At 60.7% G+C, this 57,671-nt stretch carries 42 protein-coding genes (2 of these 42 only partly in view); 32 read left to right on the top strand and 10 right to left on the bottom strand.

Translation table 11 applies throughout. The annotated features are described in order from the left end of the window. Positions 1-2,590, top strand: partial view of an SNF2-related protein gene (locus S7S_RS18455; protein ID WP_035203615.1) — the 3' portion only. 524 nt of this gene lie to the left of the window's left edge; only the last 2,590 of its 3,114 coding nucleotides appear in the window; the start codon falls outside the window, past its left edge; the stop codon is at positions 2,588-2,590. Between the two features lie 18 nt (positions 2,591-2,608). Further along, positions 2,609-4,327 (top strand): hypothetical protein, encoded by a 1,719-nt coding sequence (locus tag S7S_RS18450; protein WP_144401713.1) that lies wholly within the window; start codon positions 2,609-2,611, stop codon positions 4,325-4,327. A 249-nt stretch (positions 4,328-4,576) separates the two neighbouring features. Here S7S_RS18450 and S7S_RS18445 read toward each other — a convergent pair whose 3' ends face one another. Then, a complete protein-coding gene (locus S7S_RS18445) occupies positions 4,577-6,391 on the bottom strand; it encodes an acyl-CoA dehydrogenase C-terminal domain-containing protein (protein ID WP_008734467.1) in 1,815 nt (604 codons plus the stop codon). A gap of 298 nt (positions 6,392-6,689) precedes the next feature. Beyond that, positions 6,690-8,393 carry a potassium/proton antiporter gene (locus S7S_RS18440; RefSeq protein WP_008734469.1) on the bottom strand — a complete coding sequence of 568 codons (1,704 nt, stop codon included), beginning with the start codon at positions 8,391-8,393 and terminating at the stop codon, positions 6,690-6,692. Positions 8,394-8,570: 177 nt separating this feature from the next. Here S7S_RS18440 and mnmG point away from each other — a divergent pair, with 177 nt between their 5' ends. The 9 genes from mnmG to S7S_RS18395 all read left to right on the top strand — a co-directional run bounded on the left by mnmG (position 8,571) and on the right by S7S_RS18395 (position 16,555). Next, entirely contained in the window at positions 8,571-10,481 is a 1,911-nt protein-coding gene (gene mnmG, locus S7S_RS18435) for a tRNA uridine-5-carboxymethylaminomethyl(34) synthesis enzyme MnmG (RefSeq protein WP_008734470.1), read from the top strand. Then, positions 10,478-11,134: a 16S rRNA (guanine(527)-N(7))-methyltransferase RsmG gene (gene rsmG, locus S7S_RS18430; protein ID WP_008734473.1), complete on the top strand. Its 657-nt coding sequence runs from the start codon at positions 10,478-10,480 to the stop codon at positions 11,132-11,134. Before mnmG ends, rsmG begins: the two co-directional genes overlap by 4 nt. Before the next feature lie 11 nt (positions 11,135-11,145). Continuing rightward, positions 11,146-11,955, top strand: coding sequence for a ParA family protein (locus S7S_RS18425; RefSeq protein ID WP_008734475.1), 810 nt, complete (start codon positions 11,146-11,148; stop codon positions 11,953-11,955). A gap of 3 nt (positions 11,956-11,958) precedes the next feature. Next, positions 11,959-12,864: a ParB/RepB/Spo0J family partition protein gene (locus tag S7S_RS18420; RefSeq protein WP_008734478.1), complete on the top strand. Its 906-nt coding sequence runs from the start codon at positions 11,959-11,961 to the stop codon at positions 12,862-12,864. A 331-nt stretch (positions 12,865-13,195) separates the two neighbouring features. Further along, positions 13,196-14,149 (top strand): LysR family transcriptional regulator, encoded by a 954-nt coding sequence (locus S7S_RS18415; protein WP_082027777.1) that lies wholly within the window; start codon positions 13,196-13,198, stop codon positions 14,147-14,149. Between the two features lie 233 nt (positions 14,150-14,382). Next, the gene (locus S7S_RS18410) at positions 14,383-14,889 is read left to right on the top strand and encodes a DUF2589 domain-containing protein (protein ID WP_008734482.1); all 507 of its coding nucleotides are present in this window, start codon (positions 14,383-14,385) and stop codon (positions 14,887-14,889) included. A gap of 77 nt (positions 14,890-14,966) precedes the next feature. Next, the gene (locus tag S7S_RS18405) at positions 14,967-15,647 is read left to right on the top strand and encodes a DUF2589 domain-containing protein (protein WP_035203618.1); all 681 of its coding nucleotides are present in this window, start codon (positions 14,967-14,969) and stop codon (positions 15,645-15,647) included. Between the two features lie 82 nt (positions 15,648-15,729). Further along, positions 15,730-15,960, top strand: coding sequence for a hypothetical protein (locus S7S_RS18400; RefSeq protein ID WP_144401712.1), 231 nt, complete (start codon positions 15,730-15,732; stop codon positions 15,958-15,960). A 76-nt stretch (positions 15,961-16,036) separates the two neighbouring features. After that, positions 16,037-16,555: a hypothetical protein gene (locus S7S_RS18395; protein WP_008734488.1), complete on the top strand. Its 519-nt coding sequence runs from the start codon at positions 16,037-16,039 to the stop codon at positions 16,553-16,555. 38 nt (positions 16,556-16,593) lie between these two features. Here the strand turns inward: S7S_RS18395 and S7S_RS18390 are convergent, their stop codons facing one another. The 7 genes from S7S_RS18390 to cyoA form a co-directional block, all read right to left on the bottom strand. Then, positions 16,594-17,142, bottom strand: coding sequence for a response regulator transcription factor (locus S7S_RS18390; protein ID WP_008734489.1), 549 nt, complete (start codon positions 17,140-17,142; stop codon positions 16,594-16,596). Between the two features lie 3 nt (positions 17,143-17,145). Next, the gene (locus tag S7S_RS18385) at positions 17,146-18,453 is read right to left on the bottom strand and encodes an ATP-binding protein (protein ID WP_008734491.1); all 1,308 of its coding nucleotides are present in this window, start codon (positions 18,451-18,453) and stop codon (positions 17,146-17,148) included. Positions 18,454-18,504: 51 nt separating this feature from the next. Beyond that, the gene (locus S7S_RS18380; protein ID WP_008734494.1) at positions 18,505-19,245 is read right to left on the bottom strand and encodes an SURF1 family protein; all 741 of its coding nucleotides are present in this window, start codon (positions 19,243-19,245) and stop codon (positions 18,505-18,507) included. Continuing rightward, positions 19,242-19,619, bottom strand: coding sequence for a cytochrome o ubiquinol oxidase subunit IV (gene cyoD / locus S7S_RS18375; RefSeq protein ID WP_008734496.1), 378 nt, complete (start codon positions 19,617-19,619; stop codon positions 19,242-19,244). The genes S7S_RS18380 and cyoD overlap by 4 nt, the downstream gene beginning before the upstream one ends. After that, positions 19,619-20,257, bottom strand: a complete 639-nt coding sequence (gene cyoC, locus S7S_RS18370) for a cytochrome o ubiquinol oxidase subunit III (protein ID WP_035203621.1) — start codon at positions 20,255-20,257, stop codon at positions 19,619-19,621. Before cyoC ends, cyoD begins: the two co-directional genes overlap by 1 nt. After that, the gene (gene cyoB, locus S7S_RS18365) at positions 20,250-22,253 is read right to left on the bottom strand and encodes a cytochrome o ubiquinol oxidase subunit I (protein WP_008734500.1); all 2,004 of its coding nucleotides are present in this window, start codon (positions 22,251-22,253) and stop codon (positions 20,250-20,252) included. The genes cyoC and cyoB overlap by 8 nt, the downstream gene beginning before the upstream one ends. A 70-nt stretch (positions 22,254-22,323) precedes the next feature. Further along, positions 22,324-23,328 carry a ubiquinol oxidase subunit II gene (gene cyoA, locus S7S_RS18360; protein ID WP_082027776.1) on the bottom strand — a complete coding sequence of 335 codons (1,005 nt, stop codon included), beginning with the start codon at positions 23,326-23,328 and terminating at the stop codon, positions 22,324-22,326. A gap of 153 nt (positions 23,329-23,481) precedes the next feature. On the opposite strand from cyoA, the gene S7S_RS18355 reads away from it, so the two are divergent. The 16 genes from S7S_RS18355 (at position 23,482) to S7S_RS18280 (ending at position 51,911) form a co-directional block, all read left to right on the top strand. Further along, positions 23,482-24,801 carry an MFS transporter gene (locus S7S_RS18355; RefSeq protein WP_008734504.1) on the top strand — a complete coding sequence of 440 codons (1,320 nt, stop codon included), beginning with the start codon at positions 23,482-23,484 and terminating at the stop codon, positions 24,799-24,801. A gap of 312 nt (positions 24,802-25,113) precedes the next feature. Continuing rightward, entirely contained in the window at positions 25,114-25,545 is a 432-nt protein-coding gene (locus S7S_RS18350) for an ATP synthase subunit I (protein WP_238582916.1), read from the top strand. Between the two features lie 107 nt (positions 25,546-25,652). Then, the gene (gene atpB / locus S7S_RS18345) at positions 25,653-26,525 is read left to right on the top strand and encodes a F0F1 ATP synthase subunit A (RefSeq protein ID WP_008734508.1); all 873 of its coding nucleotides are present in this window, start codon (positions 25,653-25,655) and stop codon (positions 26,523-26,525) included. Positions 26,526-26,585: 60 nt separating this feature from the next. Further along, positions 26,586-26,804: a F0F1 ATP synthase subunit C gene (atpE, locus tag S7S_RS18340; protein WP_008734510.1), complete on the top strand. Its 219-nt coding sequence runs from the start codon at positions 26,586-26,588 to the stop codon at positions 26,802-26,804. Between the two features lie 44 nt (positions 26,805-26,848). Further along, positions 26,849-27,319 carry a F0F1 ATP synthase subunit B gene (locus S7S_RS18335; protein WP_008734513.1) on the top strand — a complete coding sequence of 157 codons (471 nt, stop codon included), beginning with the start codon at positions 26,849-26,851 and terminating at the stop codon, positions 27,317-27,319. A 15-nt stretch (positions 27,320-27,334) separates the two neighbouring features. Further along, on the top strand, positions 27,335-27,871 hold the full coding sequence (locus S7S_RS18330) for a F0F1 ATP synthase subunit delta (protein ID WP_008734516.1): 537 nt from the start codon (positions 27,335-27,337) through the stop codon (positions 27,869-27,871). Positions 27,872-27,888: 17 nt separating this feature from the next. After that, entirely contained in the window at positions 27,889-29,433 is a 1,545-nt protein-coding gene (atpA, locus tag S7S_RS18325; protein ID WP_008734518.1) for a F0F1 ATP synthase subunit alpha, read from the top strand. 31 nt (positions 29,434-29,464) lie between these two features. Next, complete coding sequence (gene atpG, locus S7S_RS18320) at positions 29,465-30,337, top strand: F0F1 ATP synthase subunit gamma (RefSeq protein ID WP_008734520.1); 873 nt, start codon at positions 29,465-29,467, stop codon at positions 30,335-30,337. Between the two features lie 33 nt (positions 30,338-30,370). Then, complete coding sequence (atpD, locus tag S7S_RS18315; protein ID WP_008734522.1) at positions 30,371-31,756, top strand: F0F1 ATP synthase subunit beta; 1,386 nt, start codon at positions 30,371-30,373, stop codon at positions 31,754-31,756. 35 nt (positions 31,757-31,791) lie between these two features. Further along, positions 31,792-32,226 (top strand): F0F1 ATP synthase subunit epsilon, encoded by a 435-nt coding sequence (locus S7S_RS18310; RefSeq protein WP_008734524.1) that lies wholly within the window; start codon positions 31,792-31,794, stop codon positions 32,224-32,226. A gap of 202 nt (positions 32,227-32,428) precedes the next feature. Next, the gene (gene glmU, locus S7S_RS18305; protein ID WP_008734526.1) at positions 32,429-33,790 is read left to right on the top strand and encodes a bifunctional UDP-N-acetylglucosamine diphosphorylase/glucosamine-1-phosphate N-acetyltransferase GlmU; all 1,362 of its coding nucleotides are present in this window, start codon (positions 32,429-32,431) and stop codon (positions 33,788-33,790) included. Positions 33,791-33,796: 6 nt separating this feature from the next. After that, on the top strand, positions 33,797-35,623 hold the full coding sequence (glmS, locus tag S7S_RS18300; RefSeq protein ID WP_008734528.1) for a glutamine--fructose-6-phosphate transaminase (isomerizing): 1,827 nt from the start codon (positions 33,797-33,799) through the stop codon (positions 35,621-35,623). 311 nt (positions 35,624-35,934) lie between these two features. Further along, positions 35,935-36,456, top strand: coding sequence for a transposase (locus S7S_RS18295; RefSeq protein ID WP_144401711.1), 522 nt, complete (start codon positions 35,935-35,937; stop codon positions 36,454-36,456). Positions 36,457-36,517: 61 nt separating this feature from the next. Then, positions 36,518-37,804, top strand: a complete 1,287-nt coding sequence (locus S7S_RS18290; protein WP_144401710.1) for a substrate-binding domain-containing protein — start codon at positions 36,518-36,520, stop codon at positions 37,802-37,804. A 92-nt stretch (positions 37,805-37,896) separates the two neighbouring features. Continuing rightward, on the top strand, positions 37,897-39,006 hold the full coding sequence (locus S7S_RS18285) for a PstS family phosphate ABC transporter substrate-binding protein (RefSeq protein WP_169745584.1): 1,110 nt from the start codon (positions 37,897-37,899) through the stop codon (positions 39,004-39,006). A gap of 335 nt (positions 39,007-39,341) precedes the next feature. After that, positions 39,342-51,911: a filamentous haemagglutinin family protein gene (locus tag S7S_RS18280; protein ID WP_008734534.1), complete on the top strand. Its 12,570-nt coding sequence runs from the start codon at positions 39,342-39,344 to the stop codon at positions 51,909-51,911. 50 nt (positions 51,912-51,961) lie between these two features. Here the strand turns inward: S7S_RS18280 and S7S_RS18275 are convergent, their stop codons facing one another. Next, on the bottom strand, positions 51,962-52,228 hold the full coding sequence (locus S7S_RS18275; protein ID WP_008734536.1) for a hypothetical protein: 267 nt from the start codon (positions 52,226-52,228) through the stop codon (positions 51,962-51,964). Positions 52,229-52,670: 442 nt separating this feature from the next. Between S7S_RS18275 and S7S_RS18270 the strand changes: the two genes are divergently transcribed. The 5 genes from S7S_RS18270 to S7S_RS18250 all read left to right on the top strand — a co-directional run. Then, complete coding sequence (locus S7S_RS18270; protein ID WP_008734538.1) at positions 52,671-53,432, top strand: STN domain-containing protein; 762 nt, start codon at positions 52,671-52,673, stop codon at positions 53,430-53,432. Next, positions 53,350-53,970: an RNA polymerase sigma factor gene (locus S7S_RS18265; RefSeq protein WP_082027774.1), complete on the top strand. Its 621-nt coding sequence runs from the start codon at positions 53,350-53,352 to the stop codon at positions 53,968-53,970. Before S7S_RS18270 ends, S7S_RS18265 begins: the two co-directional genes overlap by 83 nt. Then, the gene (locus tag S7S_RS18260) at positions 53,951-54,901 is read left to right on the top strand and encodes a FecR family protein (protein WP_008734544.1); all 951 of its coding nucleotides are present in this window, start codon (positions 53,951-53,953) and stop codon (positions 54,899-54,901) included. Before S7S_RS18265 ends, S7S_RS18260 begins: the two co-directional genes overlap by 20 nt. Positions 54,902-55,199: 298 nt before the next feature. Continuing rightward, complete coding sequence (locus S7S_RS18255) at positions 55,200-56,828, top strand: ShlB/FhaC/HecB family hemolysin secretion/activation protein (protein ID WP_008734548.1); 1,629 nt, start codon at positions 55,200-55,202, stop codon at positions 56,826-56,828. A gap of 79 nt (positions 56,829-56,907) precedes the next feature. Then, a protein-coding gene (locus tag S7S_RS18250) for a DUF2341 domain-containing protein (protein ID WP_008734550.1) crosses the window boundary here: on the top strand, positions 56,908-57,671 show its 5' end (the start). It continues 1,063 nt past the right edge of the window; the window shows 764 of its 1,827 coding nt (coding positions 1-764); the start codon lies at positions 56,908-56,910; its stop codon lies off the right edge, out of view.

Here is a 57,671-nt window from a genome sequence, read left to right as displayed (position 1 = left end):
CATCAAAGCGGAGATCGTTGATGCGGGAGAATTGGTCGATAGATTGAAGATCGCCAAGTCAAGCCCCTACCAGTCTTTCGCACTGATATCTAGCATGCAGGGCCTTCGCCCTCCCAAAGATGCAAAAGAAAGCAAAAGGGGCTCTGCTCGTCTATCACGGCTTTTGGAAGAGCTTGAAGCTGAAGACCCATTGCTCGATATGGTGGTAATCGATGAAGCACATTATCTGAGAAACAAAGAAACTCAGACAAACAAGCTTGCTCGATCCATACGCCCCGCCGCGCATAATCTGGTTTTGCTGTCAGCAACTCCCATACAGATGCGTAGTGAGGATTTGTTTAACCTGTTACACCTTCTAGACGAAGACGCCTTCCCCTACCCGTCATCTTTTGACGAAATTCTTGAGAACAACAAGCCGCTAATTCGCCTCCGTGACAGGGTGCGTTCGGGGCCAATGACGCGGGATGAGTTCGTAAAGGCACTGGAGGTAGATGACCTGGTGCGCATTATCCTTGGAGAAAGCGAACAGGTACGTTATATGCGGGATAACCCGCCAACAGATGAAGAACTTGAGTCCCCTGGGGGCCGATCGCTGATTGCCGACCAACTGGATCGTATTAACCCCCTGACTAAGGTTGTCTCTCGCACGCTGAAGCGAGACGTTCATGAGCGGAGAGTCATTCGAAATCCCAAGTGCATCAAGGCCAAGATGACCGAGCCGGAGCGCATATTCTACCAGCAAGTCACGGAAAAGGTTCGCCAGTACTGTGAATCACAACAGATATCCACCGGCTTCATCCTAATGATACCACAGCGCCAGATAGCCAGCTCAATGGCCGCAGCCTGTAGAGGGTGGCAGGAGCGCCTGGATGCAACACGCGCCGATGCAGCAGATATCCTTTATGAGATCGGCCTGAATCCCGAGAATGTTTCTGAAGGATTTTCTCCTGGTAACTTATTGTTGGAGTTGATCGCCATAGCCAAATCAGTTGGCGACTACTCAGTACTTCGCCAGAATGACAGCAAGTACGCCAGCCTATCCAGAAGTCTGAAAACTTACTGGGAGGAGCATCCGGGCAAGAAAATTGTTTTGTTTTCCTTCTACAAACAAACTTTGATATACCTGCAGGAAAGGCTGGAAGAGGAAGGGATCTCATCGATTGTACTGCACGGCGGCACGGATAAGCAGGATGCTCTCAATCAGTTCAAAGACGACAACGGACCCTCAGTTTTGCTTTCTTCGGAGGTGGCGTCGGAGGGTGTCGACCTTCAGTTCTCTAGTTTGTTGGTAAACTATGACCTTCCATGGAACCCCATGCGTATTGAACAGCGTATCGGCCGTATTGACAGAATAGGCCAGCGTGAAGAAAAGATTCTAATCTTTAATTTTATGTATGAAGAGACGGTAGACGAGCGCGTTTACGAATCGTTACTTGCACGCCTTGACGTGTTTACATCAGCACTCGGCGTTATAGAGGGGACTCTGGGAGACAAGATCCAGGAACTTACGCTGGAACTTCTGACCCACAAACTTTCTCCTGAAGAGGAGGAGGAACGTATTCGACAGACACGGGATGCCATAGAAAATCTAAACATACAGCAAGTACAGCTGGAAGAGCAGGCCAGTCATCTTATCGCTCACGGCGAATACATCCAGAATAAGGTCAAGGCCGCGAAGGAGTTGGGGCGTTATATCCGTGGGGAGGACCTGTTGAGCTACGTTCGGGACTTCCTGTGTGAACACCTGGACGGCTGCCGACTTGTGCCGGCTAACCGTCCTTTTGAGTATCACCTTGAACTCTCCTACGAGGCCCGCGCGCTCATTGGGGCTTTCATTCAGGAAAACCAACTCATGGGTAAGAGCCAAATTATATCTCCCAATCCACCAACGCTGTACTTCAATAACAGGAGCGGCGATGTGAACTCCAGGGCGGAGCAGATAACCCAGTCGCATCCTCTGATTCGGTTCATCACGGATTTTCATCGTCGTAATGAAACGATTAAGCGTCGGTTCCCTGTAGTTGCCGCACGTATTTCTCATCTGAATTTGCAAAACATTCCTGCCGGGGTCTACGCCTTCTGTATTCAGCGCTGGATGGCCTCGGGCGCGAGAGACACGGAAAGGCTTGAATATGTCGCTTGGTCCGTAGGTCATGAGCACCCGTTGCCGAAGGACTCAGCGGAGCTACTTATCAATACCGTCGCGCATGAGGGGGAAGACTGGCTGGGCACTCGAAACGAGATCAACTGCAACCTGGCTGCGGAGTTCTACGATAGGTGTAGCGAAAGTCTTGAGGATACTTATAGGGCATTTGTCTCCGCTCAGGAAAGGGAAGATAGAGACCGCAGAGCCATGATGATTAGTTCAATTGAAAAGCACCTCCGCACACAGGGTGATCGGATTAATGAACGTATTGCTCGATATGAACGGGAGGGTGACGAAAAATATCGTCGTATGATTCCTGCCGAGCGCGGGAAGCTGAAGCACTTGACAGACAGGCTACAGTCCAGGATTGCGGAGCTGCGACTGAAGGATAATGTAACTCACGGGCACGCGTTCGTGTCAGCTGGCGTGATCAAGGTGGAATGAATCAGGAAGGAATCGACGATGGCGAAAAATCTGGGCGACATTATCAAGAAAGCTTTCAAGGAGGCAGGCGTAGATCTTCCGAAAAAGGTAACTTCCCCGCAGACGACCGCTAAGCAGTCAAAGCCTCACAAATCTAAACGCAAAAATCCACAACGGCATTCAGCGGATCAACCGGCCAATATCCATGCTCTCTCGAAAGTAGTATCTAAGACACATCGGTCATCGGTATATTCTCCGGCTAAGTCAAAGCCTCATGTAGCTGACACAGGCCCCAGCACGCCAGCATATACCTTGACGCTAAGCGTGGCGTCATGCGCGGCACTTGATGACCCGAATGCAAACAAGGCGCTCGAGATCATTTCCGTAAAAGGCGATGGCCGCGTTACTACATTACACAAGTCACCTAATTGCCTGCCTGACTACGAGCTGACCCTGGGTTTTGACTTCGGCACGTCAAGTACCAAGGTGGTCATCGGTGATCCACAACAAGACAAGGCTTTTGCTATCCCGTTTCTGGAGGCGAATGGCATCGAACGATACTTGCTTCCGGGCCGTCTTTTCCGCGATAGAAATTATTCTCTGGTTAAAGGGAAGGAGTCCTTTCGAGACCTGAAGCTTGCACTTATGGGATCGAAGGACGACAAGCATAGGGAGCATGTCGTTGCCTTCATGGCGCTGGCTATCCGGCATGCACGTGCCTGGCTATTTGAGAGCTATGAAACGCTCTACAGCGACAAGCACATATTCTGGAATTTCGCTGTCGGAATGCCCTCAAAGGGCCCGCGCGGCGGGGAAGCAATCAAGGATATGCTAGAGCTCTTGGCACTGGCCGCATGGATTGCCTCGACTGATGCGGAAATCATTGATTCCAGCAGTGTTCAGAATGCGATTTTTAGAGCAACTACTGAACGAACAAAGAGTACACCGAATCCAGAGCTCCCGAATATTCTGATACATCCTGAAGTAAATGCTCAAATATATAGCTTTATCTCGGGCATGGGTGCGTTTGATCCCAAAGGGCGGAACGTTTACTTGCTTGTCGATATAGGCGCCGGCACTATCGACACCAGCCTTTTCCACGTCAATCGCAGTGCCGGGGGGCGCTGGAATTTCACCCCATTTACAAGTGAGGTTGAGTTTAACGGAGCAATTAACCTCCACCGTAGCCGTATGAACTGGTGGATGAAAGCGGTATTGGAGCATCAGGCGTGCCGCAAGGATCTTGCTGTCCCACTGGAGAGGGCCTTGCTTAATATGGATTGTTGTACCCGTGTTCCTCCCACACATGACGACTATGTGACCGACTCTGAAATTCAATGGACTCGGCCTGACGAACATCCAGATGACAAATTTATGTCTAAACGGGTGCGTCCCCAAATTCTAGACAAGACCTGTATCGAAGCATGGAGGCTGCGCCGTCTGGAGAAGGAAGATATCTATGGGGTACCGGCCTTCCTCTGTGGTGGTGGCATGCGGATGCCCTTCTATAAAAAATTACTTACCATTCTTGATCGAAGGGAGCAAAACGCTTCTTGGGTTCACGTTAAACCACAACGCATGCCGGTTCCCGAGAGGCTTGAGGCCAAGGGCCTTCCTGCCGTTGATTATGACCGCCTATCAGTTGCTTATGGCTTGTCGCTCATGGAATCGGAAACTGGAAGTGCTGACGAGTTGGTAGCAAGGAACACCGAGAAGATGATGCGCGATGACCTTTATATCAGCAAAGAAATGACGTAGGGTCATCAGATACTCTATATGCAATGACCGGATTGATTAGTATGCCAGGCAGCCAAAGGTACCCTCTGTCTTAGAATTGGCGCATGAGCGATTTTCCATGGTGCAGATTTATTGTAAAAGCAGATGAATTGGTGCCAAATTTTTCTTTATAGAAGCCAATTATAACGATACTGGCGAAGCCGGTAGGTAATTCAGAGCATCCTCAGAGAAAGGCCCCGAAGGGCCTTTCTGCCAACTGCCAACTGCCACTTACTCGTAATCGAACGAGAAGTGCTCCGGCTTCAATTGCATCATCACCTTGGTCGGCTTGAGCATGCTGTCGGCGTGGCCTTTCGCCTGCGGCAGCATGTGCTCGAAATAGAACTCCGCCGTGGCCAGCTTGGCCTCGTAGAATTCTTTCGGTTGCTCGCCACCGGTGGCGATCTTTTCCTGCGCCTTGGCGGCCATCAGTGCCCAGAAGTAGGCCATCATGGCGTAGCCGGAGTACATCAGGAAATCCGCGCTGGCGGTGCTGACCACATCGCGGTTTTTCGCGGCGGTGAGCATGATGCGGGTGGTCAGGTAATTCCACTGTGCGGCAATTTTCAGCAGCTTCCACGCGTACGGGCGCAGCGTGCTGTTGGTCATGTTGCGGGTGCCGAAATCCACCAGCTTCTGGCTGAACTCGCGCACGCACTTGCCACGGGTCATCAGCAGCACCTTGCGGCCGAGCAGGTCGAGTGCCTGGATGCCGGTGGTGCCTTCGTACAGGGTGCTGATGCGCGCGTCGCGGGAAATCTGCTCCATGCCATGCTCGCGGATATAACCGTGGCCACCGAACACCTGCATGCCCAGGTTGGCGCAGTCCAGGCCCTTCTCGGTGAGGAAGCCTTTCAGGATCGGTGTCAGGAAGCCGAGCTGGCCGTCCCAGTATTCCTGTTTCTTTTTGTCGCCTTCGAGAATGCCGGCGATCATCTGGTCGGCATACTGCGCGGTGAAATACAGCATCGCGCGGCCGCCTTCGGCAATCGCCTTCTGCGTCAGCAGCATGCGGCGTACGTCGCCGTGGTGAATGATGGCGTCGGCGTTCTTGTCCGGCTCCTGCTTGCCGCCGAGGGCGCGCATGGAGCGGCGTTCCTTGGCGTAGGGCAGTGCGCCCTGGAACGACAGCTCGGCGTGGCACACGCCCTGCATTGCGGTGCCGATGCGGGCGGAGTTCATGAAGGTGAACATGCACTCCAGGCCTTCGTTCTCCGGGCCGATCAGAAAGCCGGTGGCGTCATCAAAGTTCATCACACAGGTGGCGGAAGCCTTGATGCCCATTTTCTTTTCCAGCGCACCAACGCTGACACCGTTGTCCTCGCCAATTTTGCCCGGCAGGTACTTCGGCACGATGAACAGCGAAATGCCCTTGGTGCCTGGCGGGGCGTCGGGCAGGCGTGCCAGCACGATGTGCACGACGTTCTCGGTCAGGTCATGGTCGCCGGAGGAAATGAAGATCTTGGTGCCGGTGATCTTGTAGCCGCCGTTGCCATCCGGCACGGCGCGGGTTTTCACCTGGCCCAGGTCGGTGCCGCACTGCGGCTCGGTCAGGCACATGGTGCCGGCCCAGGTGCCTTCCGTCAGCGGCGTCAGGAAGGTGTTCTTCTGCTCGTCGGTGCCGTGCAGCATGATGGTGTTCATCGCGCCCAGCGACAGGCCCGGGTACATGGCGAACGACCAGTTGGCGGTGCCGAGCATTTCCTGCTTGAACAGGCCGAGTGACATCGGCAGGCCCTGGCCGCCGTACTCCACCGGGTGCGACAGGCCCTGCCAGCCGCCGGCGACATACTCGTCATAGGCCGCCTTGAAGCCCTTCGGGGTGCTGACCTTACCGTCTTCCAGCTTGCAGCCTTCCTCGTCACCGCTCTGGTACAGCGGGGCGATGGTGTTTTCGCACAGGCGCGCGCACTCGGACAGGATCGCTTCCACCATGTCCGGGGTGGCTTCTTCGCCGTTCGGCAGCGTCTTGTAGTGGCTCGCGTAGTCGAACACTTCGTTGAGCAGGAAGCGCATGTCGCGCATCGGAACCTTGTACTGGGGCATGGTCTCTCCTTTCTGCGGCGGCAGCCGGCTGGATCGGTGAACACCTGCGCAGCGGTCGCACCGCGACGGGCTGCCGGAGACAGCCTGTGCGGGAGGCTCCGGGAAGCCTCAGCCATCAAGCACTGCAAGTGATTGATTTGACGTGCCCTTGACGTGGGCATGCGCCGCAACGGTGGCCGGAGAACGTCTCCGGCTCCCTGCGAACAGGTTTAACGGTGCGCAGTTATAGCGAAAGGCGAGTGAACAAGCGTTGACTGTAAATACCGTGAAAAGCGGCGCTGTGGTGATTCGCGGCGTGTCAGCCCTTTGGCAGGCGGATGCCAACCAGGCTGACCCGGCCCTTGTCCATGGCCCGGACCCGCAGGCGTATGCCGCCCAGATCGACGGTGTCGCCCACCACCGGCGTGGTGTTGTGCCGTCGCCGGAACAACTGCTCCAGAGACAGCGCCAACTCGTCCTCGGCGAGGCCGGTGAGGCCGTAGCTCATGGCCACGTCGGCCACCTGCACAGTGGCCCGTACGGTGAAGTCACCGTAGAAGCGGCGCAGCGCCACGGTGGACGAGAGGAACCATTCACTGAGCTGCTCCAGGTCGCCGTGACTCGCGAGCAGCGAAAGGGTGTCACCGGCGCGCAGTACCGGATTGTCCTCCAGCGACAGCGAGGAGCCGGCGCGGACCAGCGCCACCGGGCGTATCGCCGGGGTGACCAGATCGCCCAGCGCCTTGCCGTCCGCGCGCGAGCCGGGCTCGATGCGAAATTGCGCCACGAACTGGTCGTCCACACCTTCCAGCCCGACCTCCGTCAGCGGCTTGGCCGCCGGCGGCAGGGCCAGCTTCAGGCGCCGGGCCATCGGGCCGAGGGTGGTGCCTTGCAGCAGCAGCGAGGCAATCACCACCACGAAGACGATATCGAACAGCAGCCGGCTCTGGTCCAGTCCGGACATCAGCGGAAACACGGCCAGTACGATCGGCACCGCGCCGCGCAGGCCTGTCCAGGCGATGAAACCCTGCTCGCGACGCGGGAAGCCGAATGGCAGCAGCGACAGCCACACCGCCAGTGGCCGCGCCACCAGCATCAGGAACAGGGCGATGGCCAGCCCCGGCAGCAGCGAGTCGAGCATTTCCTTCGGCGACACCAAGAGGCCCAACAACAGGAACATGCCGGACTGCGCCAGCCAGGCCATCGAGTCCATGGAGCGCAGCACGTTGTCGCTGGTGCCGCTGCGCCAGTTGCCGGCCACCAGCCCCGCCACATAGGCGGCCAGGAAACCGGAACCGCCCAGCAGGTTGGTGATCGCAAACAGCGACAGGCCGCCGGTGCACAGCAGCAGCGCGTGCAGCCCCTCGTTGCTGCGCACGCGCAGCAACAGCTCCGCCAGCAGAATGCCCAGCCCGACGCCGAGCAGCGCGCCGACGCCGAACTGCTGGATCAGGGTGGTGAGGGTTTCCGCGCCCCAGCTGGCGTCCGGCTTGAGCAGCAGGTCGATCAGCAACACGGTAATGAAGATCGCCATCGGGTCGTTGAGGCCGGACTCGATTTCCAGCGTGCTGGCCACGCGCGCATTGATGCGCACCCCGGCGCTGCGGATCATGCTGAACACTGCTGCCGCATCGGTGGAGCCGATGATGCCGCCGAGCAGCAGGCCCACGCGCCAGTCCACGCCCAGCAGCCAGGTGGCAAAGGCGCCGGTGAACATGGCCGACAGCGCCACACCCAGCGTGGCCAGCGACAGGGCCGGTTTCAGGCCGACACGAAAGGTTTCCAGGCGGGTGCGCAAGCCGCCATCCAGGAGGATAATGGCCAGCGCCAGATTACTGATCAGGAAAGCGAAATCGACATCCTCGAACTGGATGCCGCCAATACCGTTCTCGCCGGCGGCCATGCCGACGCCAAGGAACACCAGCAGGGTCGGGACGCCCACCCGGGTGCTGAGCGAACCCAGCAACAAGCCGATAAAGAGGATGAACGCGCCGATCAGGATAAAGACGTTCAGGGATTCCACGCAGTCGTTTCCCGAGTGGCTTGATTGAGCGCAAAAGCGCCAGAAGTGTAGCACAAGTGGTTGAGCGCCCTCTTTTAATTCAGGCGCCGAGCTATATACTACGCGCCCCTCTGTTCATAATTTGAGCAGGCTGGTGGCGCAGCTGCCGGCGACAGACACAGACATCAGGTGAGCATCATGGACTTCCCCAAGCGTTTTGCAGTGATCGTGATCGGTGGCGGCCATGCCGGTACCGAAGCCGCGCTGGCCGCCGCGCGCATGGGCGTGGAGACCCTGCTGCTGACCCACAACATCGAGACGCTGGGCCAGATGAGCTGCAACCCGGCCATCGGCGGCATCGGCAAGAGCCATCTGGTGCGCGAGATCGACGCACTCGGCGGCGCCATGGCCCGTGCCACCGACCGTGCCGGCATCCAGTTCCGTGTGCTCAACGCCCGCAAGGGCCCGGCCGTGCGCGCCACCCGCGCCCAGGCCGACCGCATCCTTTATAAGGCCGCCATCCGCGAGATGCTGGAGAACCAGCCGCACCTGACGATCTTCCAGCAGGCGGTGGACGACCTGATCGTCGAACAGGGCCGCTGTGTGGGCGCCGTCACCCACATGGGCCTGCGCTTTCAGGCAGACGCCGTCGTGCTGACCGCCGGCACCTTCCTGGGCGGGCGCATCCACATCGGCCTGGAAAACCATTCCGGCGGCCGCGCCGGTGACCCGCCGTCGATTGCGCTGGCCCAGCGCCTGCGCGAGCTGCCGTTCCGCGTTGACCGCCTGAAGACCGGCACGCCGCCGCGCATCGACGGCAAGTCGGTGGATTTCTCGGTGATGGAAGAACAGTGGGGCGACACACCGACCCCGGTGATGAGCTACCTGGGCCGCGTGGAAGAACATCCGCGCCAGACCTGCTGCTACATCACCCACACCAACGAGCAGACCCACGACATCATCCGCTCGGGCTTCGACCGCTCGCCGATGTTCACCGGCGTGATCGAAGGCGTTGGCCCGCGCTACTGCCCGAGCATCGAAGACAAGGTCAACCGCTACCCGGACAAGAACACCCACCAGATCTTTGTCGAACCGGAAGGGCTGACCACGCACGAGCTGTATCCCAACGGCATCTCCACCAGCCTGCCGTTCGACGTGCAGCTGGCGGCCGTGCGCTCGATTCGCGGCTTTGAGCAGGCGCACATCACCCGGCCGGGCTACGCCATCGAGTACGACTTCTTCAACCCGCAGGACCTGAAGCATTCGCTGGAAACGAAGCACATGCCGGGCCTGTTCTTCGCCGGCCAGATCAACGGCACCACCGGCTACGAAGAAGCCGGCGCCCAGGGCCTGCTGGCCGGCATCAACGCCGCCCTGCTGGCGCAGGACAAGGACGCCTGGTATCCGCAGCGCGACGAGGCCTACCTCGGCGTGCTGGTGGACGACCTGATCACCCTCGGCACCCGCGAGCCGTACCGCATGTTCACCAGCCGCGCCGAATACCGGCTGCTGCTGCGCGAGGACAACGCCGACCTGCGCCTGACCGAAAAAGGCCGCGCACTGGGCCTGGTGGACGATGAACGCTGGGCCGCCTACTGCGCCAAGCGCGATGGTGCCGAACGCGAAGCCGCACGCCTGCGCGCCACCTGGGTGCGGCCGGGCAGCGCCCGCAGCGCGGAAGTGAACGCACTGCTGGACACCGACCTGACCCACGAATACACCCTGATGGACCTGCTCAAGCGCCCGGAAGTGACCTACGGCCCGCTGCTGGACGCCGCCGGCCTGGCGCCGGAAATGCCGGCCATCGCCGAGCAGGTGGAAATCCTCGCCAAGTACGCCGGCTACATTGATCGCCAGGCCGATGAAGTGGCGAAGCTGCGCGCGGCGGAAAACACCCTGCTGCCGGAGGACATGGACTACGGTCAGGTCAACGGCCTGTCCAACGAAGTGCGGCAGAAGCTGGACAGCGCCCGTCCGGCCACGCTCGGTCAGGCGGGACGCATTCCCGGTGTGACCCCGGCGGCGATCTCGCTGCTGCTGATCCACCTCAAGAAACAGGGCATGGCCCGGCGGCAGCAGCACACCGACACGTCCGGAATGGCGCTGTGACGCTCGCCCGCCAGCTCGCCGACGGCATCGCTGCCCTCGGCCTGGACATTGATGACGGCCAGCAACAGCAATTGCTGGCCTATGTCGGCCTGCTCGACAAATGGAACAAGGCGTTCAATCTCACCGCCGTGCGTGACCCCGCCGAGATGGTCACCCGGCATCTGCTCGATTCGCTGGCGGTGCTGCCCTACCTGGGCACCGGCCACACGCTGGACGTGGGCACCGGTGCCGGCCTGCCCGGCATGGTGCTGGCGATCACCCGCCCCGCGCAGACCTTCACCCTGCTCGACAGCAACGGCAAGAAGACCCGCTTCGTGCGCCAGGCGGCGCTGGAGCTGGGCGTGACGAATGTCGAGGTTGTGCAGGCCCGCGTGGAACAGTACCGTAGTGAATCATTCCAGAACGGTTCACCCCAGGTGATCACCCGCGCATTCGCCTCACTGCCGGACATGCTGTCGCTGACAGGCCATTTGCTGGCCGATGGCGGCAGGCTGTTGGCGATGAAGGCCGCGCAGGCCGATGCCGAGACGGCGACCGTGCCGGCGCCCTGGCACGCACAGTGCATCGCCCTGACGGTGCCGGGGCTGAATGAATCGCGTCAGTTGGTGATGCTGGAGCGGACGGCGGCGCAACAGCCGGTCGAGCAGGGTTAAGGAGAGTTGAAGTGACCACGGTGTTTGCAATCGCCAACCAGAAGGGCGGGGTGGGAAAGACCACCTCCAGCGTCAACCTGGCCGCCTCGCTGGCCGCGACCCGCAAGAAAGTGCTGCTGGTGGATATCGACCCGCAGGGCAATGCCACCTCCGGCTCCGGTATCGACAAGCACGACACCGAGTACACCGTCTACGACGTCCTCATTGATGGCGTGCCGGTGGAACAGGCGATTGTCAGCACCCCGGAAGTGTCCGGCTTTGACCTGCTGGTGGCCAACGGCGACCTGACCGCCGCCGAGGTGCAGCTGCTGGATCTGCAGCAGAAGGAATACCGCCTGCGTGAAGCGCTGGCAAAAGTGCGTGACCGTTACGACTACATCCTGATCGACTGCCCGCCGTCACTGAACATGCTGACCGTGAACGCGCTGACCGCCGCCGATTCGGTGATTGTGCCGATCCAGTGCGAGTACTACGCACTGGAAGGCCTGACCGCACTGCTCAATACCATCGAAAAAATCAGCAGCGTGCTGAACCCGTCACTGCATATCGGCGGTCTTCTGCGCACCATGTATGACCCGCGCAACAGCCTCTCCAACGATGTGTCCAACCAGCTTATCAGCCACTTCGGCGACAAAGTGTACCGGACCATCATTCCGCGCAACGTGCGGCTGGCGGAAGCGCCCAGCCACGGTGCACCGGTGATCAGCTATGACGCCAAATCCCGTGGCGCCATCAGTTACCTGGCCCTGGCCGGCGAAATTCTGCGCCGTGAACAGGCCATCAAACAATCGAAACAGGCACAGCAGGCAAAGGTGGAATAAGGCATGGCAGCCAAGCGTAAAGGGGGATTGAACAAGGGCCTGGACGCACTGCTCAGCCGCAACAACGCGCCCCGCGAAGACGTCAGCATTCACGATGACGAGACAGTGCCGGCAGTGGCCGACAGCGCCCCGCGTGACGGTGACCTGCGCAAACTGCCGGTGGAGCTGCTCGAACGAGGCCGTTACCAGCCGCGCCGTGACATGTCACCGGAAGCCCTGGAAGAACTGGCCGAATCGATTCGCGCCCAGGGCGTGATGCAGCCCATCGTGGTGCGCCCGATCGGTGACAAGCGCTACGAAATCATCGCCGGTGAACGCCGCTGGCGCGCCGCGCAACTGGCCGGCCTGCACAGCATTCCGGCCGTGATCCGCGAGGTGCCGGACGAAGCCGCCATCGCCATGGCGCTGATCGAAAACATTCAGCGTGAAGACCTCAACCCGATGGAAGAGGCGATGGCGCTGTCGCGCCTGAAAGACGAATTTACCCTGACCCACCAGCAGGTGGCCGACGCCGTGGGCAAGTCCCGCGCCATGGTCACCAACCTGCTGCGCCTGATCGCGCTGGAAGAAGACGTGCGCAAGCTGCTGGAACACGGTGACCTGGAAATGGGCCATGCCCGCGCGCTGCTGGCGTTGACGGGTGGCAACCAGGTGGAAGCGGCGCGCATGGTCGTGGCCCGCGGCCTGAACGTGCGCCAGACCGAAGCACTGGTGCGTGATTTTGAAAAAGTACGCGCCGCACCAGCACCGAAGCGTGAAGATCCGAACGTGAAGCAACTGGTCAACGATCTGTCCGACAAACTCGGCGCGCCGGTTGCCCTCAAACAGGGCAATGGCGGCAAAGGCAAGCTGGTGATCAGCTATAACAGCCTTGACGAACTCGACGGCATCCTCGCGCACATCAAATAAATCCCTCTGCGGCAGGGTGGGTAGAGCCAACGGCGAAACCCACCATGTCCATGCCGGTTATTCACTCCCGCAAAACCATCGAAATTACCTTTCCTGAGTAGCGGGCAGTTTCGCTGGTTTTGTGCGAGCAGTACGCAACATGGTCTCGGTGGGTTTCGCCGTTGGCTTTACCCACCTCCCCCCCACCAAAAACCATCACGCACATGCCTCAATCCGGCGCGCAGGTGATGGCATACTGGCACTGGTTGCAAAATGTGAACAAGGTCGTACAGTTCACTCCGGCGTATCGGGCCGGGGGCTGCACGGGGCGAATAACTAAAAACAACACATCATGGCCCGGTTCTACGGATTCGGCGTTGACCGAAACCATTCAGGGATGTGCGTGCAACCAATAGACCCCAGATACTTCAGGGCCTTCAAGGCTGTGGATGAAGCCGGCAGTTTCAGCGAGGCGGCCGACCTCGCCGCCATGACACAAGCGAACGTCAGCAAACACATCAAGGCGCTGGAAGAACAGATCGGCAACCTGCTTTTTCTTCGCACGCCGCACGGCGCCGTGATTACTGATGCGGGCGTGCGGTTACGCGATTACATCCGCAATATGGAAAATCTGCAGTCGCATTTCCTTGCCGGCCTGCATGACCACGCTGTCGAAGCAAAAGGCCGGGTGTCCTGTGCGATGCCGGCGTCGTGCCTGTTGCTGCCCCGTGCGGCCGCCTTGTTTCACCGTCAGCAGGCGCATGCTGACTTATGCATTAATGTTCATCTGATCCCCGCCGATAAAATCATCGAGAAAGTGATGGATGGCAGCATCGACGTCGGGGTTTCCATTGATCGGGTAGATCACGCGCGCCTGGAGTACATCCCGCTGGATAAAGAAGAGTATGTCGCGGCAGGCTCGCCGCGCATGAACATCGCCGCTCTCGATGCAGACAGCCTGCTGCAATACAAATTCATCAGCCATCCTGAGTTCAGTTTCTATTTCCGATGCTGGCGGTATCACTTCTTTCCGGAATGGCATCATGCCCATGCGGTGTCACTGAAGTACGTGGGCAGGGCGAACAGCATCCATGATGCGCTGTTGATGGTGGTGAAGGGGCACGGCATCAGCCTGTTTCCCCGCCATTGTATCGATGCCTATCTGCGAGAAGGAACGTTGCAGGAATACAGGTGCCCGGGAAAGCCACTGCTGCTGAATGACCTTCACCTGGTGCGGCTGAATACCCTTTCCAGATCACGTGGCATGGATCTTTTCATCTCCTGGTTTGCCGAAGGTTGCGGCTGATTCTGCCGGGAAATTCCATCATGGAATAGACAACATTCGGCATCCGAATTGTCTTGCAGGCCCCCTCTTCACAAAATCGGCTTACCCACCGGGAGGGAGGATGCGGATGGCATCGCTTCCCCCGCACTAATGTCACATGGAGTGTACGGTCCGGACAGGTGCTGGCGGGATGCCATTGTGCATCACGCTGACACCGGGTTCGCACCGGACTGCCGAGCCGGGAGTATCGGGCAATGATAAAAATCGAAGATCTCGTTCATGCCATTCAGGCGGCCGTGACAGGCGCCAACGATGCCCTGCAGGGTCAGGCCGGCGCATTCCTGGACCGCTTCTTTGAAACGGTCCAGCACCCGGTGGCGGAGGGTGAGGCATCCGGCCCGCCGGCAGAAACCTTGCGTCCGCGCTGCGTCACAATGGAATACCCCAGCGAAACACCCGACGGCCTGAAGACGCTCAGCGTCAATGTGCCGCTTATCGCCATGGTGCCCATCGTGCATTCCCGTATTGAGGAAGTGGTGTTCCGCTCCGTGCTGGATGTGCAGCAGCAGGACAACGGCGATGTCACCGTGGCCTTCGTGCCCCCGGCGCCAAAAAGTGGCTTCTTCAAGCGTGATGCAGCGGCCGGCGCACCCACCACCACAGAAATAGAAATACGCATTCGCGGCGATGAATCGCCGGAAGGTCTTCGCAAGATTGTCGAGGGCTATACCAGAGCATTGCGGGCGCAAATTCCGGGTTGATGGGCTGTTGAAAAACACCCTGTGAAGGGAGGGGTGCCCGCCTTGCATCACCCTAATAACCTTCAAGGAGAGAAAGTATGCCAGACGTAAATACGGGACCTGCTCTGGTCTCCATGGCGCAGCAGTTTTCCGGCTTGCCCATGCGCTCACTGATTGGCGGGCCGCTGACAGCGGCCGCTCAGGCCAACAGCATGATGGCGGTCACCCAGACTAATTTCATGCTCGATACCTGTTTCAATAAAGTAGAGACCGACAACGCCACCTCGCTGCAGCCGATCATGGTGACCATGCAGATTACCCGTGGGGTGATCGCGGCAGGTGAGGCCACCGACGGCAACCCGCCGCCGACCAACATCACCAATGTCACCACGTCGTTCGATATTCCACTGCTGACACTGATCCCGCTCAATACCCTGGGTGTGACCGATGTCGAGGTAGGGTTCGATATGGAAGTCAAATCCAGTTACTCGGATGAATCCACCCAGCAAAGCTCCAGCTCCACGCACGCGGAGGCCAGCTTCGCGGCGAAACTTGGTGGTGGGTGGTGGTCGGTAGAAGTGAAGGGCAGCGTCAGCCATGACAGTTCGCAGAGTGCCTCCAACACCAGCAGCTACCAGAAAAGCAACAGCGCCAAATACACCGTGTCGGTGAAGGCAGGCCAACTGCCGTTGCCGCAAGGTGTGACAACCATCATTCAGGCGTACACCAACAGCATCAGCCCGATCACACTGGGCACCGCGCAGGCTGCAGCGTCCTGATGGCGTTGTAGCGAAGGTGGATAGCCAATGAAACAGGCCCGGCACCTGTGTGCCGGGCAACCATGACGGCATGGGGATAATCATGCAAAGCCAGATACACTGCCCTGATTGCAGTAACACCATTCATCTCGATACCAAGCTGCTGCTGTCGGGCCAGAGTTTCATGTGTACAGGATGCGGGTTGTCGGTATCACTGTCCGCCGGGAGTCATACCCTGGTCCAGCAGGCGGTGCAGGGTTTCGACAGGCTGGCAGCCATGAAAGACGACGTGGGCAAACAGGCCAGCCAGTACTTCAGGAAAAACCGCATCTAGTTATTTCAATCGATATTCAATCATCGGCGAACAGCCCGGCGGGCAGTGTTCGCCTGTCCATGGAGAGGAACCAGCAATGCCAAAATACTATGTAGCACTCGTTGACCTTGGTAATAACCAGATGCGCGTCCCCGTCAAGGCCGCGCTCAATCCTTACAACCACCGGCCGGCGTACTGCGCCGGCATGCCGCAGTTCTTCGGCGGCACAGATGATAATGACCAGCCGCCGGCGGTCGTCATGGAGGCAGAGCTCACACAGGAATCCCGCCGCACACTCGAATTGACGTCCGGGTCGCCTCATTCGTTGATACACAGCGGCGCAATGTTTTTCTACTATGCGCTGGAGGGGCAATGGGTGGTGACCGGCACTCCCTGGGGACCGGCCGCCAATCCCTCTGAGCAGGAAATGGATCGTCTGGTGACGGTTGATCTGACCCGGTTCAACACGGGCATGGATGATCAGGCGATCATCGACGAGCTGGTACGGCAGACGGGCAGCAATCTGCAGACAAACGGCGGTGCGGATTTCAATCAATCGGCGACCAGACCGGCATTCATTGCGCTGATCCGGGGTTATCTCGCTGGAACGCTCTGAGTTGTGGTAACCGGTGAGAGGTCGTTTTCGGCCTCTCTTTACTTCACTTGTTGTTTGCCCAGCTTGCGTGCCAGCGTGCGCCGGTGCATCCCCAGCCTGCGCGCGGTTTCGGAAATATTGAACCCGGTTTCCGCCAGTGTTTCGTGAATACGCTCCCACTCCAGCGTCTTGATCGACGCGGCGCGCTGGGTCAGTGCCACATCGGTGCTGCCTTCAGCGCGTTCAAAGGCGGCTTCAATATCATCGGTATTGGAGGGCTTGGCCAGGTAATGGCAAGCGCCGAGCTTGATGGCTTCCACGGCGGTGGCAATGCTGGCGTAGCCGGTCAGCACCACGATCAGCATGTCCGGGTTGTGCTGGTGCAGCGCCTGCACGCAGGTGAGGCCGGTGGCGTCGCCTTTCAGCTTGAGATCGACCACCGCATAACCGGGGCGGTGTGTTTCCAGCAGCGCCGCCATGTCGTCGATGCCTGCGGCATGCAGCACCTGATAACCGCGCCGTTCAAACGAGCGCACCAGTGTGCGGGCGAAGGCGGCGTCGTCTTCGACGATCAGCAGGGTCCGGATGTCGGCGGGCGATGACGTCATGGCTCATTCCTCCTCCAGTGTGATCGCGGACAGCGGCAGCGACAGCGCGACGCAGGCGCCACCCTGGGGCATGTTATGGGCGCTGAGATTGCCGCCCAGTGTGCGCGCCACGTTCATGACCAGGAACAGGCCCAGCCCGCTGCCTGGCCGGCCTTTGGTGGAATGGTAGGGGCGGCCGAGCTGTTCGAGAATGGCTGGCGGAAAGCCGGGGCCCCGGTCACGGACCGTGATGACCAGCATGGCCTCCTCGCGTGTTACGTCCAGACCGACCCATTCCGGTGATGCTTCCAGCGCATTATCGAGCACGTTGGCGATGCTCTGTTTGATGGCCGAGTCGGACACGATATCCAGGTCCTCGCCAAAGTGATTCTGGTAGCGGAAGCCGTGCACTGACCGTGTCGCCTGCCAGTCGGCCACCAGGTCATCCAGAAAACGGTGCAAGGTGGTTTCTTCCGCCGCTTCGCCGCGTGCCTCACCGGCGGACAACAGAATGCCGCTGACAATGGATTTGCAGCGCAATACCTGGGCCTGCATTTCGTCCAGCTCCTGCCGCACGTCCGGGTCCGCGTTAAAGGCCGGCATGCGGCGCCAGTCACCCAGAATCACCGACAGCGTGGACAGCGGCGTGCCCAGCTCGTGGGCCGCGCCGGAGGCGAGCAGGCCCATGCGCACGATATGCTCTTCCTCGGCAGCGCGCTGGCGCAACTCCGCCAGCCGCGCGTCACGGGCGCGCCGGTTGCGCGTGATGCGGCTGATAAAGATCACCAGCAGCGCGGCGTTGAGCACGAAGCAGATCATCATGCCCTTGACGTAATAACTGTGGTGGCCACGTTCATAGTCTGCCGGCAACAGCAGTGGCCGGTCGGCGAGTGCCAGCCAGACGAAACAGAGTGTGGTCGCCACCAGGATGGTCAGCGTGGACCAGGTTTCCAGCAACACGGCACCGAGCACCACCTGCAGCAGAAACAGAAAGATAAACGGGTTGGCGGTGCCGCCGCTGAGGTAAAGCTGGATGGTCAGGGTGAAGACATCCACCAGCAGCGACACCATCAGCTCGGTGTTGGTCACATCCTGTTTCAGGCGCAAGCGCAGCAGACTGATGCCGTTGAACGCCACCAGCCCGAGCAGCACCGCCACCATATAGTTCAGCGGCAAGGCGACGCCAAAGCCGAAATGGGTCACGGCGATGGTGGCGACCTGGCCCAGCACGGCGATCCAGCGAAGCTGGATCAGCAGGTGCATGTTCTTGCGGCCTGTTCCGTCATCGCTGGCGGCAGGTCGCAGTCCCCAGCGGAGTGAGGCAATCGGCATCGGTCGTCTCGTTCTGGCGACACGGGCGGCGGAGGCCCGTGGCGGGAGGGTTCAGCCGCGCCGGCGGCGGGCGTCCCGGATCAGGAACAGCGCGGCGCCGGCGCTCATCAGCGCCAGCGCGTACCAGGTGATCGTATAGACCAGGTGGCTGTTGTGGAAGCGCACTACCGTCAGCCCGGGCACCGGCGCGCCGGTGGCACGGGGCGCGTCGTCGGCACCGGCATCCACAAAATAGGGCGCCACACGCGCCAGCGCGTGCGTGTGTGCGATGGCGTCCACATCGCGGGAATACCAGCGGCCGGCGGCCGGATCGTTGGCGCGCAGAAAGCCGCCGTCCGGTTCGGTCAGGCGCAGCAGGCCGGTGACCGTGACCTGGCCGGACGGCAGGGGAATGCTGCCGGCGGCGCGTTGTGCGGGCGGCGCGAAGCCACGGTTGACCAGCACCACTGAGCCGTCATCGCGCTGCAGCGGCGTCAGTACCCAGTAGCCACTGCCGAGCGTTGTGCTGGCCTGCACCAGCGTATCGTGTCCGGGGAGCCAGGTGCCGCTGAGTTGCACAGGCCGGTACGCGTGCCGGTCGGCGTTCACGGCGGGCCAGTCGGCTTCGCCGGGGGCCGCCACCGGTGCGGCGTGCACGCGCGCCTCGACACGTTCGATCAGGTCGAGTTTCCAGGCGCGGCGTTCGATCTGCCAGGTCCCGAGGGCGATAAAACTGCCGCACGCGGCGAGCAGGAACACCAGCCAGAGCACCAGCCCCCAGGGCCGGCGTGCCGGTGTGCGGTGCGTCGTCACGGCGACAGGTTATGCTCGTGCATCATGCCCGGCATCATGTTGTGGTTGAGGTGGTACATTACCCACAGCGAACCGGCTAGCGTGATGAACACCAGCACCAGTGTGAAGATCAGCGCCAGCATGTTCCAGCCGCCTTCGGAGTGGAAGTTCATGTGCAGGAAAAACACCATGTGCACGCAGATCTGGATCAGGGCGAAACCGAGAATGACCAGTGCGGTGATGTTGCGGTTTTCAAACACGTCGGCCATCACCAGCCAGAACGGAATCGCGGTCAGCACCACCGACAGCAGAAAGCCGGTCATGTAGCCCTTGAAGGAACTGTGCGGGCCATCTTCGTGGTGATGGTCGTGGGTGTCGTGATGATGCTCGCTCATTACAGCACTCCCATCAGGTAGACAAAGGTGAACACGCCGATCCAGACCACGTCCAGGAAGTGCCAGAACATGGACAGACAGAACAGGCGTCGTGTGTTGGCCGGAATCAGACCATGCCTGCGCAACTGCACCATCAGCGTGACCAGCCAGATAATGCCGAACAGCACGTGCAGGCCGTGGGTGCCGACCAGCGCAAAGAATGCGGTGAGAAAACCGCTGCGCTGCGGGCCGGCGCCGACATGGATCAGGTGCGCGAATTCATACAGCTCCACACCCAGAAAGGCGACACCGAACAGCCCGGTGATGCCCAGCCACAGCAGCGTGCCCTTGAGCCGCTTCTGCTGCATCTCCAGCATGGCAAAGCCAAACGTGATCGACGACAGCAGCAACAGCGCCGTGTTGATGGCCACCAGCGGTAGGTCGAACAGGTCCGCGCCGGTGGGGCCGGCCGCGTAATTGCGGCCGAGCACGCCGTAGGTGGCAAACAGGCAGGCGAAGATCAGGCAGTCGCTCATCAGGTAAATCCAGAACCCCAGCAAGGTGGCGTTCTGCGGGTGATGTTCGCCGCGTACCAGAAACTGCAACGGTGGCCGGTGTCCGCCCGGCGAGGCGTGTGAGAGTGCGTGCGTGTCAGACATGTTCTGCAAGCATCCGGGTTCGTTCAGATTCGACGCGGGTTACTTCTTCCGCCGGGATGTAGTAATCGCGCTTGTAGTTGAAAGTGTGGCCGATCGTCACCGCCAACAGCGCCACGAACGAAGCACCGGCCAGCAGCCACATGTGCCAGATCAGCGCAAAACCCAGCAGGGTGCTGATGCCGGCGAGAATGATCCCCGCGCCGGTATTCTTCGGCATGTGTACCGGCAGGAAACCCGACTGCGGACGCTGGAAGCCGTGCTGCTTCATCTGCCACCAGGCGTCGATATCGTGTACCTGCGGCGTAAAGGCGAAGTTATAGGCCGGCGGCGGCGAGGAGGTGGACCACTCCAGCGTGCGGCCATTCCACGGATCGCCGGTGGTATCGCGCAGGGACTCGCGGCGGCGATAGCTGACCACGAACTGGAACAGGAACGCGGCGATGCCGATGGCGATCAGGAAGGCGCCGAAGGCAGCGATCTGGAACCAGATCTGCAACGATGAATCATCAAAATGGCTCATGCGGCGTGTCACGCCCATCAGGCCGAGCACGTACAGCGGCATGAACGCCAGCCAGAAACCCACCAGCCAGCACCAGAACGACACCTTGCCCCAGAACGGGTCCAGCTTGTAGCCGAACGCTTTCGGGAACCAGTAGGTGATGCCTGCGAACAGGCCGAACAACACGCCGCCGATGATCACGTTATGAAAGTGCGCGACCAGGAACAGGCTGTTGTGCAGCACAAAATCCGCCGGCGGTACCGCCAGCAGTACACCGGTCATGCCGCCGATCACAAAGGTGATGATAAAGCCCATGGTCCACAGCATCGGCACCTCAAACTGGATGCGGCCCCGGTACATGGTGAACAGCCAGTTGAAGATCTTGGCCCCGGTGGGGATCGAGATGATCATCGTCGTGATGCCGAAAAACGAGTTCACACTGGCGCCGGAGCCCATGGTGAAAAAGTGATGCAGCCAGACCAGATAGGACAGCACGGTGATCACCACGGTGGCATACACCATCGACGCATAGCCGAACAGGCGCTTGCCGCTGTAGGTGGACACCACTTCCGAGAACACGCCGAACAGCGGCAGGATCAGGATGTACACTTCCGGGTGGCCCCAGATCCAGATCAGGTTGATGTACATCATGGCGTTGCCGCCGAGATCATTGGTAAAGAACGCCGTACCCAGGTAACGGTCCAGCGTCAGCATGCCCAGCACGGCGGTCAGCACCGGGAAGGCGGCGACGATCAGCACGTTGGTGCACAGCGAGGTCCAGGTGAACACCGGCATTTTCATCATCGTCATGCCGGGTGCGCGCATTTTCACGATCGTGACCAGCAGGTTGATGCCAGACAGCAGCGTGCCCACCCCCGCGATCTGTAGCGACCATATATAGTAATCCACCCCGACTCCGGGGCTCTGTAATATCCCCGATAATGGCGGGTAGGCGAGCCAGCCGGTCTTGGCGAATTCACCGACGAACAGCGACACCATCAACAGCACCGCGCCGCTGGTGGTCATCCAGAAGCTGAAATTGTTCAGGAACGGGAAGGCGACATCGCGGGCGCCGATCTGCAACGGCACCACATAGTTCATCAGGCCGGTCACCATCGGCATGGCGACGAAGAAAATCATGATCACGCCGTGGGCGGTAAAGATCTGGTCGTAATGCTCCGGCGGCAGGTAACCCATGGAGCCATCGAACGCGATGGCCTGCTGGATACGCATCATGATGGCGTCGGCAAAGCCGCGCAGCAGCATGATGATGCCGAGGATCATGTACATGATGCCGATTTTCTTGTGGTCGATGGTGGTGAACCACTCGTTCCACAGATAGCCCCACAGCCGGTAGCGCGTCACCAGCGCCAGCATGGCCAGGCCGCCGATGGCGACCACGGCGAACGTCGCCACGATAATGGGGTCGTGATAGGGAAACGACTCCCAGGTGAGGCGGCCGAAGAGAAGCGTTGTCAGGTCAAGTTGATCGAACATCTTGGGTACCGACGCCGAAGGCGTTTAACGAAAAGTGTGTCAGGCGCGTGCAGCGCCTGACCCGAACACGTCAATAACTGACTGCCGGCCGCAGGCCGACGATGTCATCCAGCGAGGTCTTGCCGAGAAAGCGCAGGGCGTCATCAATGCCGCACAGGTTGCGCGCGCGCAGCATGTCGATGGCCATCATGTCTTTCATGCACAGGCTGCCCGGCTGCACGCAGCGATTGAGAATCGCCTCATACAGGTCCGGCTCGACACTGGCGAAACGGTGCACCGGCTCGTCGTGGCTGGGCTGTTCCAGTGCCAGGTAGTGCTCGCGGTCGAGCGGCTCGCCTTGCGCGCGGTTTTTCGCTACCCAGGCGTCGAAGCCCTGCTCGCTCAGGCCGTGGAAGCGGAACCGCATGTCGGAGAAGCCGGCGCCACTGTAGTTGGCAGAAAAGCCTTCGTAGACACCTTCCTTATTGATCACCGCGTGCAGCTTGGTTTCCATGCCGGCCATGGCGTAAATCTGCCCCGCCAATGCCGGAATGAAGAACGAGTTCATCATGGTGGAAGAGGTGATCTTGAAACGGATCGGCCGGTCCACCGGGGCGGCGACTTCATTGATGGTGGCGATGCCCTGTTCCGGGTACAGGAACAGCCATTTCCAGTCCATCGCCACCACTTCGATCACCAGCGGCTCCACACCTTCCGGTACCGGCCGTTGCGCATCGATGCGCTCCAGTGGGCGGTACGGATCAAGTTGATGGGTACTGACCCAGGTCATGGCGCCGAGCGCGATGATGATCAACAGTGGTACCGACCAGATCACCAGTTCCAGCACGGTGGAATGGTCCCAGTCCGGCGCGTAGGTGGCCTCGGCATTGCCGGCGCGGTAGCGCCAGGCAAACCAGAGCGTCAGCACGATCACCGGCACGATCACCAGCAGCATCAGGATGGTCGACCAGACAATCAGGTCGCGTTGCTGCAGGGCCACGTCGCCGGAGGGCGACATCACCACCATGTCGCACCCGGCGAGCAGGGCGAGGGGGAGTAGCAGAAGCAGTCCGCGCAGAGATTTAGAGAAAGACATCACCGGTCAGCATCAATGTGGCCCAGGTGGCGCCAACCCTACGCCCGGACGGGCCGGTGGGGCATTGGACATTTTGTCCTATGGCCCGGCGTGTCCAAACCGGGGATGCTGTAGGCTTGTCGACGCTATCTTTACGCACAACGAGCCCTTGCGATGTCCAGTACAGATCAGGTCCAGCCCCCTCTGCATACGCCGGCGCACACCGGCGCCGGCCATTCATCGGTGGCCCCCGGCGAGATCGCCGTGGGCGTGGTGGTAGGCCGTGCATCAGAGTATTTCGACTTCTTCGTCTATGGCATTGCCTCGGTGCTGGTCTTCCCGGCGGTGTTTTTCCCGTTCGCCGAGCGACTCGAGGGCACGCTGTACGCCTTCATCATCTTTGCCTTTGCCTTTATGGCCCGCCCGTTCGGCACCGCGCTGTTCATGGCCATCCAGCGTCACTGGGGGCGCAGCGTGAAACTGACGGTGGCGCTGTTCCTGCTCGGCACGGCCACGGTGGGGATCGCCTTCCTGCCGGGCTATCAGGTGCTGGGGGGCGCGGCCATCGGGTTGCTGGCCTTTTTCCGGGTGCTGCAAGGCATCGCCTTCGGGGGCTCCTGGGACGGCCTGCCCTCCCTGCTGGCGCTGAATGCCCCGCGCGACCGGCGCAGCTGGTACGCCATGCTTGGCCAGCTGGGCGCCCCGATCGGCTTTCTGGTGGCCGGCGCGCTGTTCCTGTTTCTGCACACCAGCCTCTCGGAAGCCGATTTCACCGGCTGGGGCTGGCGCTATCCCTTCTTTGTTGCCTTCGCCATCAACGTGGTGGCGCTGTTTGCCCGCCTGCGGCTGGTGGTGACGGAAGAGTACACCGCCGCACTGGAAGAGAGCGCGCTGGAGCCGATCGGCACCTTCGAGATGCTGCGCCGGCAGGGCTACAACATCTTTATCGGCTCGTTTGCAGCGCTGGCCAGCTATGCGCTGTTTCACCTGGTGACCATCTTCCCGCTGTCCTGGATTGCCCTGGACGGCAGCCAGGGTATCAATGACGTACTGACCATCCAGCTGATCGGCGCCGTGCTGGCCGTGCTGGGCACCATCGCCTCCGGCTGGATCGCCGACCGCATCGGCAAGCGTACCACGGTGGCACTGCTGGCCTGCCTGATCGGGGTGTTCAGCCTGTTCACGCCCATGCTGATGGACGGCAGCCCGCTCCAGCAGGACATCTTTATCCTGGTCGGCTTTGCCTTGCTGGGGGTGTCCTACGGCCAGGCCTCGGGCACGGTGACGGCCAATTTCGAGCCGCGTTTCCGCTACACGGGCGCCGCGCTGACCTCCGATTTTGCCTGGCTGTTCGGTGCCGCGTTCGCGCCGCTGGTGGCGCTGGGTCTGTCGGCGCACTTCGGGCTGGGCTATGTGAGCGTGTACCTGCTCTCCGGCGTGATCTGCACGCTGCTGGCGCTGCGTGTGAACCGCCGGCTTGAAGACAGCGACTGAGGCGTTGATGCAGGACCGGGGCGGGCGCGTGGCGGCGGGAGATGGCCCGGCGCCACGCCACCCAGGCCGCTGTCACCCTGGATCGGTGCCGGGTGAGGCGCGGGTTGCGATGCGGATCGGAATCTGACGCGGGTTCAATTAATGACCCGCCATCCGGCCTGAAAATCCGCGCCCTCCCGTCGTATTAAGCCGCTGGTCGCGGTTGCAGTCACGGGGGCATGTCCCTATACTCTGCGCGCCTGAGAACGGGGCTCGCCGACGGCGGGATCCAAACCCACTGCCGAGAGGCAGCGCTGGCAAGGCGGAGTCACCGTGACCAAGACTGCGATATCCGGAACCTTCATTTTCCGGGGTCTGATGCTGGTGCAAATCACCTCGTTACTGGTGACCGCTGCACTGGCTGCATTAATGGCCGGCGGCCCTGTTGGATTGGCCGCTCTCTGGGGTGGTGCCATCTGTCTCCTGGCACACGCCTGGGCTGGATTCCAGATCTGGTTGCACCCGCGCAACCAGGAGCCGCGTCATCAGGCTGGCGCGGCTATTCGTGCCGAACTGGGCAAGATTGCAATCATGTTGTTGCTCTTCTGGCTCTCCTTCCGGGAGTGGCCGGATTTGCGCGGCAAACAGGCAGCCGCCGCGCTGCTGATCAGCTTTTTCGTGGTGCAGGCGGCCGGCTGGGTCTGGCTGGCGCGCGCCACGGGCGGACCGCCTCCGCAGGGGCCGCCGGGTAACAAAGAAGGTTAATGGCAGGTAATTGAGCGTCGCCTGCCGCCGTGGGAAGGTGATTCCATGGCATGAAAAAGCCCCCGGGTGCGGGGTTTTTCACACACTGTTAATGGCTGGGTACGCACATGGCAGCAGATACACCGACTGGTTACATCAAGCACCACCTGTCCAACCTCACCTATGGCAAGGTGCCGGCCGGCACCGAGCTTTGCGACGGCAGCGTCGCGCAGTCGGAGCAATGGCTGCTGGCCGCCTGTGAATCCGAAATGGATGCCATGGGCTTCTGGGCCTTCCATGTCGACAGCCTCGCCTTTTCCGGTATTCTCGGTCTCGTTTTCATCCTTATCTTCGCCATGGTGGCGCGCCGCGCTTCCGCCGGTGTGCCCTCCGGCATCGTCAACTTCGTGGAAATGGTGGCCGAGTTCGTCGACACCTCGGTGCGCGACAGCTTCCACGGCAAGAGCAAGCTGATCGCCCCGCTGGCCCTGACCATTTTCTGCTGGGTGTTCATCATGAGCAGCGTCAAGCTGCTGCCGGTGGACAGCGCCACCGGCCTCGCCAACCTGCTCGGCCTGCACTACCTCAAGATTGTTCCCACCGTCGATCCCAACATCACCCTGGCCATGTCCTTCTCGGTGCTTTTCCTGGTGATCGGCTTCTCCATCAGCAGCAAAGGTTTCGGCGGCTTTATCGGCGAGCTGACACTGCACCCGTTTGAAGTGAAGAACCCGATCGGCAAGGTCCTGTTCATCCCGATCAACTTTATTCTTGAAACCGTAGCGCTGCTGGCCAAGCCGGTATCGCTGGGTCTGCGGCTGTTCGGCAACATGTTCGCCGGTGAGTTCGTGTTCATCCTGCTGGCGGCCATGCTCGGCTACTGGCAGTTCATCGGCGCGGTACCGTGGGCGATCTTCCACCTGCTGGTCATCCCGCTGCAGTCGTTCATTTTCATGATTCTGACCATTGTGTACCTCAGCATGGCCAGTGAGCACCACTGATTCATCGCAACACTGTACTGAAGTTTTGAAAGCAACCTAAACGTAAAACGGGAGTGGAAAATGGAACTCAACCTGCTTGCAGCTGCTATCGTTGCTGGTCTCGCGGCTATCGGCGCCGGTCTGGGCTTTGGTCTGATGGGCGGTCGTTTCCTTGAGAGCGTGGCACGTCAGCCGGAACTGGCTCCGATGCTGCAAACTCGCATGTTCATCATTGCCGGTCTGCTCGACGCTGTGCCGATCATGTGTATCGCTATCGCGTTCCTGATGATCTTCCAGTAAGACCCGACCAGGGAAATTCACGCAACGCGGTTTGAGGTGTTCGCATGAACATTAATGCAACACTGCTTGGCCAGGTAGTCTGGTTCGCCCTGTTCGTATGGTTCTGCATGAAGTTCGTGTGGCCGCCGATCATGGGCGCGCTGACCGAGCGCAAGCAGAAGATCGCCGACGGCCTGAGTGCCGCCGATCGGGCAGCGCGTGATCTGGAACTGGCGCAAGCCAAGGCCAGCTCCAACCTCCATGAGGCGAAGGAGAAGGCGGCCGAGATCATCGAAGCGGCTAACCGCCGTGCCAATCAGATCCTGGAAGAAGCCAAGGTCAATGCGAAGGCCGAAGGCGATCGTCTGGTAGCGAAAGCCCAGGCGGAGATCGAACAGGAAGTGAACCAGGCACGCGAACAGCTTCGCAAGGAAGTGTCCGCTCTGGCACTGAAAGGCGCTGAGCAGGTTCTGGGCGCGGAAGTGAACCAGGACGCACACAAGCAGCTGCTCGCGCAGCTGGCGGCCGAACTCTGACTAAACGGGTAACCCATGGCTGAATTGACCACCATCGCTCGTCCTTACGCCAAGGCAGCTTTCCTGTTCGCGCGGGACAACAGTGCCCTGGCGGAATGGGAAAAGATGCTGGGCGTGGCCGCGGCAGTGGCGGAAGACCCCGCCATGCGCGCCTGGCTTCAGCAGCCCCAACTGAGTGCCGGACAGAAAGCCGACGCTTTCGCTGAGGTCTGTGGCGACGCGCTGAACGAGAGCGGCCGCAACTTCATCGCACAGCTGGCAGAGCACGGGCGCCTGCCCCTGCTGCCGGCGGTCTTCGAACTGTTCCATGCCTTCGTGGCGGCACAGGAAGCCTTTGTGGATGTGGAGCTGGTCTCCGCGCAAAGCCTCGAGGATGCGGAAGTCGAGCGTCTGGTCGGCAGTTTGAAAAAACGCCTGGGCCGGGAAGTACATGTCTCCACGCGTGTGGACGAAGCGCTGATTGGCGGCGTCCTGATCCGTGCTGGCGATACCGTGATTGATGGCAGTGTGCGCGGCAGATTGGCCCGCCTGGCCGAGCAACTGAACTCTTGAGTTTGAGGGATTGAAGCATGCAGCAACTCAACCCGTCCGAAATCAGCGAGATCATCAAGCAGCGTATTGCCAAGCTTGATGTCTCCACCCAGGCGCGCAACGAAGGGACCGTGGTATCGGTATCCGACGGTATTGTGCGCATTCATGGTCTGGCCGACGTGATGTACGGCGAAATGATCGAGTTTGAAGGCGGCGTTTACGGCATGGCCCTCAACCTTGAGCGTGACTCCGTTGGTGCGGTGGTGCTGGGTGATTACCTGGGCGTTGCCGAAGGCCAGAAAGTCAAATGTACCGGCCGCATTCTGGAAGTGCCGGTCGGCCCGGAGCTGCTCGGCCGCGTTGTTGACGCGCTGGGTAACCCGATTGATGGCAAAGGTCCGCTGAACACCAAGATCACCGAGCCGGTCGAAAAGGTTGCGCCGGGCGTGATCTGGCGTAAGTCGGTAGACCAGCCGGTGCAGACCGGCCTGAAAGCCATCGACGCCATGACCCCGGTTGGCCGTGGCCAGCGTGAGCTGATCATCGGTGACCGTCAGATCGGTAAGACCGCGATCGCCATCGACACCATCATCAACCAGAAAAATTCCGGCATTAAGTGTATCTACGTCGCGATCGGTCAGAAGCAGTCGACCATTGCCAACGTGGTGCGCAAGCTGGAAGAGCACGGTGCGCTGGAAAACACCATCATCGTTGCCGCGTCGGCCTCCGACCCGGCCGCCATGCAGTACCTGGCGCCGTTCGCCGGTTGCTCCATGGGTGAATACTTCCGCGACCGCGGTGAAGACGCGCTGGTGGTTTACGATGACCTGACCAAGCAGGCCTGGGCTTATCGCCAGATCTCCCTGCTGCTGCGTCGTCCGCCGGGCCGCGAAGCGTACCCGGGTGACGTGTTCTATCTGCACTCCCGTCTGCTGGAACGCGCTGCCCGTGTCAACGAAGAGTACGTTGAGCAGTTCACCAACGGTGCAGTGAAAGGCAAGACCGGTTCCCTGACCGCGCTGCCGATCATCGAAACCCAGGCCGGTGACGTGTCCGCGTTCGTACCGACCAACGTGATCTCCATTACCGACGGTCAGATCTTCGTTGAAACCGACCTGTTCAACTCCGGCATCCGCCCGGCGATGAACGCCGGTATCTCGGTATCCCGTGTAGGCGGTGCCGCGCAGACCAAGATCATCAAGAAACTCGGTGGTGGTATCCGTCTGGCGCTGGCGCAGTACCGTGAACTGGCGGCGTTTGCCCAGTTTGCTTCCGACCTGGATGAGGCGACCCGTGCCCAGCTGGAGCATGGTCAGCGCGCCACCGAGCTGATGAAGCAGAAGCAGTTCAGCCCGCAGTCCGTTGCTGAAATGGGCGTGGTGCTGTACGCGATCAACGAAGGCTTCCTGAAAGATGTGGCGCTGGACAAGATCGGCAAGTTCGAAGCCGCTCTGCTGGACTACATGAACAGCGAACAGAAGGCGTTGATGGAAAAAATCAACGAGAAGGGCGACTTCAACGGCGACATCGAGTCCGGCATCAAGGACGCGATCGAGAAGTTCAAGGCTACCCAGACCTGGTAATCGCTTGGTAAACGCTTAAAAGGATAGTCCTATGGCCGGCGCGAAAGAGGTACGTACCAAAATCGCAAGTGTCCAGAGCACGCGGAAAATTACCCGTGCCATGGAGATGGTTGCCGCCAGCAAGATGCGTCGCGCACAGGAACGCATGGCGGCCTCCAAGCCGTATGCCACGCGTATCCGGGGCGTGATTGCGCACCTGGCAAACGCCGATGTGGAATACCGCCATCCTTACCTCGCCGAGCGCGACGTAAAAAAGGTGGCCTACATCGTGGTCAGCAGTGACCGCGGCCTGTGTGGTGGCCTCAACGTCAACCTGCTCAAGCAGATGGTGCGCGAAGCGCGCCAGTGGTCCGAGCAGGGTGTGCAGGTGCAATACTGCGCCATCGGCAACAAGGCGATGAGTTTCTTCCGCAGCTTCGGCGGTGAAGTAGTGTCGTCGGTGACCGGCCTGGGCGATGCGCCGCACATGGGTGACCTGGTGGGTTCCATCAAGGTCATGGCGGATGCGTTCGAGAAAGGCGAGGTGGATCGCGTCTATCTGGTGTACAACGAATTCGTCAACACCATGACGCAAAGCCCGGTGGTGCAGCAACTGCTGCCGCTGAAATCCGGTGACGAATCGGAATTCAAGAACACCACCGGCCAGCGTTGGGACTACATCTACGAGCCGTCGGCCAAAGAACTGATCAACGGTCTGCTGAAGCGTTTCATCGAAACCCAGGTATACCAGGGTGTGGTGGAAAACAACGCCTGCGAACAGGCCGCGCGGATGGTTGCCATGAAGGCAGCAACCGATAACGCCGGCGACCTGATCCGTGATCTGGAGCTCCTGTATAACAAGGCCCGTCAGGCGGCCATTACACAGGAAATCTCCGAAATTGTTAGTGGTGCCGCCGCGGTCTGACCGGGCGGGCAGAGAAGCTGAGAGGATGCAAGCATGAGTAGCGGTCGTATTGTTCAGATCATCGGCGCTGTAATCGACGTGGAATTCCCGCGTGAAAGCGTGCCCAATGTCTACGACGCACTGACAGTGAGCGGTGCCGACACCGTTCTGGAAGTACAACAGCAGCTCGGCGACGGCATCGTGCGCACCATCGCCATGGGTTCCACCGAAGGCCTCAAGCGTGGCCTGGACGTGGCCAACACCAACGCGCCGATCCAGGTGCCGGTGGGCAAAGAAACCCTGGGCCGCATCATGGACGTGCTGGGTCGCCCGATCGACGAAGCCGGTCCGATCGGCGAACAGGAGCGCATGCCGATTCACCGCAAGGCACCGACCTACGCGGAACAGGCCTCTGGCAACGAACTGCTGGAAACCGGCATCAAGGTGATCGACCTGGTCTGCCCGTTCGCCAAGGGCGGTAAAGTCGGCCTGTTCGGTGGTGCCGGCGTGGGCAAGACCGTGAACATGATGGAGCTGATCCGGAACATCGCGATCGAGCACTCCGGTTACTCGGTATTTGCCGGCGTGGGTGAGCGGACCCGTGAAGGGAACGACTTCTACCACGAAATGAAAGACTCCAACGTACTGGACAAGGTATCGCTGGTATACGGCCAGATGAACGAGCCGCCGGGCAACCGTCTGCGCGTGGCCCTGACCGGCCTGACCATGGCGGAAAAATTCCGTGATGAAGGCCGTGACGTACTGCTGTTCGTCGACAACATCTACCGCTACACCCTGGCCGGTACCGAAGTATCCGCGCTGCTCGGCCGTATGCCGTCGGCGGTGGGTTACCAGCCGACCCTGGCGGAAGAGATGGGCGTGCTGCAGGAGCGTATTACCTCCACCAAGACCGGCTCCATCACCTCGGTGCAGGCCGTTTACGTACCGGCGGATGACTTGACCGACCCGTCCCCGGCCACCACCTTCGCTCACCTTGACGCGACCGTGGTACTGAGCCGTGACATCGCCGCCAAGGGTATCTACCCGGCGATCGACCCGCTGGACTCCACCTCCCGCCAGCTCGACCCGCTGGTGATCGGTGAAGAGCACTACGCTGCCGCCCGTGGTGTGCAGACCGTGCTGCAGCGTTATAAAGAACTGAAAGACATCATCGCCATCCTCGGCATGGACGAGCTGTCCGAAGAAGACAAGACCACGGTAATGCGGGCACGGAAAATCGAACGCTTCCTGTCCCAGCCGTTCTTCGTGGCGGAAGTATTCACCGGCTCGCCGGGCAAATACGTGTCCCTGAAAGACACCATCCGCGGCTTCAACGGCATTCTCGGCGGTGAGTTTGATCACATCCCGGAGCAGGACTTCTACATGAAGGGCTCCATCGACGAAGTGGTCGAGGCATACAACAAGCGTCAGGCCAAGTAATCGTCTAAAGCAGGCAGGTTGTTCAGGAGAGTCACATGCCGATGACAGTGCATTGCGACATCGTCAGCGCTGAAAAGCAGCTGTTCTCAGGCGAGGTGGAAATGGTCGTGGCCGCCGGCAGCGAGGGTGACCTCGGCATCCTGCCGGGCCACGCGCCGCTGCTGACCGGCCTGAAACCCGGCCCGGTGCGGATCATCAAGCAGGGCGGCGAAGAAGAAGTGTTCTATGTGAACGGCGGCTTCCTGGAAGTGCAGCCGAAAGTGGTGACCGTGCTGGCCGACTCCGCAGCGCGTGCCCACGACATGGACGAAGCCGCCGCCGAAGAAGCCCGGCAGCGCGCGAAGGAAGCCCTGGAAGGCAAGCACACCGACATGGACTACTCCGCTGCCTCCGCGCAGCTGGCGGAATCCGTGGCGCAGTTGCGGGCCATTCAGCAGATGAAGAAGAAGTTCGGCGGCTCCGGCAAGTAACATCCGCCGGGTTTGTCGGGCTTTTACAAAAGGGTAGCTGCCAGGCTGCCCTTTTTTGTGGCGTGCCGTCCATGGCCGCCACCCTTCGGGCCGTCGCTAACGCGACGTCAAAAATGGCTCCCGGCCATTTTTTGTTTTAGGCTTTCGCCAGCCCGGTTCCCCGCGGGTGGTGCGGAACGGACGTCAGCAGACGAGGTAAAAGATGGAACTTGCAGTGGTCATCCTTGCCGCCGGCAAGGGCACCCGGATGCGCTCGCAACTGCCAAAGGTGGCGCACCCGATTGCCGGCCGGCCGATGCTCTCGCACGTCATCGACAGTGCCCGGGCACTGGACGCGCGGCGTATCTGCGTCGTCTACGGCCACGGCGGCGAGCTGGTGCGCGAACAGGTCCCGGCCCCGGACGCGGTCTGGGCCGAACAGGCCGAGCAACTCGGCACCGGCCATGCGGTGGCCCAGGCCATGCCTCACGTCAGCGAAGATGTGGTGCTGATCCTGTACGGTGACGTGCCCCTGATCCGCCCGGACACCCTGCGCGACTTCGTCGGTCGCGTCGCTCCCGACCGGCTGGCCCTGATGACCCTGGAAATGGACGAGCCTGGCGCCTACGGCCGCATCGTCCGCAACGCCGCCGGCGAAGTGCAGGCGATCGTCGAGTTCAAGGACGCCGACGACACCCAGCGCGCGATCCGCGAAATCAACACCGGCATCCTCGCCTGCCCGCGCGCCTTCCTGGCGGACGCCCTGCCCAAACTCTCCAGCAATAACGCCCAGGGTGAGTACTACCTCACCGACGTGATTGCCATGGCGGTCAAGGCCGGCCTGACCGTGGAAGCCGTACAGCCGCAGTTCGCCTGGGAAGTCGACGGCGTCAACGACCGGGTGCAGCTCGCGCGCCTGGAACGCATCTACCAGCAGGTCCAGGCGGAACAACTGATGCGCGCCGGGGTCACTGTGCTGGACCCGGCGCGGCTGGACATTCGTGGCACCGTGCAGTGCGGCGAAGACGTGGTACTGGATGTGAACACCGTGCTGGAAGGCGACGTGAGCCTGGCCGCCGGTGTGCGCGTCGGCCCGAACTGCCTGATCCGCAACAGCTGCATCGGCGCCGGCACCGTGGTCGAGGCGAACTCCATCATCGACGGCGCCGACGTCGGTGAAGCCTGCCAGATCGGCCCGTTCGCACGGCTGCGCCCCGGCACCGAAATGGCCGCACGAGGCAAAGTGGGCAACTTCGTCGAGACGAAGAAAACCCGCATCGGCCCGGGCAGCAAAGTGAATCACCTGACCTACCTGGGTGACACCGAGCTGGGCAGCGGTGTCAACGTGGGTGCGGGCACCATTACCTGCAACTATGATGGCGTCAACAAGGCACGCACCGAGATCGGCGACAACGCCTTCATCGGCTCGAATTCGTCACTGGTGGCCCCGGTGACCATCGGCAAGGACGCCACCGTCGGCGCCGGCAGTGTCATCACCCGCGATGTCGAAGCGGGCGAACTGGCGGTGGCGCGTGGCAAACAGCGAAACATCAGCGGCTGGCCCCGGCCGCAAAAAAAGGACTGAACCTCTATGTGCGGCATTGTTGGTGCAATCGGCGAACGTAACGTCGCCGGCATTCTGCTCACCGGCCTGAAGCGGCTGGAATACCGTGGCTATGATTCCGCCGGTGTGGCCATCATCGGCCAGGACGGCCTGCAACGCGTGCGCCGCGAAGGCAAGGTGCAGGGCCTGGAAGACGCCGTGCAGGCCAGCCACACCAGCGGCCAGATCGGCATCGCCCATACCCGCTGGGCGACCCACGGCGTGCCGTCGGAACGCAATGCCCACCCGCACATGTCGGGGGATGACCTGGCGCTGGTGCACAACGGCATCATCGAAAATTACCAGGCGCTGCGCGACGCACTGCAGGGCGAAGGCTATACCTTCACGTCCGATACCGACACCGAAGTGATCGTGCATCTGATCCACCAGGCGCAGGCGCGTGGCGAGGATCTGCTGGCCGCCGTGCAAAGCACGGTGCGTCGTCTGCGTGGTGCCTACGCACTGGGCGTGGTGAGCACCAGCGACCCGGACCGTTTCATCGCCGTGCGCTCCGGCAGCCCGCTGGTCGTGGGGCTGGGCATTGGTGAAAACTATGTGGCGTCCGACCAGCTCGCCCTGTTGCCGGTGACCACGCGCTTCATCTTCCTGCAGGAAGGCGACGTGGCCGAAGTCTGCCGTGACAGCGTGCGTATCTTTGACCGCGACGGCACACAGGTCGAGCGCGACATCCACGAATTCGACGGCACCCACGAAGACGCCGAAAAAGGCGAGTACCGCCACTACATGCTCAAGGAAATCTTCGAGCAGCCCGTTGCATTGCAGCGCACACTGGAAGGACGCCTGGGCAGCGTCGCCGATCTTGACGGCCTGTTCAGCGAGAATGCCGACCTGCTGCACAAAGTGCGCAATATCCAGATCATCGCCTGTGGCACCAGCTACCACGCCGGCATGATCGCCCGTTACTGGCTCGAAGCCCTGGCCGGTGTGCCCTGCCAGGTGGAAGTGGCGAGCGAATTCCGCTACCGCAGCCACGTGGTGCCCGAGGGCACCCTGTTTGTCACTATTTCGCAGAGCGGCGAAACAGCCGATACGCTCGCCGCATTGCGCGCCACCAGCAGCCCGAATTATGTTGGCCGGCTTGCCGTGTGCAATGTGGATAGCTCCTCACTGGTGCGCGAATCCGAACTGGTGCTGCTGACCCGCGCCGGCCCGGAAATTGGCGTGGCATCGACCAAGGCGTTCACTACCCAGCTCGCGGCATTGATGATGCTGGTACTGGCCCTGGGCCGCGTGCGCGGTCTGGAACAGGCGCGCATTCAGACAGTGCTGGATGAAATGCGACAGTTGCCGGGCCTGATCCAGCAAGTACTGCAACTGGATGGCGATATTGAAAAACTCGCCGAAGATTTTGTCGAAAAACACCACACGCTGTTCCTGGGCCGAGGCACTCAGTATCCGGTGGCCATGGAAGGCGCACTGAAGCTGAAAGAAATTTCCTACATCCACGCCGAAGCCTACCCGGCCGGCGAGCTGAAACATGGTCCGCTGGCACTGGTGGACAAAGACATGCCGGTGGTGGCGGTCGCACCGAACGATGAGTTGCTGGAAAAACTCAAATCCAACCTCCAGGAAGTGCGCGCCCGTGGCGGTGAGCTGTATATCTTCGCCGATCGTGACGCGGCACTGCAGAACGAAGACGGCGTCACCGTACTGAACATGCCGCCGGTGCCGGAGTGCCTGATCCCGATCGTGTACACCGTGCCGCTGCAACTGCTCAGTTATCACGTGGCCGTCATGCGGGGCACCGACGTGGACCAGCCGCGTAACCTGGCAAAATCCGTGACCGTGGAATGATCCCCTCCTGGCGCGTCCGTTACCGGGCGCGCCAGCCTTATTCACCCTGCACACGCCCTCACCCTGTTCCGATATCACGCTGAAATCAATTTTCAGCAGCGCCGTGACCGATTTCCCATAGCGAACACTCGTCCATGCTCAGTGCACGAGCGCCCCGTGAACTTTTATTGACGAAAGTTCGGTGCCTCTGGCGTCGGCGTGTCTGCGCAAGTGGGAGAGCATCCATTAAAGATAAGCGTAACAGGCCGATTGCATAATGATACCGGCCATGACGATGCTCATTGTCAAACTCTGTACGCAGGTTCACGTTTATGACGCGATATTCACGTGTAGGCATGCAGGAACTGGATCAGAAATTATCAAGGATTGTGGAATCAGCGCGCGTCAGCCCGGTATCAGTGTTCCGTTATGGTTCACCCTGGGTCTGGATCGTGTCGCAGGAGGAATGGCAGAAAACCCTGACGGATATCCGGGATTACCTTCCGATGGAGCACCCGCTGATCACGTTGCGCGACGCCGTATCGGAGTCTGGTCTGGTGGAGCAGGTCACGGCGATGGCGGGCGAAGGCCTTTTTCGCCTGAACATGACTGCGTTAACGCACATCATGTTGCTGCGTCTGGCCATTACCCATACCGGTAACGAAGCGGACATCTATCACCAGATCAACTACAACATATTGTATCGCTGGTTTGTGGGCCTGGATGTAAACCGGCGCATGTGGTCGCGCGATGATTTTATTCGGGATGTGGGGGCATTTGGTGACCGGCTTGAACTGGTTGCCGTGATCAAGGGGTTTCTGGATAAACGGGGTTTTGGCCGCTGCGGCGCGTAACAAGACCACGATAACAAAACAGAAATGATGGCACTATGCTGCGTTGGCATGGTGCTTTTTTTTGAAGAATGGAAAAGTCTGGAATCTCCCGAGCAATTTTCCCCGCGCTGTCATCGCCACCCCTGAAAGTAAATTCTGTAGCGACCTGATCACCAATACTCCAATGCAGAGGGTGATATCAACGGCGCTGCACGATTTTCCGGACGAAACAAACAAACCCTTAAATGGAGATTTCAAGATGTTCAAGCGTAATGTTCTGGCTGTGTCACTCAGCCTGGGTCTGGCAGCGTTTGCTGGTCAGGCGTCTGCTGATGTCGTTGGTGGTGGTGCTTCCCTGTCTGCCGGCGTGTTCAATGACATTATCACCGGCGAAAACTACAACTACGAAAGCTATGTCTCCGTTGGCTCGAGCGCGGGCAAGCGTGCTTTCTTCGGTAACGATTCAAGCGAGTTTGGTTATGATCCGGCTCTGGTGCCGACCGTACACTATGCTGGTAGCGATTCCATTGCTACGAGTGCGGAGATCAGCAACTATGCGGCTAACGATCAAAGCACCTTTGGCGACCTGATTCAAGTTCCGTTCGCGGGCACCTCCGTTACTGTCCCATTCAACAACAGCGAAGTAACTGCAATGAATCCTCTGGTTCTGAGCAGCAGCGATGTGGCCAAGATTTTTTCCGGCCAAATCACTAACTGGAACCAGCTGGGTGCCTTTTCATCGAAGCAAATAACCGTTGTTCATCGCGCTGATGGTTCTGGTACTGTGGAGATATTCACGCGCCACCTGGCTGCTGTTGAGCCGACTTTGTTCCAGACCAGCACCAACTTCCTGACAGCTCGGATTGGCACGCCGTCCGGGAGCGCTGTTTTTCAGTCAGCCAATGGATCAAGCGGTGTAGTGTCCCTGATGAACAGCATTGATGGCGCTATTACCTTCGTTAGCCCGGATTATGTTGACCCGTCCGACCCGTCGGAAGTGGCCGCTATCATCAACCCTACCAATAGCACTGCGTATATGCCAACGCAGGTTAACGTGCAGGTCACCTTTGACTCGGTAACCCCTCCGTCCACCACTAATCCGGCCGATTGGGCGCCGATTTTCCCTAACCCAAGCGCTGGATATCCGATCGCTGGCTTTACTTACATGCTGCTGAGTGAGTGCTACAACGATCCGGCGATTGGTGCTGCAATTAGCAACTTCGCGATCAATCATTATGCTGGTCTGCACGACTCCTACATTTCCAGCGCTAGCCTGATTCCGCTGCCAAGCAGCTGGCAGAATGCCGTGCTTAATACGTATGCTTTGAATATAAATGGTTCTGGCTGCGCTTCAGTTACCGGTCGATAACATCGGCTGTTTTTCAAATACATAAACACCGGTGGCGAACCAGGAATGGTTCGCCACCTTCGCTAATCCATCATTTGCTCATGGAGGGATCCATGCATTCTCGATCTAGTGTTTCTCTGATTGTATTAACCATGATGGCTGGGACAAGCTCCGTTGCTGCTGATGTGATCGGAGCCGTTAGTGGCGTGGCGGATCCTATAATGAGCTCTATAACCGGAGACCTAAACTCTCGTGGTTATGAGTTTGAGTATGTGCCTGGTGATGAAGTAAACATTCGATATTCATTCTTAAGCAACAGCCCTGGCGCCATCGGTTTAGTCGAAGGCTATCAATCTGTACATTTCGCTGTAACTGCATTGGGGCTTGAGTACAGTGAAATATTGGATTACGCGGATCAGTATGAGCCGAACTTCGGGAAACTTATACAAGTTCCCTTGGCGGTAAGTGGTGTTGGCGTGGGTTTTAATAATGGTGATGTTTCGGCTCAGAATCCGTTGACGGTAACGGCTGATGACGTGGCCAATATTTTTTCTGGCCAGATAACGAACTGGAATCAACTGGGTAACTACCCCTCCAAGCAAATTATGGTTGTTTACAGCAATGTTGATAGTGGGATGACAAAGATAGCAACAAGACACCTGGCCTACAAGGCGCCCCATCTATTTCAAGAAAACGAAGACTTTATGTTGGCTAGGATTGGAACGCCTTCTGGCAGTGCTCTGTTTCTCCCGGTGAATGGCGATCAGTCAGTGATTTCGGTAATGAATAATATTGATGGGGCGATTGCGTTTGTTGGGCCGAACTATCCTGGTTTTAATGATCAAACTAAAGTGGCACGAATAATTAACGACTATGATGGAATTGGATACTTACCATCAGAGACGCGAGTTGAGGCAACGATACAGGGTATTTCCGTCCCATCGACCTCCAATATACAGGATTGGTCGCCGATCTTTCCCGATCCCACCCTAGGATATCCCATGGCTGGTCTGGTGTTTATTCTTGCTAGCCAGTGCTACGAAGATCTGGACGTTGGATTGGAAGTTCAGGACCTTTTGTTCGTAATAGGCCTTGGCGACTACGACGGTATAGTTTCTCAGAATAATATGATTCCAATAACGCAGGATTGGGCATTAGGGGCTTTGTATGAATTTTCCTTTCATATAAATGATCCTGACATCTGCCAAGGGCTGGGCAGATAAGGCCCTGAATTGCCTCAATGGTAAAAGCCTGACGTAAGAATCTGAAAGATATTGTTAAGTCACATATCTTCTATGTTTAATGTGGCCTGATTCCGGTTTGAAGCAAGTTTTGGGCTGGGGGCTATCTCTTGCTTGTTTATTGCGCTGGGGGATGGCAGGAGGCGGCCGAATTATGAATATTTTATTACGCCAGTTCGGTTTTCCTATTCGGATGTGGTCTGCAGGGCATATTAAGCCGACAGCCTGAATAGAGAAGGCTGCGCTTCAGCCAACTCTATTCTTGAGGGAAGTAGTCTATGCCGTTACTAGAGGCCTCGTCAGTGCCGGAAGCTGGCTTGCAGAAGAGCTTTTTTTTTAACCTCTGTCCTGTGGCTCATGCGGTCGCCCTGGCCCTGCTGACCCAGAGCGCTCACGCCGCCCTGCCGGGCTGGATGCAGGGCGGTGCACCGGTGGCGACCCAGCCCGGTGGCGCCGCACTCAGCGGCAACCGCCCCGGCCTGGGCCTGCCCGGCACTGGCCTGAACCGGCCACCCCGGCCGCAGGTGGATCAGGTCCTGCAGCAGTCGCTCAGCAACATGAGCACCACCCTGTCCGCCATCGCTGCCGCACAGGCCCGGCAGGCCGCGCAGCGTGACCTGGCGTTCAGCAACCCCTCGCTTGTCCCCAACGGTCTGGCCGAAGGCGGCCTGAAGATCGACAGCAGTCTGCCGTTCGAGCAGGCCTGGCAGAACGCCGAAGCGCCCACGCAAACGATCAAGGATGGCCACATCACGGTGGACATCAAACAGACCGCCGACAAGGCCGTACTGAACTGGGAAACCTTCAATGTGGGCCGCGACACCACGGTGGCGTTCGACCAGCAGGCCGACTGGGCGGTGCTGAACCGGGTCAATGATCCGAACGCGCGGCCGTCGCAGATCCAGGGACAGATCAAGGGTGACGGCACGGTGATGCTGATCAACCGCAACGGGGTGGTGTTCAGCGGCAGTAGTCAGGTCAACGTGCGCAATCTCGCGGTCGCGGCGGTGGGCATGACCGATGAGCAGTTCCGTGAGCGGGGAATTTACAGCGCGGAAGCGGGCAGCAACCGTTACACCCCGAGTTTCGGCAATGACCTGAGCGGCACCGGGGCCGGTGCGACCTCGTCGGCGGCCACCGGCGACGTCATCGTCGAAGCCGGCGCGCAGATCAATACCCATAAACCGGCGTCAGTGACGCAGGGCGGCGGCTATGTGCTGCTGCTCGGGCGCGAAGTGCACAACGACGGGGCCATCTCCACCCCGCGTGGCCAGGTCACACTGGCGGCGGGCGACAGCTTCATTATTCGCAAGGGCGTCAGCACGGACGGTAACCAGACCTCTACCACCCGGGGCAACGAAGTCGCCACGCGTCGTCTCAACGGCAGCGAGGCGGGCCTGGTGCGTAACACTGGCCTGCTCCAGGCCAGTACAGGCGATATCACACTCACCGGCCACACTGTGCAACAGGCCGGTGTGGCAGTGGCCACCACGTCGGTGGACCAGCGCGGCACCATACACCTGCTCAATGCGGCCAGTGACAGCGAAGGCAGTGTGACGCTGGTGGCCAACAGCACCACGGCGATTTTGCTGGAAGACAGTGATGCTACTGCCGAGGATTCGCGCAGAAACAGCGGACTGGAAGGTCTGGATAATCTGGCGCCCAACAACGGCGGCGACTTCAACAACCTCAGTGGTGTGGTGGACCGCAGCGACCTGTCCCGCGTGGAAATCGTCAGCGGCGGCAACGTGGACTTCGAAGGCGATTCGATGACGCTGGCCACAGGCGGCGAAGTGGTGGTGTCGGCGGCTGGTCAGGCGACCGTGGCAGACAAGGCGGTCATTGATGTATCCGGCGCGGTGGGTGTCAGCGTCGCCATGGACAGCAACAGCATCCAGGTCAACATCCAGGGCAACGAGCAGCGTGATTCGCCGGTCAACCGCGAAGAAGGCGATCTGAACAGCGAGCGCGTCTGGATCGACGTGCGCGATCTGATTTTTGTGCCGGCCGGCACCAATGGCTACGACACCGACCGCTGGTACACGGCGGGCGGGCTGCTGGAAGTGGGCGGTTACCTGGCCAGCCGTGGCCGTACCGTGGGCGAGTGGATGGCGCAGGGTGGCAAGGCCACCTTCACCGGCAACGATCTGGTCACACAGCAGGGCTCACAGATTAACTTGTCCGGCGGCACGCTGGATGTGCAAACCGGCTATATCAACCAGACCTGGCTGAAAGGTGCTGACGGGCGTTTGTACGAATTGTCCTCGGCGCCGGGCGACATACATTACACCGGCGTCTACAAGGGTTTTGAGCGCAACAGCGAGCGCTGGGGTGTGACGGAGTATTACTGGAACCCGCTGGTGGTGGCGCAGCGTCGTCTCGAAAACGGCTACACGGTGGGACGTGATGCCGGCACCCTGGTGGTGTCCACCAGCCAGGCGACGCTGGAAGGCGATCTGGTGGGCGAGGTGTACCAGGGCGAACGTCAGGATCAGGCGCCGCAGGCCGGGCTGGACGGTTACGACCAATCCCAGAAAGCCATTGCCCGGCGTGCGCAACTGGTGGTCGGGCAGTACGTCCCTTATTACCTGGAAGACGAAGGCCGGCTCGGCTATCAGTTCAATCCGACCGTGGACAATATCCAGATCGGTGGTACCGCCACAGACGGCGCCTTGATGCTCAATGCGGACTGGCTCAACAGCCAGCAACTGGGTGGGTTAAAGGTAGCGGCGCGTGAACAGATCGTCGTGCAGGAAGCACTGCAACTGGCCACCGGCGGCGCCTTGCAACTCTACAGCACGCTGGTTGATGTGAACGCCGATATCACGGCGCACAGTGGCGATATCCAGTTAGGTAACGTGGCACGTCAGGTAGTGCTGCAGGCCGGTGTGCCGGTGGAGCAGGATCGTGTGCTGGGCGTTCCGACCGGCCTGCAGGCCGGTGTCACCGTGGCGGAAAATGCCCGGCTGGATACGACCGGGCTGTGGACCAATGAGCTGACTGGCGGCGATACCCGGGACCGCGCCTGGCTGGATGGCGGCAGGGTCTCACTGCGCAGTTCCGGTGATGTGCGATTGCTGGCGGGCAGTGAGGTGGATGTCTCTTCTGGCGCGGCCTATACCCGCGAGGGCCAGTTTGTTGGTGGCCGTGGTGGTGACGTGACAGTTATCGCCGGTTCGGGTACCAGCGCAGGTGAGCTGGTGCTGGACGGCCGGCTCAATGCGATCGGTGCCGAAGGAGGAGGCACTCTCCGTATTGATACGGGCCAGGCCGTGGTAATTGCCAACGACAGGCCGGCGGACGAACAGGCGGCCTGGTTATTGCCGTCGCTGTTTACCAGCGGTTTTTCCCATTACGACATCGCCGGGCGTGGCGGGCTGGCTATTGCGGACGGGACGCAGGTCGAGGTCACGGTGCCGGTCTACCGCCCCACACAGAGCAGCCGTTATCAGGCGAATGGTGTCGCGGCCAGCGAGGCACTGGAAACCTGGCTGCCCCCCGAATACTGGCAGGCAGTGCCAGGGAGCACGACGCTACAGCAGCGTGAGGGAGGCAGTATTACCCTGACGGCCGGCGGCCTGCAGGGTACGGCAGCGGTCATTGCCGATGCCCGCATCGGTGCGGGGGCTACGCTTCGCGTGGACTCAGGGCAGACAATCTCATTGCTTGGCACCGGAGATGTCCAGGTGGAAGGGGCGTTGATCGCCCCGGGTGGCAGCATCTTTATTGGCGATCCCTCCTTGAGCGATACAGCGATCGAAGCGGGGCGCTCGAACTCGGCGGTGCTGGAGCGAGTGATCGAGATCGGCGCCGGCGCACGGCTGGATGTGGCTGGCCGTGCCTATATGCAGAATACCGTTGATGGGCAGGCATTCGGCGTGGTCCGGGACGGCGGGCGCATCCGCATCGGTGGCGATGTTGATCCGGCCAGCGGTACCGCCAGTGGGGCAGCGGATGCCTTTGTGGTGATCCGGGAGGGCGCTGTGCTGGATGCGTCGGGGGCAAGCGCCAGGCTGACGCCGACAGGTCTGGCGGTACCGACCGAGCTGGCGTCCCACGGTGGCGAGATTCAGCTGGCATCCAACAACGGTCTGCTGCTGAACGGTGAAATGCAGGCCCGGTCGGGTGGTGAGGGTGCCTCTGGCGGGCTGCTCAGTCTGGTGCTTGGATCGCCGGCGTATCTCAATGCGGCCCCGGCGGAAACGCGCGCCTACCGTGAGCTGATTGTCAGCGAAAACGCCGTCGAGATATCAGACCAACTGCCGACATTTGGCCAGGCGGTGTTAAGCGTGGATCAGGTCACGCAGGGTGGTTTTGACCAGTTGAGTCTGCTGAGTGAAGGGGCGCTCAGTTTCGACGGGGATGTCTCGCTTCAACTGGGGCGCAGCCTCTCCGTGTATGCGCAGGTTATCGGCCTCGCGGAAGGGGCCGCCGATGATGCCCGGGTACACCTCGAAGCCCCCTATGTGCTGCTGGCGGGAGCCAATGGTCAGAACACGCTGTCGCCTGGCCGGGTCAGGTCGGAGCTCAATCCCAACGGCACAGGCGCCTTGTCCGCCATGCAGGCGATGTCTGCGGCACATCTCGCTGTGGAGGCAGATCACATTGATGTGCGCGACCAGGTGCGTACCAGCATCGGTGCGCCAGCGGTGGCCGGTGGTGAGGCGATGGATCGCGTCGGCTTTGATCAGGTCAGCCTGACCAGCACGGGGGACCTGCGGTTCCTCAACCATGCTTCAGACAGCGCGACGGCACTGACGCTGCCCGGTGATCTCAGCATTTCTGCGGCACAGGTCTATCCCGCGACCGGGGCTTCAGCGACCGTCACGGCGGGCTATCTCACCAGCACAACGCTGGATACTGAACGCACACTGCGTATATCCCGCTCTACCGACGGCGATCTGCCGGACCAGCCCTACTCGGTTTTTGGCACGCTGGAATTGCGGGCTGGCACCATTGAGCAGGCCGGCGTGTTGCGTGCGCCACTCGGAATCATCCGCCTGGGCGCGGGTAACGTGGTGGACCCTGTCAGCCGTGTGGTCCTGATGCCGGGCAGCCTCACCTCGGTAAGCGGTGCCGGTCTGGTCGTGCCCTATGGCGGCACGGTGGACGACATCACCTGGCTGTATGGTGGCGAGGAAGTGGATGTCAGTGCCTGGCTGACGGCAGGCAACAACGCCTCAAAGGTAGACATCAACACTGGCAGCCTGCTGGTAGAAGAGAACGCAGTGCTGGACCTGTCTGGCGGAGGTGAGCTGCTCGGCGCCGGCTTCGTGGCCGGGCGTGGCGGTTCCAGTGACGTCCGTTTCGCCCCGCTGATTCGGGTGACGCCAGAGGGTGTCGTGTTCCCGGAGCTTGCCACCAATCCGGTCTATGCCATCGTGCCGGGCGCCGTGTCCGGCTATGCCCCCATAGACCCGGCGCGCGGGGCGAGTGACCCGCTGATCGGTCAGCAGATCACCCTGGGTGAAGGTGTTCCCGGCCTGCCGGCGGGGACCTATACCTTGATGCCGTCCACCTATGCGTTGTTGCCTGGCGCCTTCAGGGTCGAGGTCAATGGTGGCGTGCTGGCGACGGGTACGGCACCAATGCGAAACGGCTCCTGGAGTGCACCCGCGCACTTCGGCATTGCCGGCACCACCGTCCGCGACCCACTGGCGCGCCAGGTGTTTCTGACTGCCTCGGACCTGGTGCGCCGCTATTCCCAATACAACGAAACCACCTATTCGGAGTTTGTCGCCTCGACGGCGGCGGTTTCCGGCGCGTTGCGGGCCGCGCTACCCGAAGATGCCAAGACATTGGCCTTGCGGCTGGCGTCCCTTGACCCGGACCATTCTGCGCTGACCTTTGCCGGTCAGTTGAAGGCGGAGGCTGCGGACGGTGGCTATGGCGCAACGGTCCAGATAGAAGGGAGTGGCGCGAGTCCGGTGCTGGAAGTTGTGTCTGCTGAAGAGGGCCGGACGATCGGCTTCACCGGTGTTTCCCTGGACGACGTCACGCTCAATGCACTGGCGGAGAATGCCGAGCGGCTGGTGATTGGCGCGCAGGTGCGTGAAGACCCTGCCAACAACCCCGGCATGCTGATCATCCAGGGCGGCGGTAGCCTGACCTTGCGAGAAGGCACCATGTTGCGGGCATCGGAAGTCATTCTGGGCGCTGCAGGCATGAACAACGCACTGACCATTGAGCGTGGCGCGGGCGTCGACACGCTTGGCCAGGGTGAGGTATCGCTGGATGCTGGAAGCGGCTACACCCTCAATGTCCAGGGGGCGGCAGTCATTGCCTCCAATGGCGCGCACCAGGTGTTATTTCAGGATTCCAGCACCACACGTCCCGCGGCCATCAGCATTGGTGCATCAGGTCAGGCTGAGGCCCCTGCAACCACCTTGTATTCCGAAGGGACGCTGGCGTTCGCCACGGGCAGCGACTTGCTGCTGGACGATTCGACGCTCTACGGCACCCGGGATCTGGCACTGGCACTGGGCGCCGTCAATCTGGGCGACACCGCGTCACTGGCAGCGGCTGCAGCAGCAGGCGTCCTGCCGGACGGCTTCTCCTTCAACCAGAGCGTGCTCGAACGCCTGCTCACTGGCGACACGGCCACCGGCGCACCGGCCATGGAGCGCTTCAGCCTGAGTGCTTCCCAGGGTCTGAACGTGTTCGGCGACATCACACTCTCCACCCTGGACGACAATGGTGCTTCGACACTGGAAACCTTCGTGCTGACCACGCCGGCCATCATGGGGGCCGGTGATGCCGACAATACCGTCACTATCGAAACCGGCCACCTGGTCTGGAACGGCACGACCGGCACGCCGCCGGCACCAGTAGGTAACGCTGACCAGATCGGCCCGGGTACCGGCAGCGGGCGTCTCAACATCCATGCCGACGTGATCGAGCTCGGTTACGGCCCGGACAGCCGCCCAGGCGGCACGGAAACCGTGGAGCGCATGATCCTGGGCTTCTCCGATGTGGTCCTGCGTGCGACTGAAGTGTTCACCGCCAACAACCAGGGCGCACTGTCGGTGTATCAGTCCCGTGGCGATTACGTCACCGGTGAAGGCTGGCAATACCACGGTGGCAACCTGCGTATCGAAACCCCCGTGATCACCGGCGAAGCCGGCGCGGTAAGCAGTGTGCGTGCCGGTGGTAACCTGTTGCTGACGACCCCGGATGGCGCCAGCACCGAATTGCCTGATCGGGATGACGCGCTCGGCGCCACCCTGGTGTTCCAGGGGCAACAGGTCACGCTGGATACGCAGGTGATGCTGCCCAGCGGCAAACTGACCCTGGCCGCCGAAGATGACGTGATCCTGACAGACGCCGCGCAGATCGATATGGCGGGCCGCGAAATCCTTTTCGACGATGTCAGCCGTTATAGCTGGGGCGGCAACGTCACGCTGGAAAGCGCCAGCGGCAATATCCACCAGAGCGCCGGCAGCGAGATAGATCTTTCCGCAGAGAACAACCACGCCGGCAGCCTCACCGCCGTGGCGGTCGATGAAGACGCGGGCGAAGTGATGCTGCTGGGCGACATCCTGGGCCAGAGCAGCGGTGAATACGACGCCGGCGGCACTTGGGTGCCTTATGAGTCCGGTCGCGTGGATATCCGGGCGCAGAGCCTCGGTGACTTCGCCTCACTGAACGCACGCCTGACCGAGGGTGAAGTGTTCGGTGCCCGCCACTTCCAGATAAAACAGGGCGACCTGACGGTCGGCAACGAAGTGCGCGCGCGCGACGTGAGCATTTCGCTGGATAACGGTCTGCTGACGGTCAACGGCCGCATTGATGCTTCCGGCGCACAGGTGGGCAGTATTCGTCTGGCCGGCAAACAGGGCCTGACCCTAACCGACAACGCCGTGCTTGACGCCCATGGCGAAATCCTGCGCGTGGACAGCTACGGCCAGATCATCGAGGCACCGAATCGCGCCATCATTGAGCTGAACTCGGGTGACGGCACCCTGACGCTGGCGAACGGTGCGCGCATGGATCTGCGCTTCGGCACCGAAGCACCCGCCGGCACCGGCGCCGGGCAACACGATGGCCGTGCGCTGGGCACTGTGACGCTGACCGCACCGCGCCTAGACAGCGCGACCAGCGGGGATATGGACATCAATGTTCAGGGTCCGGTCTCCGTCAGCGGCGCACGCAGTATCGCCGTGCAGGGCAACTGGCGTTACGACGATGCGCGTTATGGCACCGATGAGGCGGCCAGCGGCCGGCCCTATCAGGTCATTGACCAGGATTACCTGGATGCCAAGCACGAAGACAGCGAGGACTTTATCGACGCAGCATTGCAGAACAACGACTTGCTTGCCCGCCTGGCGGGATTGCGCGACGGCAACGGAGAGGTATTCCACCTGCGGCCTTCGGTGGAAATCGTCAGCGCCACCGCGGATGGCGATCTGGTGGTGCAGGGGGATCTGGACCTGTCCGGTCATCGTTACGCCAGTCTCAATCCGAACACACAAAAAACCGCAGTCCATGGTTCCGGCGAAGCAGGTGCGTTGGCCATTCGCGCCGGTGGCGATCTGAATATCTACGGCAGTATCAACGACGGTTTCGCGCCGCCGCCGGAAACGCCGGACGACAACGGCTGGGTACTGTTGCCGGGTGTGAACCCGTACGGCGTCGATGTGATCGTGCCGGGAGCCGGTGTGACCCTGGCTCAGGGTACGACATTCCCTGCGGGGCGTGTGCTGAACTACGACGTGCCGTTGCAGGGTTTCATCATGCAGGCCGGTACCGAGCTTCCTGTGCCGGTGATGCTTGGCCAGGACACCACATTGCCTGCCAACACAATATTGCGTGGCGATGTCACCGATGCCGCAGGCAATGTATACGCTGCGGGCACGTTGCTGCATGAACCCCTGGTTTTGGGGGCAGGCTCAATGCTGGGTGTCGGCTTTATGCTGGCACAACATACGCCGATCAATAACGTTATCTGGCCGGCGGGCGTACCGCTGCCGGTGCGAATGCGTACGGCAACCGGCACATTGATGGACCCGGTCGTGCTGGCAGAGAATCTGGCTTTGAAGGTTGGCGCCGTTCTCCCAAAAGAAACCGATCTGGTTTTGCCGGACGGCATGGAAGAAATCCCGCTTCGGTCGAGTACAGGTAGTCGACAAGGCGAGAATTGGGCGGTAGCAGCTATGCTGTCATCAGGATCTCAATCGTGGGATATGCGATTGGTTGCAGGAGCAGACATTGCAGCGTCCGATACCCGGATGGCCCGGCCATTGGCGACAACAGGAAACTTGACGCTATCAGATCATCATTATCAATTTGCGGCTGTATTTGCTGTGCCCGGTACTATGGTGTGGGCCCCTGGGAATCCAGACGGGAAGCCATCCCTGGAACTTGTTTCGAGCGATGAGATTGAGTCGTGCGAGACCGAGGGGATGTGTTTGGAGCTCGAACCGGGATATTACTGGAATGCTGCCGGTGAAGAGCGTAATCCGACTTGGAAAGAAGGTACTGCGGCAAATCCATCCTTATGTAGGCTGGCTGCATTCGCGCGGTTCTGTACGGAAATACTCGAACCTGAAGAACCACCAACGCCAGTTAAAGTCGATGAAGTTTACTCCGGGGTACATTTCAGCGTTGTCCGAACCGGCACGGGAGATCTCGACATCGTCGCCGCCGGTGATGTGGCGATTGAATCCATGTACGGCGTTTACACTGCCGGAACACCGCTTTCAGTGGATGCGGGTTTCAACCGCGACCGGGCACTGGGTAACGGCAATGTATTGAGTGACGCACACGGTATAGAAGACTACGAGGCATTGGTGCAGCCGGATACCGGCCTGTACCAGGCCTGGTTCCCGACAGCGGGCGGCAATCTCAGCCTGACCGCAGGTGGGGATCTTACCGGGACAATGTCAAGTGCCTTGCTGAGCAATACGGCCTCAAACCTGGCAGTAAGACGTGCCGCGTCGATGTCGGCAATAGGTAACTGGCTCTGGCGACAGGGGACTGGTGATATATCAGATGTTTCTTCCGTCAACACGGCCTGGTGGATCAACTTCGGCACTTACGTCGACCAGAGCAGCGTGCCGGATATTTACACGGGTTCAAATGCAACGCAGTCTGAATATTCACCCGAGGAACTGCTTTCCGTCAGCAATACGCCCTACCTTGTCGGCTTTACAGGCCTGGGCACGTTGGGCGGAGGGAATGTTGCACTGACCGTTGGGGGTGATGCGGGCATCATCAATGCGGGCAAGACCAATGGGCAAATGCTTAATGCAGCGGGTGCCCCAAAGAGCGAAGGGCTCTCGGTCATTGTGGGTGGTACCGGCAGGGTTGAGGAAGACCGGATTTCCCTCACGGGGGGAGGAGACATTTCGATTCATGTGGGCGGCGCCCTGAATCCTTTGTACTCAGCCCAGGTGATGAAAACTCAGACAGGAATGCAGGATCTGTCGGGGCTGATAGTGAATCTCCGCGGCCAGACATCGGTGTCGACGCGGGCAGTTGGCGGCATGCAGCGCTTCTATGGTGGTCGAGACAGCGCAGGAATCAACAACCAGTGGCAGTACCAGTCGGCCTATGAAAGCAGCATCGTTAATGCTGCGGGTGGCCTGGTCCTGGCGCCAGGCGACAGCCAGTTCACGCTGAATGCGCTGGGTGATCTGGTGCTGGCGGGCGTGAGTGATCCGGGCAGGGTGGCCGGCATCACGGCGTTGCCCTTCGAACACGCAGGCAACAAGGTGGCAGGAGGGGAAACCTGGTTTTCTCTCTGGACAGATAGCACTGCGCTGACGCTTGCATCGTCCGGAGCCAGTGTTGCTGCCGGCACACAGTACGTTGAGAGGAACCAGTATGGCCGCTTGAACGAAGTCATGAACGCCTCTTCTGATGGAGAACGTTTCATTTACCCGGCCAAGTTCAGCATTGCATCGGGCGAGAATATCTTCTTTGGCGCTGCAGCAACTGGTGGTGGCCTGAACGAATATCAGATCAGTGAGATCTACGGCATCTGGATGGCGCCTTCCGAGAGCGGCGTGCTTAATCTGCTCGCGAAGCACAGCATTTATGGTGGTGATATAAATATAAGTGAATCCTCTGCCTCCGAGGATGCGATAGCAACGCCATTCAACCCGGCCTTTGTGGGCACCTTGAATCAAGGCGCGCAGAATGAACAACGGGTTGACAATGTTTACGAGCGAGTAGCGCTGGATGGACAAGGCGGAAGGGACGGAAAGGGGGCCTTGTTTGCGTTTGGGCCCAATACGGCGACACCGGAATCCCTGGCTCAGACGCGCTCCAATAACATCTCCTACGTCTATGCATCGGAAGGTGACATCGTAGACATCAACCTGGGCGAGATGGTGACCTTCGGGCCTCAGTATGGCGGTGATACCTGGTACGTCTCTGGCGGCCCGACATGGCTATCCGCAGGCGGCGATATCATCAGTTCAGGGCGTGCCATTGGGGAATCAGTGAGCATCACCAACCTGTACCAGGGCGCCACCAGCCGAGGCAACCTCTTCCTCCACCACAACGACAACGACATCTCCCGCGTCCACGCCGGCGGCCGCATCCTCACCAGCAATTTCAGCGTCGCCGGCCCCGGCCTGCTGGAAGTCTCCGCCGGCGGCTCCATCCTGATGCAGGACCAGGCCAGCATCGTATCGCTCGGTCCGGTGGTGCAGGGTGACAGCCGCCGTGGCGCGGACATCGCCGTCATGGCCGGCCTGGCGGACTCGCCGCTGGATGTGGACGGCCTGCTGTCACGTTACCTGGACCCGGCCAAGCTGGCAGATCAGGACATGCCACTGGCAGATCAACCGGATCGCGTCGCCGCGCTGTACACCGACGAACTGATCGAGTGGCTGGCGGCGCGCTACGGCTTCCAGGGTGACAATCTGGAGAGCGCACTGGCGGTATTTGCCGGCCTCAACGACAGTGCGCAGCAAATCTTTGCGCGGCAGGTGCTGTTCGCGGAATTGCTCGCCAGCGGTCGTGAATTCAACGATGCCGACGGCCCGCGGCCGGGCAGTTATCTGCGCGGCCGCCGCGTGATCGAAGCGGCGTTCCCGGAGCGCGCGGAAGAAGACAGCGCCGGTGGTGATCTGGTGATGTTCGGTGATGCGGGTATCCAGACGCTGCGCGGCGGAGACATTCATCTGCTGACACCGTCCGGTGCCCAGACGCTCGGTGTCGAGGGAACCGACCCGGCTGGCACTGCCGGTGTCGTGACACTGGGCGAAGGCAGTATCCGCCAGTTATCCCGCGACAGCATTCTGCTTGGCCAGAGCCGGGTGATGACGGTGTTCGGCGGTGACATCCAGGCCTGGTCCGAAGAGGGCGACATCAACGCCGGGCGTGGTTCGCAGACCACACAGGTCTATACGCCGCCGCTGCGCGTGTACGACCAGTGGGGCAACGTTGCGCTGTCACCGAACGCACCGAGCTCCGGCGCCGGTATCGCCACGCTCAACCCGATCGCCGGTGTCGAGCCGGGCGACATCGACCTGATCGCACCGCTGGGCACCGTTGATGCGGGCGAAGCAGGGATTCGTGTGTCCGGTAACGTCAACATCGCTGCCTTGCAGGTGCTCAATGCCGACAACATACAGGTGCAGGGTGAATCGCAGGGTATTCCGGTGGTGGCCGCCGTCAACACCGGCGCACTGACGGCAGCAAGCTCTGCCAGCACGGCAGCATCGCAAGCGGCGGAAACCGTCTCCCGGCGCAACAACAGCACGCAGCCTTCCATCATTACCGTGGAGATTCTTGGCTTTGGTGATGAATCATTGGCGCCGGGCGCAGGGGCGCCCATGAGTGGTGGGTCACTGCCTTTGGATGTGCTGGGGAGCGGCCCGCTTTCAGAAGAAGCGAAAGCCCGATTGACGGAAGAAGAACGTGCGAACCTGATGTAACAGATACACCACGCTACACCCACGGCAGCTCCCCGGAGCTGCCGTTTTTTTTATCTGGGCACCAGTGGATTGGGTGGCGATGTGCGTGCAGGGGTATTGGGATAGATACTGTGGCCGAAGTTGCTGCCCATGCGGATTTGCGTGGCAGCGCGATTGAACAGACCGAGCTGGTTGCCGCCCCGGTTGATCACTGCTGCGGAATCAAACTGGGGAAGCGAACCGGATGCGGTATCTCCCTGCGGCGCCATCATCCTGCTCAGGCAATCGTAGCTGGGGCTGCGGCTGCCATTGACCTCGACCGAAATGCAACTGGGCATCTCCTCACTCTCGCTGGCCGGAGAAATACCGCACAAGGTCATTAACGGTGGAATTATCCAGAAAACTATTTTATTCACAGCCAGAATTCCGGTACGGAAACAGTGAGAGAAAGTATAGCGTATCGATGCATTGACTATGCATATGAAATGAACAAAGGGCATATTGAAAAAGTCTGAAAAGTTCAGGTAACAAACATGCCATGTTTCAAATAAATGTCTCGATCCTGGAGCGCCATATCGCCGGTATTGAAGAAGGAAGCGTGTTCTGTGTAATGCGCTCAGGACCAGGCCGCTCGCGAGTCATGTCATCGAAATGTCATCTGCGCCCTGCACGATGAGGGTCTTTGCTTTCATCCCCGAACAATGACGTGCCGGCGCGGTCCGGCCGCGTCACGGGGTGCCTCCAGCCGGGCGTTGCCCGGGATCAGTGCCGGTGTAGTGCATGTCGGATGCGGGTCGGAACCTCGCGGTCCGCCGCGGCGGTGTGTTGCTGCTGGTGTGGTGCGCGTTGCTCGTGTCGGGCGCTGCCGCAGAGGCGGCGCGCCGTTTCGATATCGCGGCGCAGCCGCTGAATGAAGCGCTGGCACAGTACAGTGCGCTGACCGGCATGGCGGTGCTGTTCGACAGCGCCCTGGTGAGTGGCCGGCGGAGCACGGCGCTGGCCGGGCACTTCAGCGACAGCGCGGCGCTGACGCAATTGCTGGTCGGCACCGGGCTGGAAGCGCATTACAGCGGCGCACAGGGATTGACGTTGCGGCGTCACCACGCGGCGGCGCAGCCCGCCGCTGGCGCGGCCGGGCCACACACGGTGGCCGCACACCGTTACGCCACGTTGGTGCAGCACAGCCTGTGGCAGGCGCTGTGCGCCAGCGCGCTCACCCGGCCGGGGTCATACCGCGCGGCGGTCCAGTTGCATATCGCCGCCGATGGCCGGGTCGCGACATCGCGCCTGCTGGCCTCCACGGGCCATGCGGTGCGCGACGCCGCCTTGCGCGAGGTGCTGGCCTCGCTACACATTGCACTGGCGCCGCCGCCCACCATGGCACAACCGCTGACCTTGCTGTTGCGCGCGGCAGACACCGAAGGATTGGACGACAGTCGGGCATGCCCGGGAGTAACAGATGTCGAGGCAGACCATCAAGGCCCTGTTCATCCAGCGTTACGCGGAACTGCGCAGCCGCCTGAGCTACCGGCTCGGCAGTGACGATCTGGCCGATGATGTGTTGCAGGAAACCTGGCTGCGGGTGGACCAGATGGCCGACATCCATGGCGTGCAGAATCCGCTCGCCTATCTGTTCCGCATGGCACTCAACGTGGCCGCCGACCAGCGCAAGGCACAGTCGCGCCTGCTGTATTACACCGAGATCGAAGAACTGATGCAGAGCACCGATGACGCACTGGACCCCGCCAGTGCCGCCGGGGCCTTGCAGGAAGTCGAGCAACTGCAGCGTGCCCTGTACAAGTTGCCGGCGCGCCGGCGCGCCATTCTGCTGGCGTCGCGGGTCGAGGGTGTGCCGCACCGTGACATTGCCGCGCGCTTTGGCGTTTCCACCCGCACGGTGGAAAAAGAACTCAAGGTGGCGCTGCTCTACTGTGGCGACTGGCTCGACCGGGAAGTGACGCAACGGTTCGGTCCCGGTGCCGGAAAACCGTCTACATGGGAGAGCCAGGCTACGGCAGCACCTGCCCCGACGCATGCCCCTACGGATGATGACGCGCACGATGAACGTGATAGAGATTGACCAGGGACAACAGCAGCGCATTCGCCGCGAAGCGCAGCACTGGCTGGTCCGCCTGACCTCCGGTGAGGCGACCAGTGAGGATGCGCGCGCCTTTGCCGACTGGTGCGCGCGCAGCCAGGCGCATCGTCGTGCCTTCGCCGAAAGTCGCCGCCTGTGGCAGCGGATCGGCGAGGCCGGGCGTGCGGAGAATATCCACGCGGAGACCGCGCCACGCTACGACCGCCGCGCCTTCCTCCAGCGTGCACTGCTTGGCGGCGTGGCGGCCTGCGCCGGCGGCGTCATGATCAGCCGGCAAACGGCCTGGTGGCCGGGGGCGGCGGATTTTGAAACGGCGATTGGCGAACAGCGTCGGGTACAACTGGCGGATGTGGCGGTGGAAATGAATACCGGCACGCGCCTGAACGCCCACGTCAGCGGCGCAGAACTGGCGATGCTGGAACTGCTCAGTGGCGAAGCGGAAATCCGTGCCAGCGGTGCGGCCCGGCAGGTGCTGTTGCGCGTGCAGGGTGGCAGCGTGCTGGCGGCGGCGTCCGACTTCAATGTCCGGGCCGACACCGGCGCCGTGTGCGTCACCTGCCTGCAAGGCAGCGTCGTGGTCGATTACCAGGGCGAGAACCGCACGCTGGCGGCCAACCAGCAACTGACCTTCGGTGCCGACCGTCTTGGCCGGGTGCACCACGCCGACCCGGAACGGGTTACCGCCTGGCAGCGCCAGTTGCTGATCTTCGATGACGAGCCGCTGTCGCAGGTGATCGCTGAAATCAACCGCTACCGGCCGGGGCGATTGATCCTGATGAACGAAGCACTGGGTCGCCGCCGCGTGCAGGCGCGCTTCACCCTGGACCAGCTCCCGGATGTGGCGCAGCTGATCAGCGATGCCTACGGCGCCACGCTCACCCGCATGCCCGGTGGTGTCGTCCTGCTCGGCTGATCCCGCCACATTTCCGTCATCCCGATGTGCTCAGCTGCTCATGCCGGCCTGCTGTGGCACAGCCCGCATTTCCCGCAAAGAGATTGATGAAGTTTTCGTGACAAATGTTCGGTTGGCGCTGTGCCCCATCGTCTATGAGGGACAGTTCTGACATCAGCCTGATGGCTCGCCTCCGTGACCACACCCTGTCTGCGGAAAACAGCGCCGGCCTTCGTCTGACATCAGAACCGCCGGGGAGACGTACGGCGGCTCCCGAACGCGGCCTGGTGCCGGAACGCAAACAAGCGGAAACGAATTCATGCTGTCATTGAACAAGTTGCACCTGCTGTCAGGCGCTGTGTTGCTTTGCCTGCTGGTGCTGGCGGGAAACGTGGCCCAGGCACAGACCGCACATGATGAAAGCGTCGCGCCCGCGCCGGAGCACGAGGCGCGGATACCGACCGTGACGATTCGTGAATACATCGTGCGTGGCAATTCCGTACTGTCGACGCTGGATATCCAGCGCGCCGTCTACCCGTTCCTCGGCGAAGGCCGCACGCTGGAAGACATCGAGGCCGCGCGTGATGCACTGCAACAGGCCTACCAGCAGAAAGGCTACCAGTCCGTATTCGTGGACCTGCCCGAACAGCAGGTCAGTGGCGGCATTGTATTCCTGATCGTGGGGGAAACGCGCATTGGCCGCGTGCGGGTAATGGAGGCGGAGTACACCTCGCCGCTGGAGATCCGCAAGGCCGTGCCGGCACTGGAAGAAGGCAGCGTGCCCAATTTCGAACTGGTGCAGCGCCAGCTGACCGCGCTGTCGAGCAGTGGCAAGCGGCAGGTGGTGCCGGTGGTCCGCGAAGGCGTTGTGCCCGGCACCATGGACGTGGATCTCAACGTCGAAGACAGCAGCCCCTGGTATGGCAGCCTGTCGCTGAACAACGATTACAGTGCCGATACCTCGCAGCTGCGCGCCGTGGCCACCGTCGGTCACGATAACCTCTGGCAGAAACATCACCAGGTCTCGCTGACGCTGTTCACGGCGCCGGAAGAGCCCGATGACGCCATGGTCTGGTCCGCTAACTACACCGCGCCGCTGAGCGAGCGCTGGAACCTGCGTGTGTCCGGCTACACCTCCGACAGTGATGTGGCCACCGTCGGTGGCACCACGGTGATCGGCAAGGGCAGCACCTACGGTGTATCGCTGATCCACACCTGGCCGTTCGCCAACAACTGGGTGCACTCGGTGTCGGCGGGGATCGATTTCAAGGATTTCGACGAACAGATCGGGCTGGGTAACGAGATGAGCAAGGTGCCGCTGAAATATGCGCCGCTATCGCTCTCCTATACCGGTTACCGATTCAGCGATGTATCGCAGGCGGATGTAAACCTGACGTTGCTCAGTGGCTTTCGTTCCGTACTCGGCTACGGCAGCAGCGATTTCGAGTTCAACGAAAAACGCTTCCGCGCATCAGCCAGCTTTTCCGTGCTGAAACTGGGCGGCGGCTACACCCGTACCTTCCCCGGCGACTGGCAGGCGGCGCTGAACAGCTCGCTGCAATTCGCCAGTGGCCCGCTGGTGGCCAATGAACAGCTTTCCGCCGGGGGCGCCAGCAGTGTGCGGGGCTACCTCTCCGCAGAAGCGACCGGCGACAACGGCGGCCTGGGCTCCCTCGAACTGCGCACCCCGTCACTGAGCAACTGGTACGGCCCGGACCTGAACGAATGGCGCTTTTATCTGTTCGCCGAAGGTGCCCGGCTGGAGGTGCTGGAAGTGCTGGAGGAAAACCGGCGGGTATTTCGTCTGGCCAGTGCCGGCATAGGGACCCGTGCGCAGTTCTTCGACGGGTTGTCGTGGGGCGTGGATATGGCCTGGCCGCTGCGCAGAGGGCCGAACACCGAAGAGTACGACCCGCACGTGCATTTCAACGTGCGTGCCAGTTTCTGATTGATCGCGACAAAGAACTGCACCGGATGGCCGGACGGTTCATACCTAATTCAAGGGAACGACCTGGAGTACGCTGACCATGCAACGCTTGATAACCCTGATACTTGCCTGCCTGTGTGCGCTGCCGCTGGCGGCGCAGGCCTGGTGGCAGACGGAATGGAGCTATCGTAAACAGATCTCCATCGACACCACCACCGAAGGGGCGTCGATCAGCGCTCCGCTGGGTCGTGCGCCGTTGCTGGTGCGCCTGCACACCGGCAATTTCACCTTTGACGGTGTGCAGGAAAACGGTGCCGACATCCGCTTTGTCGCCAGTGATGACCAGACCGTGCTGCACCACCAGATTGAACGCTTCGATGCGCTGATGGGGATCGCCTATATCTGGGTGGACGTGCCGCAGGTCGACGGTGGCAGCCGCCAGGATATCTGGATGTACTACGGCAATGACGCCGCACCCTCCACCAGCAACGGCCAGCTCGCCTTCGACCCCAACTACACGCTGGTGTACCACTTCGATGGTGCCGCCGGTGCGCCCCCGCGTGACACCACCGCGTTCAGCAACCATGCCCTGAGCACCCTGTCGGATGTGGCGGAAGGGGTGATCGGCAGCGCGGCGCAGTTCAACGGCATCGAGCCGCTGCTGCTGCCGGAGAGCCCGTCGCTGGCGGTGCCGGCCGGCTCGCTCTACACCCTGAGTGCCTGGGTGCGTGCCGACCAGATGCAGGGCCAGCAACTGCTGTTCAGCCGCCGTGACGCCGGCAACGCCTTGCTGATCGGTATCAGCGACGGCGTGCCGTTCGTGGAAGTGAACGGCGCCCGCTCCGAACCGGGCCAGCCGCTGGC

Origin of the sequence: Isoalcanivorax pacificus W11-5 (assembly GCF_000299335.2) — a bacterium.
In the GTDB taxonomy this organism is placed as follows: Bacteria; Pseudomonadota; Gammaproteobacteria; order Pseudomonadales; family Alcanivoracaceae; genus Isoalcanivorax; species Isoalcanivorax pacificus.
The sequence above is the reverse complement of the archived record's forward strand: the minus strand, read 5'-3'. Positions and strand labels throughout refer to the sequence as shown.

Excerpts from the sequence above, each read along its gene's own strand:
- S7S_RS18450 (WP_144401713.1), top strand. The coding sequence starts at position 2,609 with ATGGCGAAAAATCTGGGCGACATTATCAAGAAAGCTTTCAAGGAGGCA.
- S7S_RS18445 (WP_008734467.1), bottom strand. The coding sequence starts at position 6,391 with ATGCCCCAGTACAAGGTTCCGATGCGCGACATGCGCTTCCTGCTCAAC.
- mnmG (WP_008734470.1), top strand. The coding sequence starts at position 8,571 with ATGGACTTCCCCAAGCGTTTTGCAGTGATCGTGATCGGTGGCGGCCAT.
- S7S_RS18420 (WP_008734478.1), top strand. The coding sequence starts at position 11,959 with ATGGCAGCCAAGCGTAAAGGGGGATTGAACAAGGGCCTGGACGCACTG.
- S7S_RS18415 (WP_082027777.1), top strand. The coding sequence starts at position 13,196 with ATGGCCCGGTTCTACGGATTCGGCGTTGACCGAAACCATTCAGGGATG.
- S7S_RS18410 (WP_008734482.1), top strand. The coding sequence starts at position 14,383 with ATGATAAAAATCGAAGATCTCGTTCATGCCATTCAGGCGGCCGTGACA.
- S7S_RS18405 (WP_035203618.1), top strand. The coding sequence starts at position 14,967 with ATGCCAGACGTAAATACGGGACCTGCTCTGGTCTCCATGGCGCAGCAG.
- S7S_RS18400 (WP_144401712.1), top strand. The coding sequence starts at position 15,730 with ATGCAAAGCCAGATACACTGCCCTGATTGCAGTAACACCATTCATCTC.
- S7S_RS18395 (WP_008734488.1), top strand. The coding sequence starts at position 16,037 with ATGCCAAAATACTATGTAGCACTCGTTGACCTTGGTAATAACCAGATG.
- S7S_RS18390 (WP_008734489.1), bottom strand. The coding sequence starts at position 17,142 with ATGACGTCATCGCCCGCCGACATCCGGACCCTGCTGATCGTCGAAGAC.
- S7S_RS18385 (WP_008734491.1), bottom strand. The coding sequence starts at position 18,453 with ATGCCGATTGCCTCACTCCGCTGGGGACTGCGACCTGCCGCCAGCGAT.
- cyoD (WP_008734496.1), bottom strand. The coding sequence starts at position 19,619 with ATGAGCGAGCATCATCACGACACCCACGACCATCACCACGAAGATGGC.
- cyoC (WP_035203621.1), bottom strand. The coding sequence starts at position 20,257 with ATGTCTGACACGCACGCACTCTCACACGCCTCGCCGGGCGGACACCGG.
- cyoB (WP_008734500.1), bottom strand. The coding sequence starts at position 22,253 with ATGTTCGATCAACTTGACCTGACAACGCTTCTCTTCGGCCGCCTCACC.
- cyoA (WP_082027776.1), bottom strand. The coding sequence starts at position 23,328 with ATGTCTTTCTCTAAATCTCTGCGCGGACTGCTTCTGCTACTCCCCCTC.
- S7S_RS18355 (WP_008734504.1), top strand. The coding sequence starts at position 23,482 with ATGTCCAGTACAGATCAGGTCCAGCCCCCTCTGCATACGCCGGCGCAC.
- atpB (WP_008734508.1), top strand. The coding sequence starts at position 25,653 with ATGGCAGCAGATACACCGACTGGTTACATCAAGCACCACCTGTCCAAC.
- atpE (WP_008734510.1), top strand. The coding sequence starts at position 26,586 with ATGGAACTCAACCTGCTTGCAGCTGCTATCGTTGCTGGTCTCGCGGCT.
- S7S_RS18335 (WP_008734513.1), top strand. The coding sequence starts at position 26,849 with ATGAACATTAATGCAACACTGCTTGGCCAGGTAGTCTGGTTCGCCCTG.
- S7S_RS18330 (WP_008734516.1), top strand. The coding sequence starts at position 27,335 with ATGGCTGAATTGACCACCATCGCTCGTCCTTACGCCAAGGCAGCTTTC.
- atpA (WP_008734518.1), top strand. The coding sequence starts at position 27,889 with ATGCAGCAACTCAACCCGTCCGAAATCAGCGAGATCATCAAGCAGCGT.
- atpG (WP_008734520.1), top strand. The coding sequence starts at position 29,465 with ATGGCCGGCGCGAAAGAGGTACGTACCAAAATCGCAAGTGTCCAGAGC.
- atpD (WP_008734522.1), top strand. The coding sequence starts at position 30,371 with ATGAGTAGCGGTCGTATTGTTCAGATCATCGGCGCTGTAATCGACGTG.
- S7S_RS18310 (WP_008734524.1), top strand. The coding sequence starts at position 31,792 with ATGCCGATGACAGTGCATTGCGACATCGTCAGCGCTGAAAAGCAGCTG.
- glmU (WP_008734526.1), top strand. The coding sequence starts at position 32,429 with ATGGAACTTGCAGTGGTCATCCTTGCCGCCGGCAAGGGCACCCGGATG.
- glmS (WP_008734528.1), top strand. The coding sequence starts at position 33,797 with ATGTGCGGCATTGTTGGTGCAATCGGCGAACGTAACGTCGCCGGCATT.
- S7S_RS18295 (WP_144401711.1), top strand. The coding sequence starts at position 35,935 with ATGACGCGATATTCACGTGTAGGCATGCAGGAACTGGATCAGAAATTA.
- S7S_RS18285 (WP_169745584.1), top strand. The coding sequence starts at position 37,897 with ATGCATTCTCGATCTAGTGTTTCTCTGATTGTATTAACCATGATGGCT.
- S7S_RS18275 (WP_008734536.1), bottom strand. The coding sequence starts at position 52,228 with ATGCCCAGTTGCATTTCGGTCGAGGTCAATGGCAGCCGCAGCCCCAGC.
- S7S_RS18270 (WP_008734538.1), top strand. The coding sequence starts at position 52,671 with ATGTCGGATGCGGGTCGGAACCTCGCGGTCCGCCGCGGCGGTGTGTTG.
- S7S_RS18265 (WP_082027774.1), top strand. The coding sequence starts at position 53,350 with ATGTCGAGGCAGACCATCAAGGCCCTGTTCATCCAGCGTTACGCGGAA.
- S7S_RS18260 (WP_008734544.1), top strand. The coding sequence starts at position 53,951 with ATGAACGTGATAGAGATTGACCAGGGACAACAGCAGCGCATTCGCCGC.
- S7S_RS18255 (WP_008734548.1), top strand. The coding sequence starts at position 55,200 with ATGCTGTCATTGAACAAGTTGCACCTGCTGTCAGGCGCTGTGTTGCTT.